Annotated in this window: 49 protein-coding genes and 4 pseudogenes (2 of these 53 running past the window's edge); 30 read left to right on the forward strand and 23 right to left on the reverse strand. The window is 63.8% G+C overall.

Annotated features, from left to right (window positions below; genetic code table 11):
* On the forward strand, positions 1-975 hold the 3' end of the coding sequence (locus tag ACCQ16_RS02715) for a translocation/assembly module TamB domain-containing protein (RefSeq protein ID WP_277572960.1). The gene continues 1,203 nt to the left of window position 1, outside the view; only the last 975 of its 2,178 coding nucleotides appear in the window; its start codon lies beyond the left edge, outside the window; the stop codon is at positions 973-975.
* A 93-nt stretch (positions 976-1,068) separates the two neighbouring features.
* A complete protein-coding gene (locus ACCQ16_RS02720) occupies positions 1,069-3,519 on the forward strand; it encodes a hypothetical protein (RefSeq protein ID WP_277572959.1) in 2,451 nt (816 codons plus the stop codon).
* A gap of 420 nt (positions 3,520-3,939) precedes the next feature.
* Here ACCQ16_RS02720 and ACCQ16_RS02725 read toward each other — a convergent pair whose 3' ends face one another.
* Complete coding sequence (locus tag ACCQ16_RS02725) at positions 3,940-4,860, reverse strand: SMP-30/gluconolactonase/LRE family protein (RefSeq protein ID WP_011346216.1); 921 nt, start codon at positions 4,858-4,860, stop codon at positions 3,940-3,942.
* Complete coding sequence (locus ACCQ16_RS02730; protein ID WP_277572958.1) at positions 4,860-5,378, reverse strand: cupin domain-containing protein; 519 nt, start codon at positions 5,376-5,378, stop codon at positions 4,860-4,862. The genes ACCQ16_RS02725 and ACCQ16_RS02730 overlap by 1 nt, the downstream gene beginning before the upstream one ends.
* Before the next feature lie 162 nt (positions 5,379-5,540).
* Between ACCQ16_RS02730 and glnE the strand changes: the two genes are divergently transcribed.
* Positions 5,541-8,366 carry a bifunctional [glutamate--ammonia ligase]-adenylyl-L-tyrosine phosphorylase/[glutamate--ammonia-ligase] adenylyltransferase gene (gene glnE, locus ACCQ16_RS02735; RefSeq protein ID WP_277572957.1) on the forward strand — a complete coding sequence of 942 codons (2,826 nt, stop codon included), beginning with the start codon at positions 5,541-5,543 and terminating at the stop codon, positions 8,364-8,366.
* A gap of 103 nt (positions 8,367-8,469) precedes the next feature.
* Here glnE and ACCQ16_RS02740 read toward each other — a convergent pair whose 3' ends face one another.
* The gene (locus ACCQ16_RS02740; RefSeq protein ID WP_029818530.1) at positions 8,470-9,021 is read right to left on the reverse strand and encodes a VUT family protein; all 552 of its coding nucleotides are present in this window, start codon (positions 9,019-9,021) and stop codon (positions 8,470-8,472) included.
* Between the two features lie 781 nt (positions 9,022-9,802).
* On the opposite strand from ACCQ16_RS02740, the gene ACCQ16_RS02745 reads away from it, so the two are divergent.
* Positions 9,803-11,764, forward strand: coding sequence for a S53 family peptidase (locus tag ACCQ16_RS02745; RefSeq protein WP_277573072.1), 1,962 nt, complete (start codon positions 9,803-9,805; stop codon positions 11,762-11,764).
* A gap of 108 nt (positions 11,765-11,872) precedes the next feature.
* On the opposite strand, the gene ACCQ16_RS02750 is transcribed toward ACCQ16_RS02745, so the two are convergent.
* Genes ACCQ16_RS02750 through ACCQ16_RS02760 form a run of 3 tightly spaced genes read right to left on the reverse strand, consistent with a single transcriptional unit; the run spans position 11,873 to position 14,238 of the window.
* Positions 11,873-12,382, reverse strand: a complete 510-nt coding sequence (locus tag ACCQ16_RS02750) for a hypothetical protein (RefSeq protein WP_277572956.1) — start codon at positions 12,380-12,382, stop codon at positions 11,873-11,875.
* The gene (locus ACCQ16_RS02755) at positions 12,379-13,248 is read right to left on the reverse strand and encodes a DUF2145 domain-containing protein (RefSeq protein ID WP_218489075.1); all 870 of its coding nucleotides are present in this window, start codon (positions 13,246-13,248) and stop codon (positions 12,379-12,381) included. Before ACCQ16_RS02755 ends, ACCQ16_RS02750 begins: the two co-directional genes overlap by 4 nt.
* A gap of 42 nt (positions 13,249-13,290) precedes the next feature.
* Positions 13,291-14,238 carry a mitochondrial fission ELM1 family protein gene (locus ACCQ16_RS02760; protein WP_218489074.1) on the reverse strand — a complete coding sequence of 316 codons (948 nt, stop codon included), beginning with the start codon at positions 14,236-14,238 and terminating at the stop codon, positions 13,291-13,293.
* 134 nt (positions 14,239-14,372) lie between these two features.
* Between ACCQ16_RS02760 and ACCQ16_RS02765 the strand changes: the two genes are divergently transcribed.
* From ACCQ16_RS02765 to ACCQ16_RS02780, 4 genes and pseudogenes are all read left to right on the forward strand, one after another.
* The gene (locus ACCQ16_RS02765) at positions 14,373-14,963 is read left to right on the forward strand and encodes a malonic semialdehyde reductase (RefSeq protein ID WP_003483243.1); all 591 of its coding nucleotides are present in this window, start codon (positions 14,373-14,375) and stop codon (positions 14,961-14,963) included.
* A gap of 231 nt (positions 14,964-15,194) precedes the next feature.
* A complete protein-coding gene (locus ACCQ16_RS02770; RefSeq protein ID WP_005920166.1) occupies positions 15,195-15,938 on the forward strand; it encodes a YceI family protein in 744 nt (247 codons plus the stop codon).
* 126 nt (positions 15,939-16,064) lie between these two features.
* Positions 16,065-16,304: pseudogene (locus ACCQ16_RS02775) on the forward strand (hypothetical protein).
* Positions 16,305-16,488: 184 nt separating this feature from the next.
* A complete protein-coding gene (locus ACCQ16_RS02780; protein ID WP_057681111.1) occupies positions 16,489-17,760 on the forward strand; it encodes a histidine-type phosphatase in 1,272 nt (423 codons plus the stop codon).
* A gap of 82 nt (positions 17,761-17,842) precedes the next feature.
* On the opposite strand, the gene ACCQ16_RS02785 is transcribed toward ACCQ16_RS02780, so the two are convergent.
* Positions 17,843-18,637, reverse strand: a complete 795-nt coding sequence (locus ACCQ16_RS02785; RefSeq protein ID WP_277572955.1) for a siderophore-interacting protein — start codon at positions 18,635-18,637, stop codon at positions 17,843-17,845.
* Positions 18,638-18,947: 310 nt separating this feature from the next.
* Positions 18,948-19,484: a PadR family transcriptional regulator gene (locus ACCQ16_RS02790; RefSeq protein ID WP_209261027.1), complete on the reverse strand. Its 537-nt coding sequence runs from the start codon at positions 19,482-19,484 to the stop codon at positions 18,948-18,950.
* A 187-nt stretch (positions 19,485-19,671) separates the two neighbouring features.
* On the opposite strand from ACCQ16_RS02790, the gene mdcA reads away from it, so the two are divergent.
* The 9 genes from mdcA to ACCQ16_RS02835 all read left to right on the forward strand — a co-directional run bounded on the left by mdcA (position 19,672) and on the right by ACCQ16_RS02835 (position 28,265).
* Positions 19,672-21,318: a malonate decarboxylase subunit alpha gene (gene mdcA / locus ACCQ16_RS02795; protein WP_372380195.1), complete on the forward strand. Its 1,647-nt coding sequence runs from the start codon at positions 19,672-19,674 to the stop codon at positions 21,316-21,318.
* A 9-nt stretch (positions 21,319-21,327) separates the two neighbouring features.
* Positions 21,328-21,645 carry a malonate decarboxylase acyl carrier protein gene (gene mdcC / locus ACCQ16_RS02800; protein WP_029818538.1) on the forward strand — a complete coding sequence of 106 codons (318 nt, stop codon included), beginning with the start codon at positions 21,328-21,330 and terminating at the stop codon, positions 21,643-21,645.
* Positions 21,646-21,766: 121 nt separating this feature from the next.
* On the forward strand, positions 21,767-22,669 hold the full coding sequence (locus ACCQ16_RS02805) for a biotin-independent malonate decarboxylase subunit beta (RefSeq protein WP_122273344.1): 903 nt from the start codon (positions 21,767-21,769) through the stop codon (positions 22,667-22,669).
* Positions 22,660-23,364 carry a biotin-independent malonate decarboxylase subunit gamma gene (gene mdcE / locus ACCQ16_RS02810; RefSeq protein ID WP_008577480.1) on the forward strand — a complete coding sequence of 235 codons (705 nt, stop codon included), beginning with the start codon at positions 22,660-22,662 and terminating at the stop codon, positions 23,362-23,364. Before ACCQ16_RS02805 ends, mdcE begins: the two co-directional genes overlap by 10 nt.
* 2 nt (positions 23,365-23,366) lie before the next feature.
* Positions 23,367-24,008 carry a malonate decarboxylase holo-[acyl-carrier-protein] synthase gene (gene mdcG / locus ACCQ16_RS02815; protein ID WP_277572954.1) on the forward strand — a complete coding sequence of 214 codons (642 nt, stop codon included), beginning with the start codon at positions 23,367-23,369 and terminating at the stop codon, positions 24,006-24,008.
* On the forward strand, positions 24,005-24,874 hold the full coding sequence (gene mdcB, locus ACCQ16_RS02820) for a triphosphoribosyl-dephospho-CoA synthase MdcB (protein WP_011050391.1): 870 nt from the start codon (positions 24,005-24,007) through the stop codon (positions 24,872-24,874). The genes mdcG and mdcB overlap by 4 nt, the downstream gene beginning before the upstream one ends.
* Positions 24,875-25,103: 229 nt before the next feature.
* On the forward strand, positions 25,104-26,024 hold the full coding sequence (gene mdcH / locus ACCQ16_RS02825; RefSeq protein ID WP_277572953.1) for a malonate decarboxylase subunit epsilon: 921 nt from the start codon (positions 25,104-25,106) through the stop codon (positions 26,022-26,024).
* A gap of 87 nt (positions 26,025-26,111) precedes the next feature.
* On the forward strand, positions 26,112-27,467 hold the full coding sequence (locus ACCQ16_RS02830) for an SLC13 family permease (RefSeq protein ID WP_372380196.1): 1,356 nt from the start codon (positions 26,112-26,114) through the stop codon (positions 27,465-27,467).
* Between the two features lie 78 nt (positions 27,468-27,545).
* Positions 27,546-28,265, forward strand: a complete 720-nt coding sequence (locus ACCQ16_RS02835; RefSeq protein WP_003483271.1) for a GntR family transcriptional regulator — start codon at positions 27,546-27,548, stop codon at positions 28,263-28,265.
* A 148-nt stretch (positions 28,266-28,413) separates the two neighbouring features.
* Here ACCQ16_RS02835 and ACCQ16_RS02840 read toward each other — a convergent pair whose 3' ends face one another.
* The 4 genes from ACCQ16_RS02840 to ACCQ16_RS02855 all read right to left on the reverse strand — a co-directional run bounded on the left by ACCQ16_RS02840 (position 28,414) and on the right by ACCQ16_RS02855 (position 32,211).
* A complete protein-coding gene (locus ACCQ16_RS02840; RefSeq protein WP_277572951.1) occupies positions 28,414-29,037 on the reverse strand; it encodes an HAD hydrolase-like protein in 624 nt (207 codons plus the stop codon).
* A gap of 221 nt (positions 29,038-29,258) precedes the next feature.
* Complete coding sequence (locus ACCQ16_RS02845) at positions 29,259-29,678, reverse strand: STAS domain-containing protein (RefSeq protein WP_008576612.1); 420 nt, start codon at positions 29,676-29,678, stop codon at positions 29,259-29,261.
* The gene (locus ACCQ16_RS02850; protein WP_007969522.1) at positions 29,675-30,106 is read right to left on the reverse strand and encodes an ATP-binding protein; all 432 of its coding nucleotides are present in this window, start codon (positions 30,104-30,106) and stop codon (positions 29,675-29,677) included. Before ACCQ16_RS02850 ends, ACCQ16_RS02845 begins: the two co-directional genes overlap by 4 nt.
* Positions 30,103-32,211, reverse strand: coding sequence for a SpoIIE family protein phosphatase (locus tag ACCQ16_RS02855; RefSeq protein ID WP_011346239.1), 2,109 nt, complete (start codon positions 32,209-32,211; stop codon positions 30,103-30,105). The genes ACCQ16_RS02850 and ACCQ16_RS02855 overlap by 4 nt, the downstream gene beginning before the upstream one ends.
* Before the next feature lie 137 nt (positions 32,212-32,348).
* Between ACCQ16_RS02855 and ACCQ16_RS02860 the strand changes: the two genes are divergently transcribed.
* From ACCQ16_RS02860 to ACCQ16_RS02890, 7 genes are all read left to right on the forward strand, one after another.
* Positions 32,349-32,948: a hypothetical protein gene (locus tag ACCQ16_RS02860; RefSeq protein ID WP_029818546.1), complete on the forward strand. Its 600-nt coding sequence runs from the start codon at positions 32,349-32,351 to the stop codon at positions 32,946-32,948.
* A complete protein-coding gene (locus ACCQ16_RS02865; protein WP_277572950.1) occupies positions 32,945-34,267 on the forward strand; it encodes an XVIPCD domain-containing protein in 1,323 nt (440 codons plus the stop codon). The genes ACCQ16_RS02860 and ACCQ16_RS02865 overlap by 4 nt, the downstream gene beginning before the upstream one ends.
* Before the next feature lie 410 nt (positions 34,268-34,677).
* Positions 34,678-35,679 carry a glycosyl hydrolase 53 family protein gene (locus ACCQ16_RS02870; protein WP_014089250.1) on the forward strand — a complete coding sequence of 334 codons (1,002 nt, stop codon included), beginning with the start codon at positions 34,678-34,680 and terminating at the stop codon, positions 35,677-35,679.
* A gap of 538 nt (positions 35,680-36,217) precedes the next feature.
* Complete coding sequence (gene aceE, locus ACCQ16_RS02875; protein ID WP_031420889.1) at positions 36,218-38,905, forward strand: pyruvate dehydrogenase (acetyl-transferring), homodimeric type; 2,688 nt, start codon at positions 36,218-36,220, stop codon at positions 38,903-38,905.
* Positions 38,906-38,988: 83 nt separating this feature from the next.
* A complete protein-coding gene (locus ACCQ16_RS02880) occupies positions 38,989-40,239 on the forward strand; it encodes an AAA family ATPase (protein WP_372380197.1) in 1,251 nt (416 codons plus the stop codon).
* A gap of 257 nt (positions 40,240-40,496) precedes the next feature.
* On the forward strand, positions 40,497-41,270 hold the full coding sequence (locus ACCQ16_RS02885; RefSeq protein WP_372380198.1) for a hypothetical protein: 774 nt from the start codon (positions 40,497-40,499) through the stop codon (positions 41,268-41,270).
* Complete coding sequence (locus tag ACCQ16_RS02890; protein WP_372380199.1) at positions 41,270-42,952, forward strand: GmrSD restriction endonuclease domain-containing protein; 1,683 nt, start codon at positions 41,270-41,272, stop codon at positions 42,950-42,952. Before ACCQ16_RS02885 ends, ACCQ16_RS02890 begins: the two co-directional genes overlap by 1 nt.
* 112 nt (positions 42,953-43,064) lie before the next feature.
* On the opposite strand, the gene ACCQ16_RS02895 is transcribed toward ACCQ16_RS02890, so the two are convergent.
* The 7 genes from ACCQ16_RS02895 to ACCQ16_RS02925 form a co-directional block, all read right to left on the reverse strand.
* Positions 43,065-43,694 carry a transposase gene (locus tag ACCQ16_RS02895; RefSeq protein ID WP_372380200.1) on the reverse strand — a complete coding sequence of 210 codons (630 nt, stop codon included), beginning with the start codon at positions 43,692-43,694 and terminating at the stop codon, positions 43,065-43,067.
* Positions 43,695-43,731: 37 nt separating this feature from the next.
* Positions 43,732-44,430, reverse strand: a complete 699-nt coding sequence (locus ACCQ16_RS02900) for a transposase (RefSeq protein WP_372380201.1) — start codon at positions 44,428-44,430, stop codon at positions 43,732-43,734.
* Positions 44,431-45,123: 693 nt separating this feature from the next.
* Positions 45,124-45,516, reverse strand: coding sequence for a hypothetical protein (locus ACCQ16_RS02905; RefSeq protein WP_372380202.1), 393 nt, complete (start codon positions 45,514-45,516; stop codon positions 45,124-45,126).
* A 156-nt stretch (positions 45,517-45,672) separates the two neighbouring features.
* Entirely contained in the window at positions 45,673-46,860 is a 1,188-nt protein-coding gene (locus ACCQ16_RS02910; RefSeq protein WP_372380203.1) for an XVIPCD domain-containing protein, read from the reverse strand.
* A 3-nt stretch (positions 46,861-46,863) separates the two neighbouring features.
* Positions 46,864-47,280 carry a hypothetical protein gene (locus ACCQ16_RS02915; protein ID WP_108702759.1) on the reverse strand — a complete coding sequence of 139 codons (417 nt, stop codon included), beginning with the start codon at positions 47,278-47,280 and terminating at the stop codon, positions 46,864-46,866.
* A 130-nt stretch (positions 47,281-47,410) separates the two neighbouring features.
* On the reverse strand, positions 47,411-48,109 hold the full coding sequence (locus ACCQ16_RS02920) for a hypothetical protein (protein WP_372380204.1): 699 nt from the start codon (positions 48,107-48,109) through the stop codon (positions 47,411-47,413).
* Between the two features lie 52 nt (positions 48,110-48,161).
* Positions 48,162-49,264 (reverse strand): IS3 family transposase gene (locus ACCQ16_RS02925; protein ID WP_094030629.1). Its coding sequence is split into 2 segments (ribosomal slippage): positions 48,162-49,006 and positions 49,006-49,264, totalling 1,104 coding nucleotides; the frame shifts between segments, so codons are not numbered across the junction.
* 534 nt (positions 49,265-49,798) lie between these two features.
* On the opposite strand from ACCQ16_RS02925, the gene xopAF reads away from it, so the two are divergent.
* Positions 49,799-50,455 carry a XopAF/AvrXv3 family type III secretion system effector gene (gene xopAF, locus ACCQ16_RS02930; RefSeq protein ID WP_083347870.1) on the forward strand — a complete coding sequence of 219 codons (657 nt, stop codon included), beginning with the start codon at positions 49,799-49,801 and terminating at the stop codon, positions 50,453-50,455.
* A gap of 484 nt (positions 50,456-50,939) precedes the next feature.
* Here the strand turns inward: xopAF and ACCQ16_RS02935 are convergent.
* Positions 50,940-51,098: pseudogene (locus tag ACCQ16_RS02935) on the reverse strand (oxidoreductase); the annotation flags it as partial.
* 367 nt (positions 51,099-51,465) lie between these two features.
* On the opposite strand from ACCQ16_RS02935, the pseudogene ACCQ16_RS02940 reads away from it, so the two are divergent.
* From ACCQ16_RS02940 to ACCQ16_RS02950, 3 genes and pseudogenes are all read left to right on the forward strand, one after another.
* Positions 51,466-51,684: pseudogene (locus ACCQ16_RS02940) on the forward strand (DJ-1/PfpI family protein); the annotation flags it as partial.
* A 6-nt stretch (positions 51,685-51,690) separates the two neighbouring features.
* Positions 51,691-52,233 (forward strand): DJ-1/PfpI family protein, encoded by a 543-nt coding sequence (locus ACCQ16_RS02945; RefSeq protein ID WP_372380342.1) that lies wholly within the window; start codon positions 51,691-51,693, stop codon positions 52,231-52,233.
* A gap of 163 nt (positions 52,234-52,396) precedes the next feature.
* Entirely contained in the window at positions 52,397-52,810 is a 414-nt protein-coding gene (locus ACCQ16_RS02950) for a hypothetical protein (RefSeq protein ID WP_209261639.1), read from the forward strand.
* 58 nt (positions 52,811-52,868) lie between these two features.
* On the opposite strand, the gene ACCQ16_RS02955 is transcribed toward ACCQ16_RS02950, so the two are convergent.
* Together ACCQ16_RS02955 and ACCQ16_RS02960 are read right to left on the reverse strand one after the other, a co-directional pair.
* Positions 52,869-53,213, reverse strand: a complete 345-nt coding sequence (locus ACCQ16_RS02955; RefSeq protein WP_372380343.1) for a hypothetical protein — start codon at positions 53,211-53,213, stop codon at positions 52,869-52,871.
* A gap of 42 nt (positions 53,214-53,255) precedes the next feature.
* A pseudogene (locus tag ACCQ16_RS02960) lies at positions 53,256-54,365 on the reverse strand (hypothetical protein); the annotation flags it as partial.
* 302 nt (positions 54,366-54,667) lie between these two features.
* On the opposite strand from ACCQ16_RS02960, the gene ACCQ16_RS02965 reads away from it, so the two are divergent.
* Entirely contained in the window at positions 54,668-54,979 is a 312-nt protein-coding gene (locus ACCQ16_RS02965; RefSeq protein WP_218499573.1) for a hypothetical protein, read from the forward strand.
* Positions 54,980-55,419: 440 nt separating this feature from the next.
* A complete protein-coding gene (locus tag ACCQ16_RS02970) occupies positions 55,420-56,007 on the forward strand; it encodes a hypothetical protein (protein ID WP_175393189.1) in 588 nt (195 codons plus the stop codon).
* 338 nt (positions 56,008-56,345) lie between these two features.
* On the opposite strand, the gene ACCQ16_RS02975 is transcribed toward ACCQ16_RS02970, so the two are convergent.
* Positions 56,346-56,713: the end of an SDR family NAD(P)-dependent oxidoreductase gene (locus tag ACCQ16_RS02975; RefSeq protein ID WP_218554296.1), read on the reverse strand. The gene runs 1,219 nt beyond the window's last position; the window shows 368 of its 1,587 coding nt (coding positions 1,220-1,587); its start codon lies beyond the right edge, outside the window; it ends in the stop codon at positions 56,346-56,348.

Raw genomic sequence — 56,713 nt, forward strand, 5'->3', positions numbered from 1 at the left:
GCCGTGGCGCAGGTATTTGACACGCGCCTGGCCGGCGTGGCCAAGGCGCACGGGCGCATCGACGATGCCGCCACCCCGCAGGCGCATCTGGATGTCAGCATTCCCACCTTCAAGGCGGCGCCGCGCGATGCGCCCAAACAGCTCCTGCTGGACGGCCGCGATCTGCAACTGGCCATGCATGGCGATGCCGAGCTGGCCCGCCTGAGCGACACGCTCAAGGCGCAGCTGCGTTTCAGCGATGCGCGTGTGCCCGATCTCACCGCCTACAACCGCTATCTGCCGGGCAATAACGTGCGCCTGCTCGGCGGCAGCGGCAGCCTGACCGGCGATGTGGCGCTCAATGCCTCCGGCGATGTCGGTAACGGGCATGCGCATCTGCGCGGGCAGGGCGCGCACCTGGCGTTGGCTGGCGTGCAGATGCGCGGCGATGCCGAGTTGCAGGCAACGCTGCAGCGCGCCGACTTCAAGAACAAGTTCTTCGACCTCAGTGGCACACGCATACGCCTGCGCAACATGCGCGTGGGCGACGACGGCAAAGACGCCGATTGGTGGGGCGAATTGCAAGTGGGTGCCGGCACCATCCAGGCCGAGGCACCGTTCCAGGTGGATGCCGAGGCAGCCCTTCGCATGCGCGATATCGCACCACTGCTCTCGGTGTTCGCCCAGCGCGCCGACTATCCGCGCTGGGTGCTGGGTTTGCTGGATTCGGGCGAACTGGATGCGACCGGCCGGCTGCGTTGGCGCAAGCAGCAGCTGCTGATCGACGACCTGCATGCGGAAAACGCGCGCTTGTCGCTGCGTGCGCGGCTGGCCTTGAACGATGCGCAGCGGCGCGGCGATCTGTATCTGCGCTGGGGTGTGCTGGGTGCCGGCATCGAACTCGATGGCAAGCAGCGGCAGTGGCATCTGGCCGGTGCGCGCCAGTGGTATGACGCGCAGCCCGCACTGTTGCCGGCGGTCTCCAAAACCAAGTGATGCGGCCGCTGGCGTGAGCGTGCTGCGCCCTGCTCACGGCTGGCTTGGCACACTGTGCCCAGCCGCGTGCGCGGTTTCCAGGAGCCTGCCGTCATGACGATGCCTGTTCGCGCCCGCTGGCGCGCCTTGCCACGCTTACTGCGATGGCCGCTATCGGCACTGATTGCGCTGTACGCAAGCTATTTGCTGCTGGGCAACCTATTGCTCAACACGCCGCTTGGCCCGGCTGCGCTGAATCGCTCGCCCGACAAGTTCACGATGCACTGGGGCCCTGCGCTGACCTGGTGGCCGGGGCGTGTGGTGCTGTGGGATGTCGACCTGCAAGGCCATTCGGCACGCACGCACTGGAATGTCAGCGCGCAGCGGATGAGTGGGCAGATTCGGCTGCTGCCATTGCTGCACCGCCAGCTGCTGGTGCCGCAGTTGCATGTGCGCGGTGTGCGTGGCGGTATGGAGGCTGCAGCCGCAACGCCCGGGACGGGGGCGATGCAATCCCCTGCGGCGGCGCAAGCGACGCGTGCTGCTGTTGCTGCGGCGAAGGGGGCCGCGGATACGCCGGCCGCTTTAGCAAACGAGCGGGCGCCCACAGCAACGCCCAATGCCGAACACTCGGCGACGACGCAGACGCCCGCGCAGGATCTGCGCGTGACGATTGCAACGGCCACGACGGACGCGAAGCCCGGAATGCCTATCACCAGCACACCGCAATCAGCCAGGCGCGCCGACACGCAAGCCGGTACACCCGCCTCGCCAACCGCCTGGACCCTGCAATTGGACCGCATCGTTGCCGAGCAGGTGCAGGCCGTGTCGCTGCGTCAGCTGCACATCGAAGGGCAGGGCCAACTGCAACTGGGCCTGTTCAAACAACTGCGTGGCGGGCCGATGGAAATCTTCCCCTCCCATGCAGTGTTCGAATCGGCGCGTGTGCGGTGGGGGCAGGACGAAGTGATGCGCAATGGGCAGCTGCGTATCGACGCCAGCATCGCGCGGCATTCACCGGAGCAGGCAAGCGGACTGGCGGTGCTGCAACTCACCGACGCGCTGATCGCCGTGCATGGCGACACCGCAGCGCTGGATGTCACCCGTCATGCGCAGGGCCGGCACACGCTGGCGACCCGTGCCGGCAAGGGGCGTGCAGATGGCGAGCTGCGCTGGATACGTGGCGCGTTGCAGCCCGGGAGCCAGCTGCAATGGCGCGCGCCGCTGCACGACAGCACGCGCGCGCCGGCCGCATTGCTTGGCGAATTGACGGCGCAGTTACAGGTCGATCAGGACATGCGGCTCAAGGTCAGCATGCCCGAGCCGGCCGATGCCGGGCTGACGCTGGACGCCGACCTGCGCGTGCAAGGCAGGCAATTGCCGGTGCAATCCATGCGCAGCCTGTTGCCGCGCACGTCCGGGCATGCGCGGCTGCATTGGCAGCTGTCTTCGTTGCGCTGGATTGCTGCGCTGTTTCCGGATGTGGATTGGCTGACCCTGGAGGGCGAGGGCCTGGTCGATGCCGATCTGCGGATCGATCGCGGCCAGCTTGCTGCCGGCAGCCGCCTGCAGGTGCCGCACGTGCACGCGCAGGTGGGCGTGATGGGGCATGCGATCACGGGACAGGCCAGTGCAGATCTGCGCGTGGACGCCGATGCCAGTGGACAGTTGCTGCCGGCGCTTGCACTGCAGATGCAGCAGTTTTCGATCGCGCATACCGACGCACCCGCGCGCCCGTTCGTGCAAGGCCGCGATCTGCGCCTGGATCTGCGCACACGCGCCGATGCGCGCAACCTGAGCAGCCTGCGCGATGCCACGCGCGCGCATCTGGTCTTCGCCAATGCCCGCGTGCCGGATCTGCGTGCCTACAACCGCTATCTGCCGCAGCAGCAACTGCGCTTTGACGGCGGTAACGGCGTGCTCAGCGGCGATCTGCAGATCGAGCCGGGTGGGCGCATCGGCAAGGGCGGTGTGCGCATCGGGGCGCGTGCAGCGCGGCTGCAGTTCGCCGGCCTGGCGTTGCGCGGCGATGTGGATGCGGATCTGCGCCTGCAGCGCGGCGATCTACGCGCCGAACAGTTCAGTCTCGATGCCAGCAGCATCCAGCTGCGCAATGTCGGATTCACCGGCCCGGATGGACAACACCGCGATGGCTGGTGGGCGCGCATCGTGCTGGACGATGCGCGCATGCAATGGCGACAACCGGTGGGCGTGGATGGGCGTGTGCGCATCCAGGTGCGCGATCTGGCATTTCTGGTGGCGCTGTATGCACGCGACCGCTCGATTCCGAACTGGATGCTCCGGCTGGTGGATGCAGGCCAGGCGCAGCTGACCGCACGCGCGCACTGGCAAGGCGACACGGTCATCGTCGATCGCTTGCAGGCGCGCAACGAACGCTTTCAGGTCGATGCGCGCCTGCGCCTGCAGGGCAATCAACGTCGCGGCAGTCTGCTGGCCCGCTGGGGATTGCTGAGCGCGGCAGTGGGCTTGCGCGGCGACACGCCCGAATGGCATCTGCGAGGTGCGCCGGAGTGGTATCGCGCGCAACCTGACCTGTTGCGCTGAGGCCTGCATCGCGCGCGCAGTCGTGAAGAAAAAACACCAGTTCTGTACTGCCTGGTATTGTTTTGCAGTGCAGCGTGCAAGTCCGATTCGGGGCGCGCACTATGATCCTGCATCCCGACGTGGGGGAGGGAGCAAAGCCCGCTGGCAGTTCGCTGCAAGCGGGCTTTTTTATGCCTGCAGGTTGCCGGGTCAAGCGCCAATCCGCGCGAGATCCGCTGCAAATGAAGGCCGCACCTCATGCCGTGGCTGCCGCCTGCGCGCATCGCGGCGAGCAGGCTTGCATGGCGTGGCGCTGCGCCCAAAACCTGGCGAGCGATCATGCTGCTGGATGTGCACGGCGTGCGTGCAACCGTTCGTACGCGTGATCCCTGCCATCGCGGGCAGCGGCCGCGTCCGCCTGGCGGTTTTCGTTAACCGTTCTTATTGCTGCAACTCCAGCAGCCACAGCGTGCTGCCGCCAGTGATGAACAACCGCCGTTGCTCCAGGTCGAAGGTGCAGTTGGACGCCGTGGCCGGTGTCGGCACCAGGCCGAGGTATTGGCCATCGGTGTCGAAGACGCACACGCCCGCGCCGGAGCTGCTCCATAGCCAGCCCTGGCGGTCCACGCAAAAGCCATCCGGCAGGCCGTCCGGCACCACCGCGAAGCGGCGCCGGTTGTGCAATGCGCCATCGCGCCAGTCGAAGGCGGTGATCTCCGGCGAGGTCGGGCCACCTTCGGGCGTCTGCGAGACGTACAGCACGCGTTCGTCGGGGGAGAACGCCAGCCCGTTGGGGTGATCCAGGCCGACCATGCACTGCAGGGCACCGCCATCGGGCGGCAGCCGGTAGACGCCGTGATGGTCCAGCTCCTGTGGGCCCGGGCAGCCCTGGCTGGGCTTGAGCAGCCCGAACGGCGGGTCGGTGAACCAGATCGCGCCGTCGTGCGCCACGATCAGATCGTTCGGCGAATTGAGCCGTTTGCCCTCGAACCGCCCGACCAGCAGATGCGCCCGGCCATCGACATCGCTACGGGTGATCGCGCGGCGCCCGTGTTCGCAGTGCACCAGTCGCTGTTGCGCATCCACCGCATTGCCATTGGTGAAGGCGGTGGCATCCAGCAGCACGTCCACCGCGCCGTCCTCGCGCCAGCCAAGCACGCGGCGGCCGACCACATCGCTCCAGACCAGCGTGCGCTGCGCCTCCCACCAGGCTGGCCCCTCGCTCCAGGTCGCCTGGTCGTAGAGGGTCAGCAGGCGCGCGTTGCCCAGGCGCGCCGCCAGCCCGGCGTGGCGCGTGGCGGGGGGCGGGCACTCGGCCGGCCGGGCGGCGCCGGGCGCGCGGACGCGGCAGTGGCGGTCCATCAGCGCGGCGCCGGATGGCCGAACGGATGCGCGGTGGCCGCGCCCGGCGATTGCGCAAACTGCACCATCATCTGCAGGCAAGGTTCATCGCCCAACTGGCCGGAGCGATGGCCGCGCTGATCGGTGGTGCCCTGGTCCTGGCCGAAATGGATGTCGCCAGGACCCATTTCCACGCGTGTGCCGTCGCCGGTTTCGATGAACCAGCGGCCACGCAACGGAATCACCCATTGCGGGTGCGGGCTCTCATGCCAGTCGCCGACCCAGCCTACCGGCAGCACCGCGAACTGGATGCCGAGCACCTCGCCGGGAAACGGGCGCAACCACTGCGGTGCGGCACCGCCACCCACGCTCTTGCGACCGAAGCCGGGCAATTGCGAGAGGTTGAGGCAGCTGTTGCCATCCGGCCCGGTCCATAGATGCAGAAAGGGCAGGCTGGGCGGCAGCGCAGGATCGTTGCCATCGGTCTGGAGCGGAATCTGCGAGGGCAGCAAGTGGGCAGGCAAGGGGGTGGACGACATGGCGGGACCTCGTGCGAAAGCCGCAGTGCAGCATGGCTGTCGTCAGGGCTGCGTAAGCGAGATGTTCAAGGCGGCGAAATGCTGCACGCTCTGTTGCAGTCACCCTGCGGGATCTCGCGCATGCGTGTACTCCCTGCGTGGCGGGGATGCCAAAATCCGGTCATGCCGATGCCGACCGTTTCCATGTCTCCTGCGCTCACCGCCCTGATCGAGCGGGCCGTGGCGCGTGTTCGTCAATCATTGCCTGTCGAGCAGGCGTGGCCGGGCGGCGCGTTCGATCGGCAGCTTGCGCAGGTCGCACTGGCCAGCGAGTTCGCGCTCGATACCTTGGCGCGGCAATCGGCGTTGCTGCAGCACCTGGCCCAACCCGATCCGCCGCCACTGCCACTGCCGCAGCTGGATCCAGCCCAGCCACCGCTGTGGCCTGCCCAATTGCGACGCTATCGCAGCGCCGAGTCCACGCGCCTGGTCTGGCGCGATGTGCTCGGTCTGGACAGCGTCGAAGCCACCCTGGCCGGCGCCACCCGGCTGGCCGAGCACTGCCTGCAATGCGGCCTGCAAGCGCTGGAGCAGCAGTTCCACACCCGCCACGGCAAGGTCGTTGCTGCAGACGGCAGCGTGCAGCGCCTGGTGGTGTTCGGGCTGGGCAAGCTGGGCGGTGGCGAGCTGAATTTTTCCTCGGACGTGGATCTGGTGTACGCCTATCCGCAGGGCGGCCAATCCGATGGCGCGCGTCCATTGGCAGCAGAAGAGTATTTCGCGCGATTGGGCCAGCAGCTGGCCAGGTTGCTGGACGAAACCACCGCCGACGGCTTCAGCCATCGCGTGGATCTGCGCCTGCGTCCATTCGGCACCGCCGGCCGCGTGGCGTTGTCGTTCGCCGGCATGGACCAGTATTTCCAGCGCGAAGGTCGCGATTGGGAGCGCTATGCCTGGCTCAAGGCGCGCGCGGTGGCTGGCGATATCGACGCCGGCGAAGCCTGGCTGGAAACGCTGCGCCCCTTCGTCTACCGGCGGTATCTGGACTTCACCGCACTGGATGGCTTGCGCGAAATGAAGGCCGCCATCACCGCCGAAGTGGCGCGGCACGATCGTCTGGACGACATCAAACGCGGGCCCGGCGGGATTCGCGAAATCGAGTTCCTGGCCCAATCGCTGCAGCTGATTCGTGGTGGACGCGAACCGAGTCTGCGCGAACGCCGGCTGCTGCCCGCGCTTCAGGCGCTGGTGGCCGCAGGCCAGATCGACCAGGAGAACGGCCAGGCGCTGTCGACGGCGTATCGTTTTCTACGCCGGCTGGAAAATCGCCTGCAGATGTTGCGCGATGCGCAGACCCACGCATTGCCGCAGGCGCCGCTGGATCGCGAGCGCATTGCGTTGGGCCTTGGGTATGCGGATTGGTCGGCATTGCTGGACGCGCTGGCACCGCAGCGCACACGCGTGGCCGCGGAATTCGCCGAACTGCTGGCCCCGCGCGTGCGCGCCACCGCACCGGACGCGCTTGCCGATTACTGGCGCGCGCTGCCGGAAGGCGATGCTGCGCCGTTGGCGGGGATTGGCTTGCACGATCCCGATGGCGCGCATCAGGCGCTGGCCGATTTCGCGCAGTCTTCCGGCGTGCGCGCGCTGTCCGATAGCGCGCGTGCGCGGCTGGATCGGGTGATGCCGGCACTGCTGCACGCGGCCACCCGCGCCAGCCAGTCGGATGCGGCAGTGCGTCGCATGCTCGGCCTGCTGCAGGCCACCTTGCGCCGCACCAGCTATCTGGCCTTGCTCGACGAGCAACCCAGCGCGCTTGCCCGCCTGGTCGATGTGCTCTCGCGCAGCGCGCTGCTGGCCGAGCGGCTGGCGGCGTATCCGTTGCTGCTGGACGAATTGCTCGACACCCGCATCAGCGGCCCGCTACCGGATCGCGCAGCGTTGCACGCGGCCTGCGCCGAGACCTTGCAGATCGACGACACCGAAGCGGCGCTGCGTGAACTCAACGAGCGCCGGCTTGCACTGAGCTTCCGTATTGCGCTGGCCACGCTGGATGGCCGCCAGCAGGCGGTGGAGAGCACCCGCCAACTGGCCTGGCTTGCCGAAGCGGTCGTGCAGACCGTGCTGCACCTGGCGCGCAGCGACATGCTGGCCGCGCACGGACACGTGCCTGGCGGCAGCTTCGCCATTGTCGGCTACGGCAGTCTGGGCGGGCTGGAGCTGGGATTCGGATCGGATCTGGATCTGGTGTTTCTGTACGATCATCCGCCCGAGGTGGACGCCTCCGACGGCAAGCGCCCGCTGGAAGCCGGGCGCTGGTTTGCGCGGCTTGCGCAGAAAGTGATGGCATTGCTGGCTGCCGAGACCGGCGCCGGCCGGCTGTACGACATCGATGTGCGACTGCGCCCGGATGGCGGCAAGGGCGCACTGGTGTCCTCGCTGGCCAGTTACCGCGACTACCAGCGCGATCGCGCCTGGACCTGGGAGCATCAGGCCCTGGTGCGTGCACGCGCGGTGGCCGGCGACGCGGCGCTTTGCGACGCGTTTGCCCGCGTGCGTCGCGACACGCTGATGCGGGTGCGCGACACCGCGCAGTTGCACGAAGACGTGCGCAAGATGCGGGCGCGCATGCGCGCCGAACTGGATCGCAGCGATGCCGGCCGGCTGGATCTCAAGCAGGGCGCTGGCGGCCTGGTGGATCTGGAATTCGTGCTGCAGGCCGGCGTGCTCGGGCTGGCAGCGCAGCAGCCGCAGCTGCTGGACGCCTGCGACACGCCAGCGTTGATCGACGCACTGGCGCGCACGCACTGGCTCCCGGACGAGAGCGGCGCACCACTGCATCAGGCGCACGCAACGCTGGTCGATGCCGGCCTGAGCTGCACGCTGGACCGCCGCCCACGCCTGCTCGCACCGACGCCGGCCATCCAGCAGGCGCGCGGCATCATCTTCAACGCAGCACGTGGGCAGGGCCTGACGTTTCCGCTGGGCAAGGATGAAACAGCGCTGTAACGGCCCCGGTGAGTGCGCCGCTTTCGATGCAGCTGCGGCAAACGGCGGCAACGGTGCCTGGCTGCCCTGGCGGGAAGCCACGCATCCATGCGCGTCATGCGTTCTACCGACGCGGCGCACTCCGCCACAGCAGGGCGCGAAACGGGCCGAGCAGGAACACGCCCATGCCCAGTTTTACCGCCAGATCGCCTGCGGCCCAGCTGACCCACGGCAGGCTCGCGCCGGCAAACGCAATGCTCCAGAAGATGGTGGTATCCAGGGTGGCGCTGCAGGTGGTGGCCACGATCGGCGCGCGCCACCAGCTGCCGTCGCGCAGGCGGTCGAACACGCTGATGTCCAGCAATTGCGCGGCGATGAAAGCGCTGCACGAGGCCACCGCGATGCGGGGCGTCGCCAGCCAGATCGACAGCAGCACCGCCAGCGCGAACCCGCACCAGGCAACGTGGCGCGCAGCGCGTGGACCGAAGCGGCGGTTGATCAGGTTGCTGACCAGAAACGCCAGCGGGTAGGAGAACGCACCCCAGGTCAGCCAGTCGTTGATCGGGTATTGCACCAGGATGTTGGACAGCAGGACCACCGCGCCCATTGCCAACACCGCCCGGATCAATGCACGGGAGGTGAGCGGGGCAAAGGCAGGTGGCGAGGCAGGACGCATGGCGACACGGTTGATTGGGCGCGCAATTATCGCTTCGACGGCAGGGCTGGACCAGCGCAGCGATGCGCGCCCCGACCACGGCGCCGCTGCGCGAAGACCCCTTCCCGTATCGCGCAGGCGCCTGGCGCCGGACCGTGCCTGTATCGTCGGCGGCGACGACCGAGCGCGTGCGCACATCGCGGCCGCAATACAAAAGCGCGTGCGTTCGTGGCGGCGGCGGCGCTCGGCAGCATCGTCGGCATGCGATGTGCAGAGCGGGGCAAGCCTGCGCCACGACATCGGGTCGTCATCGGTGACGCGTGCACATGACGCCTGACCGGCGGCATCGGCAGCACGCGGTGATCGCAAAGCAGGCGGCAGCCTCGACGCAGGAACTGCGGTGATGAGCGGGCGCAGGTGCGCGCAATGGGCGCTTGCAGGTACTCGCGGCAACGGCGCGCACCTTGAGGCAGCCACGCGCGGCGAGCTGGCACGCAGCGGCACCTGCTGCCGCAGGCGCGCGCACCTCGCTGATGGCGACACAACCTCGCCCGCTGGCATTTCAGCGGTAGACATCGCACGTATCGTCCCGGCTCCCGACCCGCCGTCTGAGTGATGGCAACCCTTGCAAGCCGCGCGACCTGCCGATGCCGATGGAGATAGCCGCCGAATGTGCAGTGTCGCGATGGTGCACCGGCAGCGCTCGGCCTTGCCGTGGTCTGTGTCAGCGGCCAGCCGCGTGGATCGCGGCCCGCGCGGCCATCGATCGCAGCCGGCATCTGTGTCCTGTTTCCGTGTCGACATGATCGCGCCGGTGGTCGCGAGCGGTCGTGCACGTCCCTGCGATGCCATTCGGCCTCGCTCACTGCTGTGCCCCCTGGAGAGATCCATGCTTACTCGCATCCGCTGTCGGCCGCTGCTGGCTGCCGTGCTGTCCGCTTCGCTGTTGGCCTTCGGTAGCGCCAACGCTGCCACCACCGTCCCCGATGCCCGGATTGACGCGATCACGGCCAGCTTGCGCACAGCGCCCGTGTCCTTCGACGTGCATCTGCCACCACGCGACCAAGTGGCCCTGAACGCCCTGCTGGCCGACATCCAGGACCCGCTGTCGCTGCAGTACCACAAGTGGCTGTCGGCGGCCGAATTCCAGCGGCGTTTTGGTCCGGCGCCTGCGCAGCTCGCGCAGGTACGCGCCGCCCTGCAGGCCGCACACATGACCGTGGTGCAGCAGGGGCCAACCCTGCATGTCAGCGCGAATGCCGACACCGTGGAGCGGTTGTTTGCCGCGCCGCTGGTGGCTGATCTGAACGCCGGCCAGCAGGTACGCCTGGCGGCTGCCGCTCCGCTGCAGCTGCCGGCCGCGCTGCGTGCCAACGGTGTCACCGTCACCGGCCTGAGCCGCGGGCTGCCGGCGGCGCGCATGGACTCGCGCATGCTGGCCGGCACGCCCGGCAACCGCACCGGTGATGGCACCACCAGCTATTGGTACAACGATCTCAAGCAGGCCTACGGCTATCCTTCCTACCAGACGATGATCGGTGCGCCAGGCAAGCAACAGCGGCTCGACGGTAGCGGCAGCACGATCGCCGTCCTGATCGGCAGCGACGTGCTGGATACGGACATTGCCGCGATGTTCGACCACGAGCGCTTCAGCCGCTATGCCGGCAACCATGCCAACCCGACACTGTATGCACGCCGCTATGTGGCCGGGGCCAAGCCCGGGGTGCAGGACGGCAATCGCGCTGCGGTGCGCGAGGCAACGCTCGATGTGGACATGGCACTCGGCGGCGCACCGGGCGCGCACGTGCTGCTGTACGTGATCCCCGATCTGTCCATCGATTCCATCCTGGCCGGCTACCGGCAGATCGTGCAGGACAATGAGGCGGACGTGGTCAGCTCCTCGTTCGGGTTCTGCGAACAGATCTTCACCGCGGCCTATAACGGCAAGGACGCCACTTCCATCCTTGGCCTGTTCGATTCGGTCTTCAAGCAAGGCAATGCGCAGGGCATCAGCTTCGTCGCCTCCAGCGGCGACAATGCCGGCCTGGATTGCCCGGACACGCAATACCTGGTGGAAGGCAAGAACGGCCGGTACGTCCCCAGCGTGCATTGGCCCGCCGCCGATGCGCATGTCACCGCGGTCGGTGGCGGCAACCTGCTCACTGCCTACAAGAAGGGCAGCCTGGATTCGAGCTACCTCAGCGAAAGCGCGTTTGCCGACCCGTTGCAGGCCGAGGACCCGTATGGCGTCGGCGCGCTGCTCAGCGGCGGCTACTGGGGTGCCGGTGGCGGCGTCAGCACGCTGTTCCAGCGTCCGGCATATCAGCTGCGCGCGCTGGGCGGCACGCGCACCTCGATGCGCGCATTGCCCGATGTCGGCATGTTGGTCGGCGGCTGCCCGGGAATCGCCGTGCATCCCTGTCAGCAGGGCACAAGCTCGGTGTCCATCTACGTGGCCGGTGCCATCACCAAGGTGATCGGCACCAGCGTGGCGGCGCCGGAGTTCGCCAGCGTGGCCGCGTTGCTGGTGCAGAAGCAGGGCCGGCAGGGCAATCTCAACGATTACCTGTATCGCCTGGCCGCCAACGGCCCGCAGGCCTATCACCGCGGCATTCCCGGCAACAACGGGGTCGTCGGCAACGACGTGCCGATCGCCGGCAAGTACAACTACACCACCGGCTTGGGAACCCCGGTCGTGCGGCTGATGATCGGCGCGCTGGATGCGGCGCCTGCCGGCATTCCGCGTTCTCCCAGCAATCCGTAAACGCAGCGCGGTTGGAGGCATCGGCGTCGTGGCAACGCCGCCGATGCAACGACGATCGCGCTGCGGTCGATCAGAGGTGGCCCCGGCCTGCGGCGCAGGGCGTGCACGTCACCAGGTCTGGCTGCTGCCGTATGCGGCGGCCGCTTCTGTCGGTACGAACGCCAACGCCTGGCCTTGTTCCGCATGCACGGTCCAGCCGCTGCCTGCGGGGCTAGGTTGGAACGTCACCATTTCGCCGACGTGGAAGCCTGCGGCGGGGTCGTCCTGGCGTGCCTGCCATTGCAGCACTGCGGTGTTCTCGGCTTGTTGCGGGTCCTGCAGGCGCACCTGGCGTGCACCCGCAGGCAGGGTGTCGACGGCTTGCACGCGCATTGGCGGCAGCTTGCCTGCGCGTGCCTCGCGGCGTGATTCGGCCACTGTATTAGATGCAGCAACGGGTGCGGAAAACACAGAGCCCGCCACACCGGACGCGATCAGCACTGGCATGGCGAGCGACAGCGCCGAATAGAACTCGGATTTTTCGCCGGGTGTGGTCGCTTCACCGGCGTGTGCGCAGGGCAATGTCAAGGCGGCGAACAGGCATGCGCTGGCAGCGAGAAAAGAGCGGGCGTGCATCATGGTGTTTCTCCAGGAGTAGGGGCGGCGCGTGCAATCGACAGTTCCTTGTCCACCGCGTCGCGCTGATGCAGGAAGTCGAATACCGATTCGACCGTGACCACCGAATAGTTACCGGACACACGTTCGCTCACAGGATGATCGGTGACCGCCGCATTGGCGGCGACAAAGCGCGCGCCGATGCGCTGGCTCAGGTCCAGATGCAGAGCGCTGGGGTGATAGCGCGCGGTGCGCAGCCATGCCTGTGCATCACGGCGGTTGGCAATCGCGACCGCCGGTTGCGCGTCGGCCGCCAGCGCGACGGCCAGCACTTCCAGCACCCATTGGTTGGAGTTTTGATAGTCGGTGGAAAACGGATACGCCACGATGCTGTAACGCGTTTCATGCAGGCGGTGCGCAAGATCGCCACTGCCAGTCAATCGCGCGTACAGACGTTGCTGCAGTGCCTGGGTGGGAATGCCCACGCGCAGATCGCTGCTCAACGCGCTTTCGCCGATGAAGTTGCTCAGGCCTTCCTGGTAAAGCTGTGACGCATCGCTCTTGCAGCGATTGAGCAGGTGGCGCACCCGCCAGCCGCCATCATCGTCGCGCACGGCAAATGCCAGGTGGCTATGTTTCAGGCCGTAGCGGCTTAGATCCTGGCCGCCGCGCGCCAGCAGCACCACCTTGGCATCGGGCAACGCATCCAGCGCCTGCGCGGTGGAGGTGGCCATGTCGAACATCGCGGCAGCGGCGTGCGGCGTGGGATAACGCGGCACGCAACGCGGTGTTGTTGCGGTGGCGGCCAGCGGTAATGCGGCCAGTACCAGCAGCGCAATTGCCTTGCGCCGGGTTTGCCGCATCCATCGCGCGTGGATCGTCCCTGTCATGCACATCGTCCTTGTCTCGCTGGCCCGCTGGCGGGCGTTGGGTTATGGCAGCAGGCGCGCGCGTACCTGCATGGCGATGCGCTCGGTTTCGCGCACAGGAACGATATCGACAGCGCTGGCGAGAACTTCATCGACTAAGTGCAAGCGCTGGCGTTGCCGCAACGCTTGCAAATAGGTGTCAACGCGCCCACGTGCCTGCTCGCCGAACGCGGCAGCGACCGGTACGCGGGTGGCACAGGCTTCGGAGAGCAGATTGACCGAATCGGCGCTGGCCACGATGGCATCGGCCCAGCCGAGCAGTCCAGCGTAGGGGTTCGGCCCATCGCGCTCATCGCACCACAGCAGATGCGGCAGGCCGGCGCAGGCCGCGCGCAGCGTTGCGAGTGCATCGCCCGGTGTGCGGCGCGAGGTGGTCACCAGCAGGCTGCCGCCCAGCGCGCGCAGTTGGGCGCTCACGCGCGTGCACAGCGCCGCCAGCGCCTGTGGCGTCCACGGCACCTGGGCGGTGGTGCCACCGACCAGCAGCGCCAGCCGCGGGCCCGGCAAGCCGCCCAGGGCGGGGAAGGCGGCCCGCCCGGCCGCCAGCCACGCATCGTCCACCGGGTGCAGGCTGCCGAGCAGGGTGAGCACGTTGCTGCCGCGCAGTGCATCGTGCTCGGGCACCACCAGCAGGTCCCAGTGCCGCGGGTCCAGCCGCGGATCCAGGATCTGCACGCTGCGGCTGCCGTGGGCACGCAGCAACCGGGTGGCCAGCGCCGCCTGCCTGCCGCAGCCGATGGCCAGCGCCGGGGGCTGCTGCAGTTGCCGGGCAAATGCCGCGCCAAACGCCTGCCGTGCGCCGGGGAGCCGCCGCGGCGCCGCCCAACGCCACGGCGCGTTGGTCTGCAGGTGCAGTGGCTGGTAGGCAGCGGGGTGCAATGCACGCGCCAGCGCCTCGGCCTGGCGCGCATTGCCGGCACGGCCGTCGCTCAGTGCCCAGATCAGCCCCATCGTTTCAGATCCGACATAGATTTGTTTCAGATTGAACGCGTGTGGCGGCAATCGCGCCACTCTACACTGCGGGTCTTCACACTGGCGCCGACGCCGCAGCCTACCGTCGCACCACCCCTTCCTCTGGAGTGCTCATGTCCGACTCGCTCAATGCCGCCGCACTGGATCAGCTGTTCCGCACCGCCCGCACGCAAAATGCGTTTGCCGACACGCCGGTCAGCCACGAGGTGCTGCGTGAGCTGTATGAGCTGGTGAAGTGGGGGCCCACCGCGGCCAATAGCTGCCCGGCGCGCTTTGTATTCGTGACCAGCGCCGAAGGCAAGGCCAAGCTCAAGCCGGCGCTGTCGGAGGGCAATGCCGCCAAGACCCTGGCCGCGCCGGTGACGGTGATCGTGGCGCACGACGAAGACTTCCACGAGAAGCTGCCGTACCTGTTCCCGCATGCCGACGCCAAGAGCTGGTTCGACGGCCCGCGCGAGGGCCGCACCGAATCGGCGTTCCGCAATGGCTCGCTGCAGGGCGCCTACCTGATCCTGGCCGCGCGTGCGCTGGGACTGGACGCCGGCCCGATGTCCGGCTTCGACAACGCCAAGGTGGATGCGGCGTTCTTTGCCGGCACGCCGATCAAGTCCAACTTCCTGGTCAATCTTGGCTATGGCGACCCGGCCGGGCTGTTCCCGCGTTCGCCACGCCTGAGCTTCGACGAAGCGGCGCGCTTCGAGTAAGGCGATGCATGCGTGCCGGCTGCCGCGCAGCGCCGTGGACGGCGTGCGTCGGCCCGGCACACCGCGTGTGCCTGCCGCGTCAAGCGACGCAGTTGGCCGTTCGCCTGACGATCGCTTGATCTGGCTCGCCGTGTCGACGTACATGGTGTCTTGCGTTTCCTGCAGTCCTCGTCCGTCTGCATCTGTCCCACCCGCGTTGATCCAACGCGTCTCTCATCCCATGGAGTTCCAATGAAGACCACCCACAAGCTGTTGCTGCCGCTCGCCCTGACCCTGGCCATTGCCGCCTGCTCCAAGCCGGCCGAGAACACTGCCGCTCCGGCCGCTGAAACCCCGGCGGCGGCCACCGCACCGGCCGACGCCGCTGCTGCGCCGGCACCTGCACCGGCGGCTGCCGCCTCGACCGCCCCGGCCGTGGAAGTGGCGTCGGGCACCTACACCCTGGACCCATCGCACACCGACGTGCTGGCGCAGTGGAGCCATTTCGGTTTCTCCAACCCGAGCGCGCACTTCGGTAATGTCGACGGCACCCTGGTGTACGACGCGGCCGACGTGACCAAGTCCACCGTGCAGGTCACCCTGCCGCTGTCCGGCTTGAACAGCTTCACCGCCAAGTTCGACGAACACCTCAAGAGCGGTGATTTCTTCGACGCGGCCAAGTTCCCGACCGCCACCTTCAAGAGCACCAAGGTGGAAGCGGCCGGCACCAACAAGCTGACCGTCACCGGCGACCTGACCATCAAGGGTCAGACCAAGCCGGTCGTGCTGGACGTCACCCTCAACGGTGCCGGCGAGCACCCGATGAAGAAGGTGCCGGCCGCCGGTTTCGACGCAACCACCACCATCAAGCGCAGCGATTTCGGCCTGGGCCAGTACGCCCCGAACGTCAGCGACGAAGTGAAGATCCGCATCACCACCGAAGCCCTGCAGGCCAAGGCGGGCGATGCTGCGGCGAAGGATGCCGCTGCCAAGTAAGCGATCTGGCTGCTGTCCAGGCAAAGGCCCGCTTCGGCGGGCCTTTGTCGTTGAGGGTAACGGCCAAGTGAGATGCCGTCGGGCGTGGTCACGTCATGTTGGGGCGGCCTGCGTGCCGGGCGAATCCTGGGAAACACCGCCGCTCACGGCATCGCCGGCAGCGTGGACTGCGTGACCGTGGCATCGGCAAACAGGTGGCCGCCGCGACGTTTGGCAAACCTGGCGCCGCTGCACTGTCTCGACAGATCGCGCCATCGCCATCGCCGCGAATCAACGGCCGGGCGCAACGCGCGGCAACGGAGTTGCGGCTGTCATCCACGCGTCATCCGGTCCACGCAGGCTGGGCGCATTTTTCTGGAGCGGTGATGTCTGTCGTGCGCTTGGGTAGATTGTTGCCGCTGTTCCGGCAAGGGCAGCCATTGCGCCACCGCGATGTCCGGCCTCGCGGCACGCGCACCGTTGGCGCGCGTTCCACCCATGCACCGCGGTATGCCGGTCAGCCTGGACGCGGGAGAGTGCTCGCGTTGTCGGCAACGTTATGAGGCAAGCCATGCACAATCGCTCTTTTGCCGGAACGATGCGGCACGCACTGCTCGGTCTGGCGCTCTGCCTGCCGATGGCAAAACCGGTCGTGGCAAAAGAGACCGCCGCTGCAACCGCGCACCTGCGCCTGACCATCGTGCTGGTGCGGCATGGCATCCGTGCACCGACCCAGCCCGGCAGCGAGCTGGATCGCTACAGCGCGCAGCCATGGCCGCACTGGCCGGTGGCCACGGGCCAGCTGACGCCGCACGGACGAGCCGGCATGCAGGCGCTGGGCGCACGTTATCGCGCGTTATTCGCGCCGCCGCTCGGACTGGCGGCCAGTGGCTGCGCGGGCACCGAACAGATCGTCACCATCGCCGACAGTACCGCCCGCAACCACGCCAGCGCGCAGGCGCTGCTGCAGGGCATGGCGCCGGGCTGCGCAGTGCACTACCAGGCCCTGCCGGAGGGCGAGCGCACTGTATTGTTCGATGGCGGCAAGGCGCCCACGCCGCCGGTGCGGCTGGAAGCTGAGACGCGCGCGCAGCTGGCGCACTTGCAGGCGGTGTTGAGTGCCTGCCAGCACGGACGCTGCGCCACGCCGCCGCCTACCCGCCTGCTCTACGAGCCGGCCACGCGCGACGGCTCGCCGGCCGCGGCCAGCACCCTGAAGCTGGCCGGCGGACTGGCCGAGAACCTGATGCTGGAAGACATCGAAGGCTTCGATGCGGCGCAGCTGGGCTGGGGCCGTGTGGATCGCGCCGCAGTGGCGCAATTGATTGCCCTGCACAACACCTCGTTCGCCCAGAGCAAGCGTCCGTTGCCGGTTGCCACGGCGGCGGCATCCAACCTGCTCGCGCATCTTCTGGCCACCGTGCAGGCCGCGGTCGGGCAGACGCCGTCGGTAGCGGCATTGGCGCCGCCTTCCACGCGTCTGCTGGTGCTGGTGGGACACGACACTACCTTGGCCACGCTCGGTGGATTGCTCGGCGTGCAGTGGCATCGCAGCGATCGCCCCGACGACTATCCGCCCGGCGGTGCGCTGGTGCTGGACGTGCTCGAACGCGACGGCATGCCGTTGCTGCGCGTGCGGACCTTGATGCCCAGCCTGGCGGCGTTGCGCCGTGGGCGCTTCGACGGCGATGCGCTGGCCTCGTCCACCCTGGTATTGCCCGGTTGCCACGGTCAGGCCTTGTGTCCATTGCCGGTTGCGTTGGCCTGGCTGCGCACGCGCATCGATCCGGCCCAGGTGCAAGTGGCGTTGCCGGCCATGCAGTCCTGGCCGGCGTCACCGTAGCGCATGTCATGCACGGCGAGTGCGCAAGAAGCGGCTTAGTGACGCGTTGAGAGCCGACGCGCCTTGCGTGCACGCAGGGCAATCACTCCTCGCCGTGCTCGCCGCGCGCCTTCCAATAGCCTTTTGCGCGCACCCATTCCTTGTCCACACCCAGGTGGTCTTCGAGGAATTTGCGCATGGCGCGCGCGCGCATCGATTCGGCGCCGATCCAGTAGAACGTGTCGCCATCCTCTGGCTCGTAGTCGCGCAGGCTGTCTTCCAGCAGGGTGCTGCTGGCGGCATCGAAGCCATTGCGCTCCAGCCAGTTCACCCGCACCTCGGCCGCGCTGAGCAGCTCCTGCCGCTCGGCGGCATCGGCGATCTCGATGAATACCTGCGCGTGCATGTCGGCGGGCATCGCTTCGAGCCAGCGGCCGATCGCCGGCAGCGCGGTTTCGTCGCCGATCAACACGTAGTGGTCGTAGTCATCGGCAACCAGGAACGAGCCGCGCGGGCCGCCCAGTTTCAGTGGGTCGCCGGGCTGTGCGCGCGCGGCCCAACCGGACGCCACGCCCTCGCCGTGCAACACGAAGTCGATGCTCAACTCGCCGCTCTGCGGATCGAAATCGCGCGGCGTGTAGTCGCGCGCCGGCGAAGGCAGCGCGCCTTCTTCGTAGCGCGGGCCTTCCGGCGTCATGGTCGGCAGGACGAAGGCGCCGTCGGCGTTGGGAAAGAACAGTTTGACGTGATCGTCCGGCGCATCGCTTTGAAAGCCGGCCAGGTCGCTGCCGCCGAACACGATACGGCGCATGTGCGGGGTGATCGCTTCGCAACGCAGCACCTGCACGGAACGCAGGCGTGGGTCGCGACGGAGTTGGGTATTGGTGTGTGCAGCCATGGGATGCAATTCCTGGAGTGCCGCACGGATGCGCGGCGGTGCGGGGGAAGAGGGAGCGTTACGAAATCAATGCGTGATCAGTCAATGACGTGGTGAGTGGCGATCGGCCATGCTGGTGTGCTGTCATCCAGCGCAATGGCGTGGTCTTCAGCTCTGCAGGAGAAGTGCCCGCAGGGGCAGATGAGGGGAGGTGTGAAGCTGCATGCAATTGCATCGCTTCACCTCGAAACGGGGCAGCGGGGGCGTTGTATCGCCCTGCGCGGTTCGCAGATCGCTGTCGGGCCGAGCCCAGGCGTTACCGCACACCCGCTCAGTCGTCGTCGCGCTCCATGCCGTCGGCGGCGGCGTTGAGTAATGCAGCAATTCGCGCGGTTTCTGTCTCGCTCCATTGCCCATGGCGCGCGAACAAGCCATGTTTGATGCGATGAATCGCCTCGCGAATCGGGGCCGGCGTTTGCGACTTGATCAGCTCACGCGCGCGTCGATGGGTGCGGGCCAGTGCGGCATCGAGCGCATCGCGTTGCTGTGCAACGTAGTCGCTGCCAGCGGCAGTGACCTGATAGCGCTTGCGGCCGGCATCCAGATCGGTGTGCACCCAGCCGGCGGCCTCCAGTTGCGCCAGCGCCGGATAAATCGCCCCGGCGCTGGGCGTGTACAGCCCTTTGAAGAGGGCGGCGATCTGCCGCATCAGCTCATAGCCATGGCACGGGCGCTCGGCAATCAGCGCCAGCAGCAGCAGGCGCAGATCGCCATGCTCCAGCGGGCGCACGCGTGCGCCGGCACCGCGCGCTCGGGCAGGTGCCGCATCGAGATCGGCCGTTGGGCTGACGGGCGGGCGCTGTTTCATTCGATATATCGAAGCATGGAGAAACGATATATCGAAGCGCGTTGATGCGCAAGCGCTCGGCTTGCAGGCGGCTGACGCCTGCCCGGTGACAGGCACGCATGCTGCAACGCGTCTAGACACCCGTGAATTTCATAATTACGATGTAATTACTTTGACATTACGGGCTCGTCCCCGGCGAGGCAGAGGCATGAGTCGACAGTGGGACACCCGGGCCGAAAGCCGGCGTCAGCGTCTGCAGCGGGCCGCCGCGCTGGCGCCGCAGGGTCGCGTGGTGGCTGCCGAGGATGTCGTGGCGTTGCTGGAAGCGGTCATCGAGCCCGGCGACCGTGTGTGCCTGGAGGGCAACAACCAGAAGCAGGCCGATTTCCTGGCGCGGTGCCTTACCGAGGTGGATCCGGCGCGCGTGCATGACCTGCACATGGTGCAATCGGTGTTGTCGCTTGCCGCGCATCTGGACGTATTCGAACGCGGCATCGCCAAGCGCCTGGATTTTTCGTTCTCCGGCCCGCAGGCCGCGCGCCTGGCCGGGCTGGTGAGCGAAGGTCGCATCGAGATCGGCGCCATCCACACCTATCTGGAATTGTTCGGCCGCTACTTCATCGACCTGACCCCGCGCATCGCACTGGTCACCGCGCAGGCGGCCGATCGTCACGGCAATCTCTATACCGGCCCGAATACCGAAGACACGCCGGTGATCGTGGAGGCCACCGCGTTCAAGGGCGGCATCGTGATTGCGCAGGTCAACGAAATTCTCGACACCCTGCCGCGCGTGGATATTCCCGCCGATTGGGTGGATTTCGTGACTCAGGCGCCCAAGCCCAATTACATCGAACCGTTGTTCACCCGCGACCCGGCGCAGATTTCCGAGATCCAGGTGTTGATGGCGATGATGGCCATCAAGGGCATCTATGCCGAATACGGTGTGGACCGGCTCAATCACGGCATCGGTTTCGACACCGCCGTGATCGAGCTGTTGCTGCCCACCTACGCCCAATCGCTGGGGCTGAAGGGCAAGATCTGCCGCCATTGGGCGCTCAATCCGCATCCGGCGCTGATCCCGGCCATCGAATCGGGCTTCGTGCAATCGGTGCATTCGTTCGGCTCCGAGCTGGGCATGGAGAACTACATCGCCGCGCGTCCGGATATCTTCTTCACCGGCGCCGACGGCAGCATGCGCTCCAACCGCGCGCTGTCGCAGACCGCCGGGCTGTATGCCTGCGACATGTTCATCGGCTCCACCTTGCAGATCGATCTGCAGGGCAACAGCTCCACCGCCACGCGCGACCGCATCGCCGGTTTCGGCGGCGCGCCCAACATGGGCTCGGATGCGCGCGGTCGCCGGCATGCCAGTGCTGCCTGGCTCAAGGCCGGGCGCGAAGCGGCAACGCCGGGCGAGATGCCGCGCGGGCGCAAGCTGGTGGTGCAGATGGTGGAGACCTTCCGCGAACACATGGCGCCGGCATTCGTCGACAAACTCGACGCCTGGGAACTGGCCGAGCGCGCCAACATGCCGCTGCCGCCGGTGATGATCTACGGCGACGATGTCAGCCACGTATTGACCGAAGAAGGCATCGCCAACCTGCTGTTGTGTCGCACGCCGGAAGAACGCGAACAGGCAATCCGCGGCGTGTCCGGCTATACCGCGGTGGGCCTGGGGCGCGACAAGCGCATGGTCGAAAACCTGCGCGACCGCGGCGTCATCAAGCGGCCGGACGATTTGGGCATTCGCCCGCGCGATGCCACGCGCGACCTGCTTGCAGCGCGCACGGTCAAGGACCTGGTGCGCTGGTCCGGCGGCTTGTACGACCCGCCGAAACGTTTTCGCAATTGGTGAGGGCACAGCATGGAAACCCTGCGATATCGCTTTGATGGACAGCGCGGTGCACGCGCCGGGCTGGAACACGCGCTGGTCGGTGTCGTGGCCTCCGGCAATCTGGAAGTGCTGGTCGAGCGCGTGCCGCTCGAGGGCGCCATGGAGATCGAGATCCTCACTGCTGCACGCGGCTTTGGCGCAATCTGGCAGGCAGTGCTGGACGATTTCGCTGCACGCCATCCACTGCGCGATGTGCGCATCAGCATCAACGACGTGGGCGCCACGCCGGCGGTGGTGAGCCTGCGCCTGGAACAAGCGCTGGATGTGCTGCAGGGAGCTGACGCATGAGCCGCCCACTCCGCTGCGTAGGAGCGCACCCGGGCGCGACAGGCGTTCCCAATAACGCTGCGGTCGCGCCCAGGTGCGCTCCTCCGCAAGTCATCGGGAGTCGCACATGAGCACCGTTCCCATGGCCCAGCGCAGCTACTACGAAGCCGATGCCCGCGAACGTATCGAGGGTCTGCTGGATGCCGGCAGCTTTCGCGAATTCGTTGGTCCGCGGCGTCGCTTGATCAGCCCGCACCTGGCGCAACTGGACACACCCGGCGCCTTCGACGACGGCATCGTGGTGGGCGAAGGCACCTTGCGCGGCCGCAACGTGTTGATCGCTGCGCAGCAAGGCGCCTTCATGGGCGGCGGCGTGGGCGAAGTGCATGGCGCCAAGCTCACCGGCCTGCTGGAGCGCGCCGCAACCATGCAGCCGGCAGCGGTGCTATTGCTGCTGGACACCGGCGGCGTGCGTCTGCACGAAGCCAATGCAGGGCTCATCGCCATTTCCGAAATCATGCGTGCCACCTTGAGCGCGCGTGCCGCCGGTGTGCCGGTGCTGGCCTTGATCGGCAGCGGCAACGGTGCGTTCGGCGGCATGGGCATCGTGGCGCGCTGCTGCAGCGCGGTGATCATGTCCGAAGAAGGCCGCCTGTCGTTGTCCGGCCCGGACGTGATCGAAACCGTGCGCGGGGTGGAAGAGTTCGACGCGCGCGACCGTGCGCTGGTGTGGCGCATCACCGGCGGCAAACACCGCTACCTGCTTGGCGAAGCCCACACGTTGGTGGCCGATCGCATCGATGCCTTCGCCGATGCAGCGCTGGCCACGCTCGATGCACTCGCCGAAGCGACGGGTGAGGCCGCATTGCAGGCGCTGGAGCATGCGCAGCAGCAGTTGACGGCGCGCATCGATGCCTACGGCGATTGCCGCGACGGGCTGGAGATCTGGAAGCGCCAAGGCATCGTCGATGCGCAGCGCCTGCCGCTGCTCGATACCGAGGCCTTTCTTGCCGCGACCGCAGACCGGAGCCTTCCATGGACCTGAGTCACTTGCTCGATCAGCTGTTTCCGCTCGGTCACGCCATCGCGCGCAACGACGATGTGCTGACCGGCAGCGCAACCACCGCCGCCGGCGATGTCACCGTGATCGGTACCGCCAACAAGCTCGAAGTCGGTGTCGATCACGCCTTGGCCCTGGCTGCCACTGTCTTAGCGAGTACCCGCGCATACCCGCAGCGCCCGATCGTGATGCTGGCCGACACCGCCGGGCAGCGGCTGGCACGGCGCGATGAACTACTGGGCATCAACGGGTATTTCGCGCACCTGGCGCGTGCGCTGGAGTTGGCACGCACGCGCGGTGCGCGGCTGGTCACGCTGGTCTATGGCGAATCGGTCAGCGGTGGATTCCTGTCGTTCGGGTTGATGGCCGACCATATCCATGCATTGCCCGATGCGCAGATCCGGGTCATGGATCTGCGTGCGATGGCACGCGTGACCAAGCAATCGGTCGACACCTTGCAGGCATTGAGCAAGAGCTCGCCGGTGTTTGCGCCGGGCGTGGAAAATTACGTGCGCATGGGCGCGGTGGAATCGCTGTGGGAAGGCGATCTGGCGCAGGCGCTGCTCGACGCACTGGCCGCGCCGGTCGACGGCGACCAGCGCCGTGCACGCGGAGCGCAACGCGGCGGGCGCACGCTGGCGCGCGATGTCGCCAGCGCCGTGGCTGCGGGCGAGGCCTGAGCATGGCCGTCCGCCACGCTCTGGTGTGGTTGCGCGAAGATGCGCAGTGGCAGGCCGTCACGCCTGGCGCGCAGCCACGGCTGCGGCAGTGGTTCGCGGCCGGCCTGCCAGCGGTGGTGGCGCGTGGCGATGGCAGTCAGGCACCCGGCAGCGTTCGGCTTGGCGTGCCGCTGCCGCCCAGCGAAGGCAAGCAGCGTCTGGCCCTGCAGGCGCACGTGGCCGATATCGCACGCTGCATTGCCCCACTGACACTGGATGCGGTGACGCCACAGGCGCCTGTCACGGTGCAGCCGGCACTGCAGGTCCTGCTCGCTCAAGCGCACGCGCATGCGTTGCGCCCGCACGTCTTCGGCAGCTTTGCCTGGCAAGCCCTGACCGGCCTGACGTACGTGCACGCGCAATCGGACCTGGATCTGCTGTGGCCCATCGAAACGCCAGAGCAAGCGTGCGCGCTGGTCACGCTGCTGCAGCGCTGGGAGCAGCAGCACGGGCTGCGTGCCGATGGCGAACTGCGGTTGCCCGATGACAACGCGGTGAACTGGCGCGAGTACGCCGGAAACGCGCAACAGGTGTTGGTGAAATCCAACCAGGACTGCCGGCTGTTGCCGCGTGCTGCGCTATTTCCGGCCCGGAGTGCGGCATGAGCGCACAGCTGCAGCAACACTGCGTTGCCAGTGCGCTTGCACCGCCGCGCGATGCTGCCTACCGGCTCGGCCGGCTGGCGGTTGGCGCCCTGTATGCAGAACTGGCCTGTGCGCCCAAGCCGGGCTTGGTGACGCCGTTCGACAGCGGCAGCCACACCGACATGGATGCAGCCACCTTCGTGCGTAGCCTGTTCGCCTTGCGTGGCTATTTTGTCGCCATTGCCCAGGCCGGCATCGACCACGCGCCGTTCGAGCGGCTTCGCGAGCTGGGCATCGCGGCCGAGTCCGCGATGTTGCGCGCGACCTGTGGCGTCAATACCCATCGCGGCGCGATTTTCAGCCTGGGCCTGCTCACTGCGCAGGCTGCACGCCTGCGCGGTGAGCAGCGGCGGCGCCCCACTGCAGAACAGGTCTGCGATGGCGTACGCGCCTGGCGCGATGCATTGCAGGCTGCACCGTTGGACCCGCACAGCCATGGCCAGCGCGTGCGTGCGCAATACCGCATCAGTGGCGTGCGCGAACAGGCCGCGGCAGGGTATCCGGTGCTGCGCGAGATCGCCCTGCCTGCGTTGCGTACCGCGCTTGCGGGGGGGGCCACGCGTGAAGCGGCGCTGGTGCAGACCCTGATGCAGCTCATCGCCCAGGTGGACGATCTCAATCTATTGCATCGTGGCGGGCCGGAAGGCCTGGCATTCGCCAAGGCGCAGGCGACAGCCTTCCTTGCCGACGGCGGCATTGCCCACCCGCAGTGGCGCGCGCAGTTGCATGCCATCGGCCAGCAGTTTGTCGCCCGTCGCCTGAGCCCTGGCGGCAGCGCGGATCTGCTGGCCTGTGCATGGTTCCTGCATCGGCAGGAGCTGGCATGAGCCGCGCTTGCTCGCTGGCTGCAAAACAGGTGGTGCCTGCGAAGCGGCAATGCCGCGGCGTTTTGCTCGCAGCCGCAACGGCTGCTGACCTGCCTGCCGTCGCGACAAGCGGCGCACGTTGTCCCTCGGTCAATCTCCGCGTCCAGGTTTCCCGGCGGCACATCGCGCGCAATATGGAACACGACAGGCTGCGCGCACGACATTCCTGCGAACGCAGTCAGGCCACCGCATGAGCCTGGCCTTGCTCTGCCCGGGCCAAGGCGGCCAACACGCCGAGATGTTCGCGCGTGTCGCAGACGCGCCTGCGGCGGCCGCCGTCTTCGCCAGCGCACAGCGCGTGCTTGGCGTCGCACCACAAGCAACGGCCGCAGATCCGTGCCGCTACGCCAACGCCATCGCTCAACCACTGGTCTGCGCCGGCACGCTGGCGCATTGGCAGGCACTGTGTGCGCAACTCCCCACGCCGCTGCTGGTGCTCGGTTATAGCGTTGGCGAGCTTGCCGCACATGCGGTGGCCGGCAGCATGTCCATCGACACCTGCCTGCAGCTGGCGGCGACGCGTGCCTGGTTGATGGATGCGGCCAGCCCGCAGCAGGCAGGGCTGATGGCGGTGATCGGTGTGCCACTGCGCGCCCTGGAAACGCTGTGCCAGACGCACGGCGCAGCGCTCGCCATCATCAACGGCGACGATCATGCCGTACTCGGCGGCCCGCGCACTGCATTGCAGGCGCTTGGCGAGGCTGCCAGCGCACAAGGTGCGCGCGTCACGCTGCTGCCGGTCAGCGTGCCGGCGCACACGCCGTGGTTGAGCGCGGCTGCCGAAGGCTTTGCCATTGAACTGGCGACCGCACAGCTCGCCGCGCCCAAGCTGCGCGTCTTGGCAGGCATCGATGCACGTACGGTCGGTACGCAGGCCTTGGTGGTCGACACGCTGTCCAGACAGATCGCGCAGACCGTGCGTTGGTACGACGTGCTGGTACAAGCCGCCGAACGCGGCGCACGCGTGTTCCTCGAACTCGGCCCCGGCAGCGCATTGGCGCGGATGGCGCGCGAGGTGCTGCCGGCATGCGAAGCGCGCTCGGTGGACGAATTCCACAGCACCCACGGTGTTCTCGAATGGGTCATGGCTGCGTGCGAGCGCGCGGCATGACGATCAGGCAGGTGCTGCACACGGTGTGACCCCAGGATGGCGGGCGGCCATCCGTGTTGTACGCGTATCAGGTGTCTGGGAGGGCGCATGACCCCGCAAATTGCAACGATTCTTGGCTTGGTGATCATGTTCATCGTCGCCACCGCATTGCCCATCAACATGGGGGCGGTGGCCTTCGCGCTGGCCTTCATCATTGGCGGCGTGTGGGTGGGGCTGGAGGGCAAGGAAGTGCTGGCCGGCTTTCCGGGCGACCTGTTCCTGACCCTGGTCGGCATTACCTATCTGTTCGCCATCGCACAGAAAAACGGCACCATCGACTTGCTGGTGCACTGGGCGGTGCGCGCGGTACGGGGGCGCATCGTCGCCATCCCCTGGGTGATGTTCGTCATCACCGGGCTGCTGACCGCCTTCGGTGCGCTGGGGCCGGCGGCGGTGGCCATCATCGGGCCGGTGGCGCTGCGCTTCGCCAAGCAGTACTGCATCAACCCGTTGATGATGGGCCTGCTGGTGATCCACGGTGCGCAAGGCGGCGGTTTCTCGCCGATCAGCGTGTATGGCGGCATCACCAACAAGGTGGTCGAAAAAGCCGGGATGGACGTCAGCGAGATGGCGGTATTTCTCACCAGCCTGGGCTTCAACCTGATGATGGCGATCATCTGCTTCTGCGCCTTCGGTGGGTTGAAGTTGATGCGCCGGCAGGAACTGTCGCTGGCCGATGCGCAGTACGTTGCGGTTGCCGGCGACCAGGCATCGCACCGCGGCTTCGCGATCGAAGGGCATGGTGCGCTGGTGGCGCCGGGCGGCGGCACCTTGTCCACCGACCCGCTGGCATTGGAGGCGGTGTCGATCAACCGCGACCGCGTGATCACCTTGATCGGCCTGCTGGGTCTGGGCGTTGCTGCGCTGATCTACAACCTCAACGTCGGCCTGGTCTCGATCACGGTGGCGGTGGCATTGGCGCTGATCTCGCCCAACGCGCAGAAAGGCGCGGTGGACGGCATCAGTTGGTCCACCGTGCTGCTGATCAGCGGCGTGGTGACCTATATCGCCGTGCTGGAAAAATCCGGTGCGGTGGACTACATCGGCACCGGCGTGTCGCACATCGGCATGCCCCTGCTGGGCGCGCTGCTGGTCTGTTACGTCGGCGGTATCGTCTCTGCATTCGCCTCGTCGGCAGCGGTGCTGGGCGCCACCATTCCGTTGGCGGTGCCCTTCCTGATGCAGGGCCAGTTGGGCGCGGCCGGGGTGATCTGCGCGCTGGCCGTGTCCTCCACCATCGTCGACGTCAGCCCGTTTTCCACCAACGGCGCGCTGGTGGTGGCCTCGGCGGCCAAGGAAGAGCGCGACGGCCTGTTCCGCCGCTTCCTGATCTACAGCGGCCTGGTGGTGTTGCTGGGGCCGCTGGCGGCGTGGCTGGTCTTCGTGGTGCCGGGCTGGCTGTGATGCGGTCCGCGCGCCACAGCGCAGCGGGGCGCCCACGTAGAATGGGTGCCCCGACCCGATGCCGATAGCCTGCCCGCCATGACCCTCGCTCCTGATTCGCGCGCCTCCAAAAAGCGCGTGCCGCTGTACGAGGAAGTGGCCGAGCGCCTGCGTCAGAAGATCTACGAGTACGCGCTGCCGCCGGGCGAGTGGATCGACGAGCCGGCCCTGGCCGAAGAGTTGGGCATCAGCCGCACGCCGCTGCGCGAAAGTCTCAAGCTGCTCGCGGCCGAAGGCCTGGTGCAACTGGATGCCGGCCGCGGCAGCCGGGTCACCCGGCTGACGCTGGAAGACCTCAACCAGTTGTTTCCGGTGATGGCGATGCTGGAAGGCCGCTGCGCGCACGATGCGGTCAAGCGCATCGATGCGGCCGGCGTGCAGCGCCTGGAAGAGCTGCACGCGGCAATGGAAGCCGCATCCGCGGCCGGCGATGTGGCCGAGTATTACCGCAACAATTACCTGATCCACGAAACCGTGCAGCAGTACGCCGGCAATCCGTGGTTGATCCGGGTGACGCACGATCTGCACCGCATCTTGAAGATGCACCGCGGCCGTCAGTTGCTCACGCCCGGGCGCATGGCCCAATCGCTGGCGGAACATCGCCAACTGATGGACTGCGTGCGACGTGGCGATGCCGAAGGCGCCGAGCGCACCATGCACGGGCACCTGTTGAGCCAGGGGCAGGCCCTGGCAGCGTATGTCGCGGCCGGTGGCATGTTGAACGTACCGGCGCCGTTGCCGCGGGTTGGTGGGGTGTAGACGTTGGCGCTGTCCGGGCGCATCACCACGCGCACCGGGATCGCACTTCCTTCTCCCATCGGGAGAAGGTGCCCGAAGGGCGGATGAGGGTACGTCGACACGCATTACCGGCAATGCCCAACTCTTGCCAATCCCCCATCCCCGCCGCCTATTCCCCGCTCAACGCAAGCAAGTCTTCCACGCGTTCGATCAACTGCGTTCCGGCCAACCCGGCGAACACGTCCGGATGCGCATAGCCCCACGCCACTGCGGCAAACGGCAAGCCCACGACCTGTGCGGCTTCCCAGTCGGCGACCTGGTCGCCCACATACACCGCTTGCGACGCAGTGTGCCCGGTGGCACGTAGCACACGACGCAAGGCGCGTTGTTTGCCCAGCAGATGCGCGCCGCCTTCGATGACGGCAAATGTGGCGCTCAGCTCTGCGCCTAGCGCGCGTTGCACGTTCTCCACGGAGTTGGACGACACCACGGCCAGCCGGCTGCCGCCGGCATGCAACGCGCCCACGGTGTGGGCAATGCCGGGAAACAACGCCACCGGTGGCGCGGCGCGCATGAGCCGGATGAAGTCGGCCGCCACCCATGGCACGCGCCACGCGCTCAGGCCCGATGCCTTGAGCAATTCGCGCGTGCTTAGGCGACGTGCATCGTCGACTTCATGCGCTTGCGCGGCGCGAAAGCCATGCCGTTCGGCCAGCAGCCGCTGGGTGCTCAGGAAAAAACCAAACGAATCGGCAAGCGTGCCGTCGAAATCGAAGATGATCAGTGCGGGCATGGCAACGCGCAGGGCAGGGCGTCATAGCCTAACCAAGGTGGTGCCGGCACCCACGCGCACAGGTCCCCACATGTGCGCGCAGGCGACGTCGGCGGCGACATCGATGTGGCGCGCAGTCGTCAGCCCCGATGGAAAGCCCGCAGCGACCGCACGGCGCGCGTACAAGCCGCAACGTGCCTTGCCGCGCCCGGCGGTGGGCCCCGTCGGTAGTACAGCTGCGCTCAGGCTTCGGCGAAGTGCGGCACGATCGGCGTATCGCTTTGCGCGCTCTGTTCGATCACCTTGCGCTGCATCGCCGCCAGGTACGCGTCCAGCTCTTCGGTGGAGGCGAACACGTCGCTCAACGGCACCGCCTTGACCATGTCGAAGACCTTGCGGATCTGCGGTTGCGGGTTGCTCACCAGCACCTTGCCCTGGCGCGTGGCCAGCGCCTTGCGCGCCTTGAAGATGCAGCGGATGCCGGCGCTGGAAATGTATTCCAGTGCGCTCAGGTCGAGCACCAGCGTGGTGATGCGGGTGCCCAGCAACGGCGACAGTGCCGCGTCCAGGTCCTGGTAGGTGTGGGTGTCCAGCCGCCCGGTCAGAGTGACGCGTTGACGGGTGTCTTGCGGCGGGTCGATCTGAATGGCGAGCGTGGTCATGACAGGGCCTCGGGGACAGGGGCGTACGGGTGCAGCAGGGTGACGCGCACGACGTTATATGCACCATCGCGGCGGTAGTCGATGTGATCGGCGAACTGATGGACCAGAAACAACCCCAGCCCGCCGATGGCGCGGTCGTCGAGCTCGTCGGTCACCTCGGGCATGGGCGCGGCGCAGGGGTCGAAAGCGCTGCCTGCATCGTGCATTTCCAATACCAGCGCCTGCGCGTCCAGCTGCAGCTGCAAACGCAGCGGCTGTGCCGCGCACTGGCCGTGGGTCAGCGCATTGCAGCCGAGCTCTTCCACGATCAGCCGTACCTGGCCGATGCGCTCGGCGTGCAGGCCCTCGAGCGTGAGCGATTGTTCCAGCGCATCGTTGGCGCCCGCCAGCTGGGCCAGCGATGGCGCGATGGCCAAATCGAGCTTCATGCAGTCGTTGCCTTTCCGGGCGCGTCCCGGCCAGCGTGTGCGACCCGCCCAGCATGCTCCTGGCGCAGCCGGATCGCCAGCAGCGTGATGTCGTCGTACGGATCGGCCGTGCCGGTGAAACGGGCGATATTGGCGATCACCGCCTTGCACTGCGCCGCCGCGCTGCGGCGCGGGTGCAGCGCCGTCAGCAACCGCTCCAGTCCGTAGCTGGCGCCGCGCTCGTCCATCGCCTCGGTCACGCCATCGGTGTAGCCCAGCAAGGTCTGCCCTGCGCTCATGCGGCCCTGCAGCACCGGGTAGGATTCCTGCGGCTCGATCCCCAGCGGTGCACCGGTTTCCAGCGGCAACGGGCGCGCCTTGCCATCGATATCGATCAACAAGGGCGGCTCGTGCCCGGCGCTGGCCAGCCAGTAGTCGCCGCTGACCACGTTGATCAGGCCGCACAGCACGGTGGCGAACATGCAGGTCTCGTTGTTTTCGGCCAACCGCGTGGAGGCGGCAATCAAAATCGCGTCCGGGCGCGTGTACCGCCGTGCGGCAATCTCCAGCACGCTCACCGCGCGCGCCATGAACAAGGCCGCCGGCACGCCCTTGTCGGAGACATCGCCCACCACGAACCACAGCAGGCCCGGTTCGGTTTCCACGAAGTGGTAGAAATCTCCGCCCACCGCCTTGGCCGGCTCCAGCCATGCGCAGGTTTCCAGATGCGAACTGGCGCGGTCGAAGGTGCGCCCGGAAGGCAGCATCGCCTGCTGGATCTCGCGCGCAATCTGCAGCTCGCTGTGCATGCGTTCGCGCGCGGCGGTCATCTCGCCGATCTCGGCGATGTGATGGCGGATCGCATCGCGTGCGCTGTCGAAGGCGCGTGCCATCACGCCTACCTCGTCGTCGCGTTCGATGTGCTGCAACGGGTATTCGAATTCGCCGCGCCGGAAGTGCTCGGCGGTGTCCGTCAGTTCTTCGATCGGCCGCGTCAACTTGCGCGTGATCCGCCGCATCAACCACCACCACACCAACGCGCCCAGCAGCGCGGCCAGCGCCACCCACGCCGCCAGCCAGTTCAGGCCGGCCAGCACGTAGCCTTCGGAGGCCGACAGCACGAAGGTCCAGCCGCTGCGCCCCACCGCCGCGCTGTGGGTCAGAAAGCGCTCGCCATCGGGCGCGGTGTGCGAAAACGAAATCGGCTGGCCGGCAGCCACGGCGCGCTGCAATGGCCGCAGATCCGGGCGCGACCGGGCCACGTAGGCCGTGAGCGAATGGCGCAGATTCAGTGCCGGGTCGGGGCTGAAGACCAGCAGGCCTTCCGGCGACAGCAGCATCGTCTGGATGCCGATATCGCGCGGCAGCTGATCGATGATCTCGCGCAGATGCTGCAGCGGCAGATCCACGCTCACCATGCCGACCGGCGCCGTATCCGGTGCATCGCCAGGCCGGCGCAGCGGCAGGTTGTAGCTGGTGTACAGGCCGCCGCCGTTGGCATCCAGGTAGGGCTCGGACCACCATGCGCGGCCCTCGCGCTGGGTGCGCAGATACCAGGGCATCGCGCGATAGTCATAACCCAGTTCCAGCGCGGATTTTTCTGCGATGCGCGTGCCGCTGCGGTGCACGTACCACACAAACCCGCTGTCGCCGGCCTTTTGCGTACGCGGTGCGATGATCAGCCGCGCCGCCCCGATATCCGGGTCGCCGGTGAGCGTGGCCAGCAGCAACGCACGCAGATTGAACGGCTGCAGCCCCACGCCGCTACTGCTGGCGGCCAGCGTGCGCCCGCTCACCTGCACCGAATCGAGCAAGGCCGCCAGGCTGCGCGCGGTCTGTTCGGTCAGGCCATCCACCTCGGTACGCGCCGCCTCCACCAGCTCGGCGCGTGCGCCCAGGTAGAACACCGTGCCCAGCACCGTCAGCAGGGCCACCAGCACTGCGGTGGCCGCCAGCAGCACACGCATGCGCAAGCTGCGGCGCCAGGGCATGCGCGCGGCGACCGATGTCTGGGGTGGCAGTGATCGCGGGCGGTTGCGCATGGCGCATTCTTCGTGGCAGCGGCTGCGCTGGATCATGGCAGCTTTGCTGCCACGCACAACTCTCCCTGGCAGCCTCATCCTCACGAGGTCTCGATTGACCGGCCGAACGCGAGCGGACTAGATTGGCCGCCCACCTGCCACGGAGGCCGGCCTTGCGCCAGATGTTGACCCCAAGCCTGCTGGCCCTTTTGCTTACGGCCTGTCACCCCCCGGAGACCAGCATGACCCAGACCCATTCCCCCGCCACCGAGGCAACTGCAGCAGCCGACGTCCAGGCCGGCGGCCGCGGTCTTGCCAAGGTGAATCCGAGTCCGCGTAGGGCCTACGAGGTCACGCTCACCGTGGACAAGGCGCCTGGCGCGTTTGGCCTGGTGGAGGCTGCGGCGCAATACGACGTCAGCAATGAGCAGGAATGCGGCAAGATCCAGCCCGAAACCGGCACAGCCGGCCGCATCACCAGTCAGGAAAATGTCGCGCTCAAGAAGATTTCCGAGACCGAATACCGCGGCACCGTGTATCTGGATCTGATGCAGGACGAGGACTACTACGGTCGCGGCGTGTGCCATTGGGAATTCAGCGGCGCCAGCGTGTTGCTCAAGGCCACCGGTGCCGAAGAAGACACGCGGTTCTTGTCGTTTATCGAAGCCAAGACGGTGACCGCGCAGCAGGCGGTGACCAAGTACTACTGGAAAGACGGCTATCCGCGCTCGGAATCCAAGAGTTTCCCGGACACCGGCGAGCTCAGCCCGGAGAACTTCAAGCCTGAGATCCGCGACAATCTCTTCACCATCACGCTGGCTGCCAAGGAAGTTGCGCCATGAGTATTCCGTCACCGCAATATGCCGGTTTATCCGAGGACGCCTACAAGGATCGCGCCGTCGGTCGGCGTGCACCGGGGCACGAAGAGATCGTCACGATCGAGGGAGAGCGTTATGCCGTTCTCGATCACGTCAACAATCAATCCAACGGTTACCAGGGCACGGTTTACCGCCGTGAAACCAGTGGCGAGATCGTGGTTGCGCATCGAGGCACCGAGGGCGCGGTCAATGACGTGCTCACCGATGCCACTATGGTCACCTCGCGGACCAATCCACAGGCTGCAGATGCGCTTGCGCTGACCAAGCATGCGATGGACATCGCCAAGGATGTCGGCAAGCGAACCGGTCATCAACCGGAAGTGACCGTCACCGGCCATTCGCTCGGCGGCGCGCTTGCGCAGGTGTCCGCACACCACTACGACCTCAAGGGCGAAACCTTCAACGCGTATGGCGCGGCCAGTCTGAGTTATCGCATTCCGGAAGGTGGCAATAGCGTGATCAATCACGTCATGGCATCGGACCCGGTCAGCGCGGCATCGCCGCACTTCGGGCAGGTGCGCATGTACGCCAAGCCCGATGAGATTACCACCTTGAGTGGTGCCGGCTACAGCAATAGCAAGGCAAACTTTCTGATTCCGGACTACCCGCTGGTTGCTGCCGGCGGGTCGCTCGGAGCGCACAAGCTGGGCAACTTTCTGGGCGAACATTCTGCGCTCAGGGACCCCAACGCGCGCCCACTTGCCGAGCAGAACAAGCGCATGATCGAGGAGTACCGCAGCGATATCGATGGGCTGCGCACCGGTACCACTATCCTTACGCGTAGCGCGCGCGGCCTCGGCCAGGACGCCATCGATGCCATCCGCGGCCCGCTCGCGCCGGGCGAGCCGGCCAAACGCGACGCACGCGAGCATGGCAACGGCCATACTTCCTTGCGGATCGATCAACCCGGGCACGTGGGCAATGGCCTGTTCCAGGATGCCCAGCGCGGCGTGCATGCGCAGGACGCACGTGCCGGGCGCACGCCCGACCAGCACAGCGCGCAGTTATCCGGTTCGCTCGCATCGGAAATGCACGCCGCCGGTGGCCAGCGCATCGATGGGGTGATGATGAGCCCGGATGCCGCACGCACCTTCGCCGTGCAAGGACGTGTCGACGACCCGGCACAGCTGCGCGTGAGCGTGGACACCATGACGGCAATGAATACCCCGCTGGAACAGAGCAGCCAACGCGTCGCCGAAAACGCGGCGCGTCAGTCGACGGCATTGGAGCAGCAACAGTCCCAGACCCAGCAACAGCAGCAGGGCGCACGCGCCATGGGCTGAGGGGCGTTTGGCGCTGCAGCGTTTGGGTGTGAAGTGACACATCACGCTGCGGCCCATGCCGCACGCCGTCCGGACTGCACATCGCCACCATCGAACCTTGCATCAAGACGCCGGGCCTGCCCGGCGTTTTTGCGTTCATTCGCGCAGTAATACGCACCACTGCTGCTGCATCTGCACAACAACCGGCCCGCGCGAGGCGTGCAAATGCAAGGTTTTCCTGCATCGAGCTATGCCACAACTCCCCGCACCTATAGCGGCCTCAACCGGGCTGTACGGCCGTGCTTGAATCGCCACGGATTTGCAGCAATGCACGGCCAGGCACATGCCACGCCGCGCTCACGCACCAGGCAAGACAGGGGATCAAGCAAGGCGCCAACCGGCGCGACATCCATCGATCGAGGGAGCGTTTCATGACCATCTTTTGCAGGCACTACCACCGTGTATGGCTCATCGTGCTGCTGTGTCTGTGCAGCGCCGGCGTCAGCGCGCAAGGCATCGCCAAAGGCGCGGACGTCAGCTGGCTCAATCAACAGGCCGCCAACAATCCGCCGCAGGTCTTTCGCGATGCAGCCGGCAACACCACCGACTTCATCAAGCTGTTCAAGGATGTCGGCGGCAACGCCATTCGCCTGCGCGTCTGGGTCAACCCGTCCGGCGGCTGGAACGATGGCCGCGACACCCTGGACAAGGCCAAGCGCGCCGCCGCGCAAGGCATGCGCATCATGATCGACTTCCACTACAGCGACAGCTGGGCCGACCCGGGCAAGCAGACCAAACCGGCGGCATGGGCCGGCCACTCCGTTGCCCAGCTCAACACCGATGTCTACAGCCACACCCAGGGCATCCTCAAATACCTCAAGGACAACGGCATCACCGTCAGCTGGGTGCAGGTGGGTAACGAGATCAACAGCGGCATGCTGTGGAACGAGGGCAAGACGCCCAACTTCGCCACCCTGGGCCAGTTCATCAACAGCGGATACACCGCCACCAAGGCGGTGTATCCAAACGCCAAGGTCGTCGTGCATCTGGCCAACGGCTACGACAACGCCAACTTCCGCTGGTTCTTCGACAACCTGCGCTCGGCCGGCGGCAAGTGGGACGTCATTGGCATGTCGCATTACCCCCCCGTCGGCAGCTGGCAGGATTACAACAGCCGCCTGGACACCAACATGCGCGACATGATTGCGCGCTACGGCAGCGATGTGGTGATTTCCGAGGTCGGCATGGATTGGCAGCAGGCGGCCACCACCCGCGCCATGCTCAGCAACCTGCTCAGCCGCAGCAGCAGCATCGGCGCGCGCGTCCTCGGCGTGTTCTATTGGGAGCCCAACGCCTACCCGGGCTGGCAGGGCTACACCATGGGCGCAGTCAACAACAACGGCCAACTGACCGAAGCGCTGCAAGCATTCTGACCAGCACGCTGCCACGGGGCGGCGCCCGCCGCGGGGCGATGTCCTGGCGCAAACCCACAGACCACGCCATCGCGTAGGAGCGCCCTCGGGCGCGAGGGCGTCACCGAGAAGCCCCTCGCGGCCAGGCGCGCTCCTACAATCGGCGGCGCCCGTCGCTGGGATGTTCTGGCGACGGCACCCAGCCGCACCGACAGACCCGCTATTGCGTAGGAGCGCACCCCGGCGCGACAGGCGTCACCGAGAATGCCTCTCGCGCCCAGGTGCGCTCCTACGGGCGGGCATGCACAGCGGCCCACTCGATACGGCAGCGCCCGGCCATCGCCTGCCGCTTGCCCTCATCCTTTGGTCGTACACCGGCAGCGCCCGCTGCGCCGCATCGGCGTTCCAACAGGCACCCAGGCTCCACGCAGCGCACGACAGCGTCCCATTCCATACGCACCCGTAGCGAGGAATGGCAACAGGTGCGTGCGGTACACTTGGGGGTTCACGAATTCACGATGTCGACACACCCGCGGGGTGTGTCCCCCCGGGAGCGCTAATGAACTGGTTGAACGAAGTGCTGCACAACGATCCGAACCCGCTCGAGACCCAGGAGTGGCTCGAATCGATCAAGGCCGTCATCGACGTCGAAGGCCCGGAGCGCGCCCATCAGCTGCTGGAAGGCATGGTCGAACAGACCCGCCGCGCCGGCGCTTACCTGCCGTTCTCGCCCACCACCGAGTACGTCAACACCATCTCCCCGGCCAACGAGGCCAAGCACCCCGGCGACTCCGCGCTGGAGTGGAAGATCCGCTCGATCATCCGCTGGAACGCCATGGCCACCGTCGTGCGGGCCAACCGCAAGCCGGGTGACCTGGGCGGCCACATCGCCTCGTTCGCCTCCAGCGCCACGCTGTACGACGTGGGCTTCAACCACTTCTGGCGTGCGCCTTCGGACAACCATCCGGGCGATCTGCTGTTCATCCAGGGCCACAGCGCCCCGGGGATCTACGCCCGCGCCTTCCTCGAAGGCCGCATCAGCCAGTCCCAGCTGGACAACTTCCGCATGGAAGTGGACGGCCAGGGCATCTCGTCCTACCCGCACCCGTGGCTGATGCCCGAGTTCTGGCAGACCCCCACCGTGTCGATGGGCCTGGGCCCGCTGGCCGCCATCTACCAGGCGCAGTTCATGCGCTACCTGGAAAACCGCGGCCTCATCGAGAAGTCCGACCGCAAGGTGTGGTGCTTCATCGGCGACGGCGAATCGGACGAACCCGAAACCCTCGGCGCCATCGCGCTGGCCGGCCGCGAAGGCCTGGACAACCTCATCTTCGTGGTCAACTGCAACCTGCAGCGCCTGGACGGCCCGGTGCGCGGCAACGGCAAGATCATCCAGGAGCTGGAAGGCGTGTTCCGTGGCGGCGGCTGGAACGTCATCAAGCTGCTCTGGGGCGGCTACTGGGACGCCCTGCTGGCCAAGGACACCGACGGTGTGCTGCGCAAGCTGATGATGGAAACCGTCGACGGCGAATACCAGAACTGCAAGGCCTTCGGCGGCGCCTACACCCGCGCCAACTTCTTCGGCAAGTACCCGGAGACTGCGGCCATGGTCGCCGGCCTGTCCGACGACGACATCTGGCGCCTGAACCGTGGCGGCCACGACCCGCACAAGGTGTATGCCGCCTACCACCAGGCCGTGAACACCACCGGCATGCCCACCGTGATCCTGGCCAAGACCGTCAAGGGCTACGGCATGGGTTCGGCCGGTGAGGCGCTCAACCCCACCCACCAGACCAAGAAGCTGGACGATGCGGCGGTCAAGCACTTCCGCGACCGCTTCAACATTCCGGTCACCGATGCCCAGTTGGAAGACGGCCAGGTGCCGTTCTACCACCCCGGCGAAGATTCCCCGGAAGTGCAGTACCTGAAGGAGCGCCGCAACGTGCTGGGCGGCTTCCTGCCGTCGCGCCGTCCCAAGGCCAGCAAGTCGTTCGTGGCGCCCACGCTCGACAAGTTCGAGCGCCTGCTCAAGGACAGCGGCGAGCGCAGCTATTCCACCACCATGTCCTTCGTGCAGAGCCTCAACATCGCCCTGCGCGACAAGGAACTGGGCCCGCGCATCGTGCCGATCGTGGCCGATGAGGCGCGCACCTTCGGCATGGAAGGCATGTTCCGCCAGATCGGCATCTATGCCCCGTTTGGCCAGAAGTACAAGCCGGTCGATGCCGACCAGCTGATGTACTACCGCGAAGACCAGACCGGCCAGGTGCTGCAGCAGGGCATCAGCGAGCCCGGCGCCATCGCCTCGTGGATGGCTGCCGGCACCAGCTATTCGGTCTCCGACGTGCCGATGCTGCCGTTCTACATCTACTACTCCATGTTCGGCTTCCAGCGCGTGGGCGACATCGCCTGGCAGGCAGCGGACATGCGCACGCGTGGCTTCCTGCTCGGCGGTACCGCCGGCCGCACCACGCTCAATGGCGAAGGTCTGCAGCACGAAGACGGCTTCAGCCAGGTCATCGCCGGCTCCATCCCGAACGTGCGTAGCTACGACCCGACCTTCGGTTTCGAAGTCACCGTCATCATGCAGCACGGCATGAAGGCGATGATGGAAGACCAGATCGACGAGTACTACTACATCACCTTGATGAACGAGAACTACGCCCACCCCGGCATGCCGGACGGCGCAGCCGAGGGCATCATCAAGGGCATGTACCTGCTCAAGGACGCCGGCAAGCCCAAGAAGGGCGAGCTGCGCGTGCAGCTGCTGGGCAGCGGCACCATCCTGCGCGAGGCCATTGCCGCGGCCGAGCTGCTGGACAAGGACTTCGGCGTCACCGCCGACATCTGGTCCTGCCCCAGCCTCAACGAAGTGCGCCGCGACGGCTACGCCGTGGAGCGCTGGAACCGCCTGCACCCGGAAGCCGAACAGCGCAAGCCCTACGTCACCCAGCTGCTGGAAGGCCGCCAGGGCCCGGCCATCGCCGCCACCGACTACGTGCGCGCCTTCGCCGACCAGATCCGCGCCTTCGTCCCGATGACCTACACCGTGCTCGGCACGGATGGGTTCGGCCGCTCGGACACGCGTGCGAACCTGCGCCGGTTCTTCGAGGTTGATCGTTACTACATCGCGCATGCTGCGATTGCTGCGTTGGCGAAGGATGGCAAGATGACGGGTAAGGATGTGGCTCGGGCGATTAAGCAATACAAGATTGATCCTGAGAAGGCGAATCCTGTTGGGGTTTGATTTGTCCTGATCAAAAAAAAGAAAAGGCGGCCGATTGGTCGCCTTTTCTTTTACTATCTACGTTAATCACGAGGGCGATTCAGATGAAGCTTGCAGGACTTAGTTGCTCACGATATAAAAAATTCAAGGACTCGACAGTCATTGGTATCACCCCGCTCACTATCGTCATAGGAAAAAATGGTAGCGGGAAAAGTGTCGTATCTCGCCTGCCGGTTCTAATTGCGGGTTCAATGAGTGCAAATGTTGACGGGATTCTTGACCTTAATGCTGGAGGTATATGGCATGCCAAGTCACTTCATGATTTGGTCCATGCGCGTAGCGCGCTGCCTTTTTCTCTCGGTGCAACTTTTTCAGATGGCGATTTAAAAATCTCTTTTGAAACAAATCTGCTTTATGTAAATGAGTCTAAAAGACTTGCAGTTGATAGATTCTCCGCAAAGCTAAACGAAAATGAAATTGTTGTTGCTGAAGTCGCAGATCTTGACCAATTAAGTCATGACGAGCGTCAGTACCGCATTGTTGTCGGCGGAGTCGAGAAGGTGGAAAAAGTCGCGTGGCATGGGCTGATTCCAGATCTTTCGCATGTATTTACGGATGTAGATTCTCACCTTAGGAAGATTAAGGCGGCATTGGCGCTCCCGTCATATTTAGGGCCTTTCCGTGTAGAGGCCATTGGCGCTGGACGATATCCGCACCAAAAGGTAGAGAGCCTTGGCCCCAAAGGCGAGCGAACACTCGATTTTCTTGCCAATGACAAGCTAAGGAGAAAAGGCGAGGTGAGCGCAAAAGTACGCGAATGGTTTGTAAAGACCATGGGAGGCGGGGTTGATACCGACATCTCGGGAGAGGCTCCGGTAGTCCAGGTTGCGGCCGGAAATCTCGATTTCAAAGTCGATTTCGCTGACACTGGCGCGGGGTTTTCACAGTGTTTGCCAGTAGTCGTTCAGAATTTTGCATACCAGTCAGGACAGCTCAATGCGCCAATTCTAGTGGTGGAGCAGCCTGAGCTTCATCTACATCCTGCTGCGCATGGAGATATGGCGGACTTGATGATGGACTCAGTCATCTCTGGCGCGGTTTGCGTGGTAGAAACACATTCAGAGCAGTTTATTTCCCGCATTCGCAGAAGAATTGCAGAAGGTAAAATAAGCTGCGAGATGGTTTCCATACTTTCAGTTGACCATATTGATCCTGGGAGCGATGAAGTAGAGCCGCTGCGCGCGATTTCCTTTAACGAAAGAGGGGAGCCTAGTGCTTGGCCGCGAGGTGTCTTTGAAGAGTCATTGGATGATCTTCGTCTTCTACGGAACGCTGCGCGAGAGCGTGGATTATGAGGATATCGATCACTGAAGAAGTGATAGCTAGCCCCCGGTGGAGCCCTATCCTTGAAATTGTCGTCGATCTAGCCTCAAACCGGCGGCATGACATAGATCCAAATGCTATAGATCTTCTTATCGATTCTGCTTGGGTAAAAGCTTCGTCAAGAGATCTTGGTGATGTACTCAAGAGGATGCAGACTGAGCAGTCTTACAGGTCGCTTTCTAAATCTGTAGTCGAAATTTGTCGGTGCGCCTCACCAAACGGTGAGAGGGTGTCTCAAAACAAGACACGTATATCGCCGTCCACTGTACTTCCATTTCTATTTACGCCGTTTCAAGTGGTTGTCGAAAATGAGGAGTTCGATGGCGCATTCCTGCTTTGGATGGCGCGCGCGCTCAAGAAGTCATATTTTATTCAGGCCTATCGAGATGGAAAATTTGCATTTCGGCATGCTGGAGGTAAAGGGTCCATCGATCGCTCTGTGAGATTATTATCCTCGGGAGTCTGGGGTAGATCTGATAAGAAATACGAAAAATCACTGTCGATGTGGTCTGGCGTTATTATTGATAGTGATTCAAAATTCCCCGGAGACTCGCCGAATGAGAAGATTCGTGCGGAGGTGATCGATAGAGTGATGTTTTTTCATGTTCTAAGGAGACGATCCATAGAAAGCTATATTCCAAAAAGCTACGTCATGAAAAAAGTCGCGCTATCAAATAGAAGCAGAGTCGAGGCGTTGTTTACTTTTACTGATGAGCAGCGGAGCCACTATCACATGAAGGTCGGATTTAAGCTCGAAGGCAGTCTGGTCTCGAGAGATGACTATCGAGCATCTGTCAAGGTGGCCGAACAAACGAAGGCGTTATATGCGTCTATTACTGATGCCTCGTGGAATGAAGTGGCAGAGGGCTTCGGAAGCGCCTTGTCCTCGATCTTTACTGATGAGCAGATGCGGCCCGACGGAGCTGGATGTCTTCATGAAGTGGAGCCTCGAGATCGAACTGAGCTCGGAATGCTTATAGACATGATTACGGAGTTGTCCTAATGCCCCATCTTCCAGTTGCGACCGCTAAGCCGGACATCATCGTCGTGAGTGAATTGCTGGAGGCAGTCAGCTCTGGCGAATATCGAATTCCTAAATTTCAACGCCCTTATGTGTGGTCGCCAGATGACATGCTTCAGCTCTTCGATAGTGTGCTGAAGGGTTATCCAATCGGGTCGTTGTTAATTTGGCAAACTGAGCGTGCTGGGATTTCCAGCCTCGACAGCGTGGGCCCAATGAAGGTTCCTGCTACTGGACCGACGCTCAAGTCCTACGTTGTTGATGGACATCAGCGCCTAGCGACTCTGTTTGGGGTGCTGATGCTTAAAGAAGACTATCCCAGGGATGTGATGGACCAATGGCGCTGGGCTATCGCATATGATTTGGTAGAGCAGCAGTTTGTACATATGAAGCCAGGAGCGGTGCTTGGAATAAAGCATTTGCCGTTGAGAAGTGTGCTTCGAACTTCTGATTTTGCCCGTCGCGCTAGGCAGATTGCATCCGATGAAAATTTGACGGAAGAGCAAGTTAACGAATTACTTGATCGAGCCGACACCGTCCAGAGGGCTATTCGTGAGTACAGACTTCCGATGACTGTGATGAAATCAGGTTCGCTTGATGATGCTGTCACAATCTTCGCGCGTGTTAATCAGCGCGGCAGAGAAATGACTGCCGACCAGATGATTTCTGCTCTGACTTACCGAGAAGATGAAGATGCTGCCTTCGATCTCGCAGCGAGTATTGATGAGCTCCTCGGTCAGCTACGTCCGCGCGGCTTTGGAGACGTTCCGAGGCGCTTAGTGCTTCAAGTCGTTCTTGCACTCGCCGGCATGGATTTTACACGGCCATCATACGAAAAAGTTGTTGATAAATCCTCATATCAGCAAATGAAGGGAGCCGTGGATAAGGCAAGTGCAGCACTTGATTCCGCGGCAAAATTCTTGAATGAAGTGATAGGCTTGAAAACCTCGAGGCTACTTCCGTATTCGGGAATATTCGTCTTGTTGGCTATCTTTTTTGGAGCATTGAGGGATCTTTCAGTATCGTTTAGTGATATCCAGCGAGATGCGCTGAAAAAATGGTTCTGGGCAACATCATTTAATGGGTGGTTCGCAGGCGCCACTACCACCGATGTGCGACATGCTGCCGAAATGATGCGTGAGCTTGCTTCAACCGGCAACGTGCCATCCAGGATGGATGATGTCATGAGGCAGGAGGTGAGGCGCTTTCCTAAGACATTTGATCGTCGTTCGGCTCGCATACGTGCTTCACTTCTCATGCAGCTCGTCGCATACAAGCCGCAGAACCCTGCAGAGCAAGGAGATGTTGACGGCGCGCAGGTATTTTCAGACGAGGATTCTGCAAATATTCCATACTTCTTTCCCAATCAAAGTAAGCCATACGTGTCCAGTCCAGCCAATAGGGTAATCCTGCCTAGTGGCTTTGCAAGAAACGCTAGATCTTACTTCACTGGGATTTCCGGACAAACCAGGGCGGACGAAGTTCTGGCTTCTCACCTCATTAGCTCGGCAGCGATGGAAGCGCTTCGGGACGATAAGGCGGAGAGATTTATCGAGCTAAGGGAAGGTGAAATTACTCGGGCAGAGAGTGATTTCCTCGCAAAGATGGGCCTTTCCCTTGATGCCAGTGCGGACCGCGGAGATGAGGAGACAGACGCAGATTAACCGAGGGAGGCAAGAGAGGACGGGGTAATTAAGCGAGCGGCAATAACGGGGTCAGGTCCTTAGGTATCCCGACAAAAACGGGGTCCGACAAAAACGGGGTCAGGTTAACTTATCAATTGACGGCGCTCGGCTTGCGTAGCCGATGCGCGGGCCTGGTGCCCGCAAAACGGCGGGTCTTGGCTTCGACCATTGCGCGGAAGGCGTCGTGGCCCAGGGCTCGCTGCTGCTGTAGATGAAGGCGAATGCTGGCAAGCAGTTCGTCGGAGAGGGCTTCATCTAGTAGCGTGCGGTAGACATTGGATCGCTCGATCGGGTCGCTGCCAAGCGCAAGCCAACAGGGATGTGGCGTCAGTGCGGAGTGCTTGCGTTGGCCTAGGTTGGCTGGGCAGCTGGACCAACGGTACGCTGCCGGGTTGCCGGTCAGGCGAGCACGCACCGGATTGAGCTCAATGTAGCGATAGCAGCGAAGGACGTAGTCCGCACTGTCCACAAGGCACGCTTTGTACCGCCCCTCCCATAGCGTACCCGTGCGCCGGTGGCGGCCATTGAACAATGCGACGTAGTTTCGTCCAAGCCGCTGCATCAGTTGCCCGATCCGTCCCGCTGCAGGTGGCGTGACTAGCAAGTGCACATGGTTGTCCATCAAGACGTAAGCGTGCAGCTGACAGCCTGTGGCGTGCAAGGCCTCATGCATCAGGTGCAGATAGCGCAATCGATCGCCATCATCCAGAAAGCAGGGCAACCGGTTGTTCCCCTGATAACGGGGTCAGGTTAACTTATCACTCGGCGGTGTTCGGTTTGCGTGGCCGATGAGCGGGCCTGACGCCGGCAAAGCGGTGGGTCTTGGCTTCGACCATTGTGCGGAAGGCGTCGTGGCCCAGGGCTCGCTGCTGCTGTAGATGAAGACGAATGTTGGCGAGCAGTTCGTCGGAGAGGGCTTCATTGAGCAGAGCACGGTACGCGTTGGATCGCTGGATCGGGTCGCTGCCAAGCGCAAGCCAACAGGGATGTGGTGTCAGCACGGAGTGCTTGCGTTGGCCTAGGTTGGCTGGGCAACTGGACCAGCGATACGTCGCCGGGTTGTCGGTCAGGCGAGCACGCACCGGATTGAGCTCAATGTAGCGATAGCAGCGAAGGACGTAGTCCGCACTGTCCACAAGACATGCCTTGTACCGGCCTTCCCACAGCGTGCCCGTGCGCCCGTGGCGGCCATTGAACAATGCGACGTAGTTTCGCCCAAGCCGTTGCATCAGTTGTCCGATGCGTCCCGCTGCAGGTGGCGTGACTAGCAAGTGCACATGGTTGTCCATCAAGACGTAAGCGTGCAGCTGGCAGCCTGTGGCGTGCAGGGCCTCATGCATCAGGTGCAGATAGCGCAATCGATCGCCATCATCCAGAAAGCACGGCAAGCGGTTGTTTCCGCGCTGCACGATGTGCTGCGGGATGCCGGGAAGGTCGATGCGTGGAAGTCTGGCCATGGCACAAGACTCGCAGCCAGGCATTGGTGCTGATAGCGAGGAAGCCCTGTCGAAAGTTGAGGCTGTAGCCTGAAATTTGCGTAGGAAGTGAACCTGACCCCGTTAGCGCCCGATACCTTGATCGCTGCGTTGCCGGCGTCGACGACATACCTACCAGTCGTCTATCGGGCGGGAGCATGGGGCTGCGGTAAGAATAGGCAAGGGTTGGGGGCGCTATGTAGTAGCTTTGTAGCGGCAAGGCCGGCAGAGATTCCAAGAGCAATCATGAGCACTGCAGCGTACTGGCGACGCGATCCAGGACTCACTGACGCGGGTGCCTCGTTGTGTTGCGTCCTCCTGGTAAGCATGTCGAGCTGTCGGGCTGCACTGTCCCAATCATTGCAATGAACTAAAACCTGATGCACTTCATCGGCGTCATTTATCTGCACTCTGTACAAGCGCTTGCTAGTCTCGTGATCGATTCGAGATTCAGTGAGCATCAAAGTGAGCGAATCGCAAAGTATCTTGTCCGTACCCGAGTAGAGGATTTCCATGGAGTGAACGCTCCCATTGGGCCGTGCAGAAAAAAACGCTGGCGGCTTGAGTGAATAGTGAGATAGGTAGCTGCATGACCGACTGAATGTTGCAGTCACGAATTTTATTGCTAAGACTAACGCGGTCAGGTTGACCTGACCCGCTAGAACAGACTTAAAACTAAGGTGCAAATTTTTCTTCTGTATCCACGTAAACCACCAATACCTCTTCGCCCGCATAGGGAACGGTGACTTTCGGCATCCAAAGCTCGGCTGGTGGGATGACAGCTTTCGCCATGGCGTCGCACCTAGCACTAATGCCACATCTGCGGATGGCAATGCGCGAGACGCCGCGGTGACTTAAAAAATCAACGCCGGGAGAATAAAATTGGCTTTCCGCCGGCATGCGATAGGTGATTTGGAGCGAGTTGGATCCCACCTTTGCAACTTTGACCGGCTGCACATCACTCTTCCTATAATCAGATCGCAGACTTACTTCTGCAGAAGCAGTCGAGATTGATAGCGAAAGTAATGCTGTCCCAAAAATGAGCCTAATTTTCATATCTAAGTTCATGCCAAGGTCTGGGATCCGTCTAGAAACGTTAGCACCTGCCATCTCGGTAAGCCAAAGCTAACCTCAAACGCCGGAAGCGAGCTACTTGCAAAGTGTTTGAATACTTACGTGTTGTCTCTGCTTGGCTGGTCGAAAGGCTGCTATGACCCAGGTCAATCAGACTTGCAACCTTGGTGCATCTTGCTTTTGACTCTGTTCCTGAGTTTCAGCACTCATCGCGAGTGCACGTGTCTGTTCGGCAGACTGCACGCGCGCTTGGCTTTGCTCAACCGAACTCTCCACCGCATCTGCCGTGCGCATTTGCTCACGGTGGTACACGGAGGTGGAAGGATCTCCCTGGACCAGGAAAACGTACTCGCCGGCGGCTGCCCGGGTGCCTGCTTGGCCAAGCACTACGCTGTCTACACGTTCCAGTCCCTGCTCTTTGGCAAGGGCATACAGGCTCCAGGTCATACGGTCACTTGCCGCATCGGGAGCACGATTCAGCGAATGATCGATCCGATGTACGCCATCCTGGATTTGAGCAAACATGGGATCGCTAGGCGATGGAGCCTGCGCGCTGAGCTTGAAACCATCGGATGATCCACGCGACGGCGCGGCCGGATCCTGTGGTATCAATGGCTGCCCACTCGTAGGAGGCGCGATTCTACGATCGTCCGCATCGAACCACTGCTTGCCGTCAAACCTGTATCCGCTGCGTACCGATGCCGCGCCGACGTCTTGATAAAGGTCTTCCCCAAAATCCGGGGCGTTGACTGTCTCACCTTGTGCGTTCTTCGGCAGAACAGGTTGAACGCCGCTGGCTTTCAGCAAGTTGCTGACAACGCCGTTGCTGTTGTTGTGCAGCGGGGAATATTCCAGTTGTGCGTGATTGATCTGATCCCCAGCCTTCAGGGCAGACTCAAGTTTTGTGGATAATTCCTGGTCAGAACCGCTCCAGGCAACGATGCGCTCGTGGCGTTCGCCCGGTGCGGGCCAGTCTGGTGCGGTGACTGTCGCTTTCACGATGTTGCCCTTGGCATCCCTCGCAAGAGCCGGCTCGGAGGGATCCAACTGGTTCAAAGGCACTGGCTCGTAGTTGCCGTTTTGTTTGAGCCGGTACCCAATTTCATAAGGGGCAATGTAAGGGGCTGTTTCAACTCGAATGTGCCCAAATTTCTCCGAGCCAAGAACTGTGCTCTCGGCAAAGTTCGCCAAGTCATTTCCCTCGGCTCTAGTGTCGGGTCCTCCACGTACTACGGTCTGGCTGCCATCCGATTTCTGAAAGAGCAGGTAAAGATGGCGGCGGTCACCAGCAACCTCGCTTGCCCCCACCAAAATTGTCGCCTTCCTCTGCTCATCCATGACTTATTCCTCAATATCTTGCGGTGCTCGATTCACTACCAGTTTGCTCAAGTAGATCCCGTCAGCAGAATGAAAGCCCACCATCCAGGTAACCGGCACAGCTGGCGCTGTCACCGATGGCTGCGCCTCTTTCACGGCAGGGGAAAGCGTGCACATTATTGACGCTTTGTAACCTGCGCCAGGAGAGCTCAACGCTTGGCAGTGAAATCCTAGATCCTCAAGGTTTTTCTGCGCGGCCATAATGGGCGAGCCTACCGGGTTGGCGGCTTGAAGCTGCTGCCTTGCTTTCGCGGCAGACTGCTGAGTATTAAAACCGGGCCGTGAGTCTTGCTGCATGGCAGAGCACCCTGATATGAAGAAGAGACTAGCAGCTGCTAGCAATGCTAAAGAGCTAAGGTTGGCGTGAGGATTCGTTTGCATGACTGACAGCTCCAACGCAATCACACAGATGGTCATCCATGCGTAGTTCGGTTGCAAGTATGCGCCCCAAGAGATAGCGGAGCTATGAAGTTACAGTGGCGGGCTGACCTGACCTAGCCTGGCCCCAATCTTATGCGTCAGCTGCTGCTGCGCCTTTCTCTTTGCCCTTTAGCGCCATGTCGAGCAAGTATTCATAGGTCTGCAGTTTACCCCTGGCCGACGTGGCAACCCAGCAGATCATCCAGAAGAACAACAGGAAAATACCCACCAGTGCTGTCAATGGAGACATCGCCAGAGGATTGCCACCAGCGCGCAGAACCAGGAAGAGCGATGCCGCAACCGGCAGAAGGCCTAGCTTGTCGATGCTTCCAGCCAATAGCGCAATGCGGCCCGCACGGCGTGTATGGCTGTAGCGAGCGTGGTCCAGCATTATTTGCAGGGTTGCTGCTGGATACCTTTTCAGCCAACTCACCTCCTGCATAAATTGCTCTAGCTGATGATCAGTGCGCATTGCTTGATCTACTGTCCATCGACGTAGATCACTCACAATCCCATAGATGCTAATTAGCATCAGGATGCCTGGCGCTACCAGCGCAACCCAGAAGCCAGCCGTTGCTGCCTTCTTGAGCAACTGGGGAGGAACATTGGTAAAGCTTAGGAACGAAGCAATGAGGGTCAGGGCGATTCCTAATGCCATAACGATGGCGGCGCCGCGCACGAGGCGGCTTGGGCTGGCAGTGTCGGCCGGAAACTCTGGTAGCGCGCGCAGGCGTTCTTCTAATGCCTTGAAGGTCAAGGGCACGCTCGGTACTACATCGCTACTTTCCATGACGCCTGCCATCGTGGGGTCGACGTCCCCCCGCTCTGAGTAGCGGCCGGGTTTAGAGTCCGGGGTTGATGATATCGGTGTTGGCCAGCTGTTGGGCATACGCAGATGGCGTCATGCCGCCAATGGCCTTCTTGGGTCGCTCCTCGTTGTATTCGCGTCGCCAGCGTTCGATCTCGGTACGCGCATGCAGCAGGGTTGGGAACCAGTGCTCGTTGAGGCATTCGTCGCGCAGCCGGCCATTGAACGATTCGACGTAGGCGTTCTGGTTTGGCTTGCCAGGCTGGATCAGCCGTAACTGCACGCCACGCGCATGTGCCCAGGCCACCATCGCTTTGCCGCAAAACTCCTTGCCGTTATCTGTGCGGATCACCTGTGGCAAGCCGCGACTGTGCGCCAGCCGATCCAGCACGCGTGTCACGCCATGGCCCGAGATTGCGCGCTCCACCTCGATGGCGATCGCTTCGTGGGTTGCATCGTCCACGATCACCAGACACTTGATCACTCGGCCTTCGGCGCTGCGGTCGAACACGAAATCCATCGACCACACCTGATTGGCCTGCGATGGCCGCAGCAGCGGCTGACGCTCTCCTATCAGCACCTTTTTGCGCTTGCGGCGCCGGACCTGCAGCTGCTGCTCGCGGTACAACCGCTCCACACGCTTGTAGTTCACGATGCGTCCTTCCTGTCGTAATTTGAGATAGATCATCCCCACACCATAACGGCGATGGCGATGCGCCAACGCACAGATGCGTTCGCGCAGTTCGACGTTGCGATCTTCGCGCGGGCAATATCGCAGCGCACTGGCGCTCATGCCGATCACTGCCAACGCACGACGCTCGCTGGCACCACGCCCGATCCACTCGCGCACCAGCATGCGACGCGCCGGTGCGCTCACCACTTTTTTCGCAGTGCATCCTTGATCAGGTCGTTCTCGAACAGCTGCTCGGCCAGCAACTTCTTCAGCCGCGCGTTCTCGGACTCAAGGTCCTTGAGCCGCTTGGCATCGGGCACGCTCATCCCGCCGAACTTGCTGCGCCACAGATAATAGGAAGCCTCGCTGAAGCCATGCCGCCGGCACAGGTCCTTGATCGCCACACCGGCATCAGCTTCGCGCAGGAAGCCGATGATCTGTTCTTCAGAAAAACGCTTCTTCACGTCCAATCTCCTCGAGTTAGGGAATTGGACTCCAAACTGAGGTGCTACTCAAAATCGGGGGGGCGTCGCTTAAACGGCAGGGAAGTAATTAAGCGAGCGACTCATGCAAGCCCGTGCGACGCTGTGCAATAGCGTGCCTGCTTCGCTTCCGTCACGATAATTTCTTCTTGAATGCGAGATGTTGGCGACGTCGCGTCAGCTGCGTCCGGACCTTTCCGTACCTGATGCGCGTCATCCAGCAGGGTGGGGATCGTTGTGGATCTTCTTGGCTGATGATCACCGGCATCACCAAAATGCCACGCACGATCTGGGTCACCGGGTAGGTTTGAAGGTGTGCTGGGCAGACCAAGTACATGTCGTCTGCGTGGGTGTCCTAGGGTAAGAGATTCGGGTGGTTCGATTGTCTCATCTGTTTTAACTCGCTCGTTTAATCTGCGGCGTTTTTCGGATTATTGCAGATAAGTTCGCGGCCACGTCCACTGGCGAGTGCGTATTTTGTAAGAATTTCTCTGTGGATCGATAGAGGTAATTTCCATGACAAGTAGTATCAATCGTTACTCATATAACCCAACTAATTTCCCTCAGTTTGAGCAACTGTCTGCCAGCCAGAACCAGGCCGAGCGAAGCCATCCTAGCGCTCCGCTCAAGGATCGCAGTCATGAAGAAGCGTTTCCCGTGCGCCTGGCATCTACACGGATAAAGAGATCCTCCGGAGCAGGTCGGGAGTTCGCATTGAACCGAAATAAGCCGATCAAGGGCGTTGGCTACTCGACCCAGCCTGCTGTAACAGCTTCAACCGGGACCTCTAAGCCTGGGGTTCTCTGCATGACTGACGGGATGGACCTTTGCGTTGGGGTTGCGGTCGGGGGAGAAAAACCCTCCCAGAATGCAGGCAAGGCGCGGGTGTTCCATGTTATGCCCGAAAATCGCAGAGCGCAGTGGGAAATTAAAAGCTATATTGAGAGTCTTCGTTCGCAGGGGTATGCCGCTAAAGCAGCAATCCATGGAGGCGATAGTAGCTCTCGCTCAAGCGTCTCAAAGATTCAAGCCATTGAGGCAACCCTTGGGGCGATGGACGTACCGATTGAATTTAGCAGCACCGGTGCTGGTGCCAATAATGGCAACGGCCCGCTGGGCGCCGTCGTAGAAGAAAACGGAACTGTAAGGTTCGTAACAAATCTCGTTAAGTAGTCATCTGGCGGATTAGCTCCACGTGCAGGGGCTAGTCCGCCATTCCAGCACTCTGTCTACTTATTGATCAACGGCGCGGCTTGCCGGGCCGATATGCTTTTGCTTCAGTGTCAGCGTGGACCACTGCGACCGTTCGCCCACATCCGATCAAGCGAATTTCGGCATCTGGGGATCAGCCATTGGCATGGCAGTTTTTGTCTAGGAATCGTATGTGTCACTGGCGCCACATTTGCGGGTAACGGTGCGCAAATTCCGTCTTCGTTAGAATCGATTCCTGGGAAATCAAGAAATTCGGCTGGTAGGGGTTAACGAGATGTTGCATTGCGTCCTGCTGCCCAGCTACAGCAGATCCCAGCCGACACATGTGCACGCATAGGGCGGGGACTCTGAGCATGCTTACAGCGCTGAGTGCGCCCGGTTGGCCTTCAAACCCTCAAGCGCTGCTAAAAAATGACATGCCAGCGCGTAAATGGATTGACGCCCACTACGCTTGCGACGTAGGGCGAATCACCAGGCTGCCGACCTCGACATCCTCTGGCTGATCGATCGCATCGGCGATGGCGTGCGCGATGGCCTTGGCAGGCAGGCCGCTTGCCTCGGACTGCGCCTGCAGGGTTTGCCGCAGCGTTGGGTCGCTCACGGTCGGTTACCAGTCGCCGAGCGCGTTCAGCCATGCATTCAAGCGCATGTTCGGGGCGGCACCCAGGCGCTTGGTGAGGCCGGGCGAGAGATAGCGCAGCAAGCAGCCGGTTGTGGCGATCATCCGGAGCCTTGTTTGCCTGTCCTGCGGCGCTGCCTGGAGAGGCGACCGTTGAAGTAGGCCTTGCGCGCGTCAACGCATGCGCGTGGAGCATGCCTGGCGGCCGCCACGCTGATGCGGGGCGTCCTCACACCGCACTGCGCAGCGGTGCATACAGTGGCCTGCGCACCACCGCAATCGCTCGCGCTGCAGTGCGGGCTCATCCATGCGCGACGCCAACACACTGTTGGTCTCATACAGAGGAACTGCCATGTCTATCGAACGGGAGCAGACCCATGCCAACCATTCGCGCCGTCTGGTGCTACGCACCGCACTGCTGGGCAGCGCTGCGATGATCTGCGCCGGCGCAACGGCCAACGATGCGCGTCCGGCAAGCGCGCGGCGCGACAAGGTGGCCTCAGCTACAGCGCAACTGACGCTAGGCATGTTGGTGTTCGAGGGCTTCCAACTGCTGGATGTGTTCGGGCCGCTGGATATGTTCGGCAATCTGGAAGGCAAGGTGAGGATCGTGATGCTCGGCGAACGTGTCGGCGCAGTCGCCAGTAGCGCCGGCCCAACGGTTGCGGTGGAATACGCGCTGGATTCGGCGCCCCCAGTCGACATCCTGATGGTGCCGGGCGGCATGGGCACGCGCCGCGAGGTGGACAACGCCGCGTTGGTTGCTGGCATTGCGCGCCTGGCGCACACGGCCCCGCATGTGGCCAGCATCTGTACTGGCGCCGCATTGCTTGCGCGCGCCGGCCTGCTGGATGGGCGGCGCGCCACCACCAACAAGCGCGCCTTCGCCTGGGTGACGTCGCAGGGCCCGAAGGCGGAGTGGGTGAAGCGTGCGCGCTGGGTGGAGGATGGACATCTATTCACGTCCTCAGGCGTGTCCGCTGGAACGGACATGGCGCTGGCGCTCATTGCGAAGATCTTCGGCCACGACGCTGCCAAGGAAGTCGCCAGCATCGCGGAGCACGTCTGGAACGAAGATGCCGGCGACGACCCGTTTGCCACCGCCCTCGCTACCGGCTGAGTGGTGGATGCGCTGAGACTGTCCTGTTGATCCGGCTCAGCGGCAAGATGCGACCGTAGCCGCAATGCACCAGGTGGGGCCAGGCTGCGCGCTGATGGAGCGCCGTGCAGCGCTTGATCCTGGTCCACCTGTCTACCAGCCCGCAGCAAGGAGCCGCGCCCCCATGCCATTGGCCATCTTCCGTCGTTACCTTTCGTTCGCGGCCGCCGTTGCCGTTGCCACGCTTGCAGGATGCGGCATGACCAAGCCCCCGATTTCAAAAAAGCAGTTTTCGCAGAATGTTGCGGCACTGCTTGCAGGTAAGGAATCGGCTGTTGTCGAAGCCGGGAAACTGGCCGATGTTGCCTGGAGTCGGCTGTGCTTCGAGCGCGAGGACAGTTTGTTGCTCACGTTCGATCAGGGCGGTGAGACATCCGTACTGCCGTTGCCTTACGAAGAGTTCTTCGTTGATGAAGCCCATGTAGCCAATTCGCTGGAAAATAGCTGCATCACACCGGCCGACCGCATCCTGGTCAAGAGAAAATATTCGGGCGATCACGGGCGTATCGAGTTTCAAAAGGCGACGCAGGAGGGCTGAGCCATGGCCGAGGTCACCGATTCGAACGGTGCCAGCGCGGCCATGGCGGCGACCATGTTCAGACGGATTCACATGCGCGCAGGTGATTGAGCAGGAGGACGTGCTGCACTGGTGGCATCGGCATATCGCGCCGCCCCCGGTCCCATTGCTGCAGGAATGGGCTCAGATACGCGCGATGCCAGGCATTTTGTCGTGTGCGCGCGGCATGGCGTGCGCGCACGCGCTCAACCACCGCTGCCGCACCGACGTCGTCCCCATGTTCCAGATGGTGGAACACAAACGCCAGTAATGTGCTTTCGGGACTGGCAAGCAGCACATCCTGGGCGATTGCCCCGGTGCTGTGGCCTTCCTCCATCATGCGCATGACCATCTCGAGGTCGCGATCGAAGGATGGCCCGGACAACTGCTGCGCGATCACATCGAAGTAGTACACGTCCAGGGCAGGGAGGGCAGCGGCCAGACGGTCGAAGGCGTTGCCTAGCTGCGCATCGCTGTGAGCCGGGTCCAGTCTTAAGCCGCCATACGTGCCGATGTCCTTGGGGTTGAGCACATGCTCGCCGAGCAGCGGTGCGGCACGATCGTATATGTGCAGGTCGTGCAGTTGGGTGGTTGCCGAACGTTGCTGCCAGTCCAGCAGCCGGGCGTGCTGCAGGCCTGCCTGGACAATCAACTCCCCACACGTCGCGTCGTGGGTGGCCCACAGACACTGGCGGCTGCCGTCGCGGTCGCGGGTCCAACACCATGGATGCTCAGGTGGCGCGGCAACCGGCGACCAACCTGCCTGCTGCAGCGCGGCGCTCAGGCGCTGCTCCACCAGCATCGGGATCAGTTCCTGCACGCGTGCGAGCTGGCGCCGGGTCCTGTTGCGTGCGGCCAGCAAGGCAGTGGGCGTGCGCTTGGGCTGCAAGAAGAAGCGCAAGCCGGCGTTTTGCTCGATCTCGCCAGGCTCCTGGCTCTCGCTGAGGTGAGGCAGCGCGAGATCTTCCGACACGCCGCGCCGGCGCTTGAGTCCACGCCGCGCGGCGATGCCACCGATCGCCTGCAGGTCGTCGCAGGCGACAAGACCGTCCAGCGACGACGCCAGGCCGTCCTCGGCGGTGAATGTGGCGTCGAGCCAGCCGTTGACCAGCAGGCCATAGAAGTTGGTGAACAACTCGCCATCGTTGGCCTGATCGGCAAGCGTCAGCACGGCACGGAACAAGGCGGAAACCGGCATGGCGTGGCCGGTTCCCGTTTGCTGGTAGAGCACGGATGCGTTTTCTTCCAGGTGTAGATAGCCCGTGCCATGATCGCTCTCCAACCAGCACGATGTCTCGGCAGCCCTCGCTTGGGCGCGCAGCGCCGCATCGTCGATGGCCTCCAGCGGCGTGCGCACCAGCACGTCGTGGCGCAGCAGCACCTCATGCATGCGCAGCCAGGTCAGGCCGGTGTCGTAGCGTGCCTGCAGGTGGAGCAAGGCGTGGATGAGCGCGGCCTGGTGCGCGGCGTTTTGCGTACTGCGATCGACCAGGTGGATGGCGCGTTCGATCACGTCCTCGATCGCGTGCTGTGACATGGGCAACGTCCTTGCTGGGGGCCGCGACAATACGCACCATCGTAGCGGCTCGCGACAACCGATCAACGACTTCGCCGGCCTGCAGCATTTTGCGAGTGCACTTAAGTCCGCCTCTGGTGCCCATGTGAGTTGTCGCTAGCTCTGTGCAAGGCCGCTAACAGGCATTGGCTTTACCTGCTGGAAATCGCGTCTTCAACGGTGTGTCGTGATGACGTGAAGGGTGCGTGGTTGCGTGCTCTTGAAAGAATCCGCAGCCTCGTGGATCACAGCGCGGCGACGACCTAGCGCCGATCATTGCCTGCATGAATATCGGGAACCAGATCACGGCGCGCACCGTAACCGTCACCTCGGGCGACACCGGGCGCGCGCACAGTGAAGTCAGTGTGGAGTTGTCGGCGCGCCCTGATCCGCGGTGGCAATCGTGCTTCCACTTCGTCGTGCAGGGCCGCGATGGGTTCTACATGGAAGGCCGCCCCATCTTCGACCAGTCAAACTTCGAAGGTGTCGTGCCAGCCGGGCAGGTAGATGCCTTTCGGCACGAATTGCCGGAGGTTTTGGCCTTGACCAACACGCTTGCGCGCGCGCAAGCCATCAAGGATGCGGATCGGCGATAGCGCAGAGCCCGCGACGCCTGCCGGGACGATTGCAGCGTGAGTCGGCCAAGCACCGCGCGGCAAAAACTGCACAAGGCGCGGGTTCATCTGCTCTGCCACTGGAAGGAAGCTTCTTCCTTCTTGCGTAGATGCCAATGCAGGCGCGCCCGGCTGTTCGGAACACCTCTGTCCCCGCTTTACATCGTCAGCTGCCGCTCAACAGCGAGGGCTGTCTGGAGACGGTGCGAACATGGCCGGTTTCTGTGTCGAAGGATGCAGAGCGTTGCGGCCACATCGCGGGCAAAAGCGCATCGCTCGGCCAGGCAGATGTGATGCCTTCGGTGATATGTGCCTCACTTTGGGCGTGGCACTTGCACCGGAGTTCAAGACTTCACGCAACCTGCCGTTAATCCACGCTCACCAGAAGGTTCGATGGAACTGTGGAGGCTGTGTTGAACGTGATGATTCGATTGCTCGTTGTGTCCTTGGCGGCTGCGTGTGTCGCCCCCGTACTGGCTGCCGAACAAGCGCCTGCGCAGATCGATGGCACGGGTGCGCGCATCCGGATGTTTGGTCAGAACGGCGTGGGAATCGTGTTGTACAAGGACGCTGTGTGTACCGCCACGTATGGCGAGAAGGTGCGTGCGTCCGGTTCGTTGGGGAGCGCGTTCGGCTCGCTGATGGGGTCGGTGAAGAACCAGGCGATCGGCATTCCGGAGACCCAGAACACGCGCAACCTGCACGAGCGCAAGATGATCGGTTCCAAGCCGTTCTACAAGGAATATGCGATCGAAGCCGGCAAGCCGGTGGTGGTGGAAGCCGGTGCCAGTTCGCCGGCGCATTGGACCAGCACGCCGGGCTTCAAAAGCGGTTGGACATGCGGGCCGTTGCTGGCATCCACCTTTGTTCCGGAGGCGGGTGCCGATTACGAGGTTGCGTTGGACCTGGACTTTCGCAACTCGGTCTGCACCTTGGCGGTCAAACGGGTTGCCGTTGATGGACAGGTAACTCCTGTCGATGTGGCGCCCGTCTCCAAAGACTGCAAATAATCTCTCGCGTTGCATCAGCTCAGGATGTGGCCAGCGATGATGCAGGCCAATGACGAGACGTTGGCCTGCGTGATTGCAGCACGCGGGCAAAAAAGCAGGAATGGCATCCCTGACGACAGACGTGGCTAGATGGACGACGAGTCGTTGATGCTGTCTGCCGCCTCTGCACGGATATGCTGACGATATGGTCGACGCGTTTCTTGCACGCACTTGCAGTCTGTGTCACTGCGCATCGCGCCAACAGCGCCGGATGCCCGACAGCGTCAACCGAACACCGTTTTTGCTGGTGGTGAGGAATGCGCATGCCGGTATGGATCGCCAGGCCCCGTCATCGCGCCTCACCAATCGGTCGGCGCGTAATCCTTCAAGAACTGCCCCCACACATGTTCGCCGGTGTTGAAGCCGTGGATGATCGGGTCGACGATACGCGCGGCGCCGTCGACGATATCCAGCGGTGGGTGGAAACGTTCTTGCTGCACCTTGAGCGCGGCGATCTCTGCCGGGTCTTCGTCGGTGACCCAGCCGGTGTCCACACTGTTCATATGGATGCCGTCGTTCTGGTAATCGGCCGCCGAGGTGCGCGTCATCATGTTCAACGCGGCCTTGGCCATGTTGGTGTGCGGGTGGCGCGTGGTCTTGAAGTTGCGATAGAACTGGCCTTCCATCGCCGAGACATTGACGATGTGCTTGTCGCGTTCGGGCGTGC

The sequence above is a fragment of the Xanthomonas sp. NCPPB 1062 genome (assembly GCF_041481705.2).
Taxonomy (GTDB): domain Bacteria; phylum Pseudomonadota; class Gammaproteobacteria; order Xanthomonadales; family Xanthomonadaceae; genus Xanthomonas; species Xanthomonas euvesicatoria.

What these genes read in the sequence shown, in the direction of transcription:
- ACCQ16_RS02725 (WP_011346216.1), bottom strand. Translation starts at nt 4,860, where the DNA reads ATGGACCGCCACTGCCGCGTCCGCGCGCCCGGCGCCGCCCGGCCGGCC.
- ACCQ16_RS02965 (WP_218499573.1), top strand. Translation starts at nt 54,668, where the DNA reads ATGAATATCGGGAACCAGATCACGGCGCGCACCGTAACCGTCACCTCG.
- aceE (WP_031420889.1), top strand. Translation starts at nt 36,218, where the DNA reads ATGAACTGGTTGAACGAAGTGCTGCACAACGATCCGAACCCGCTCGAG.
- ACCQ16_RS02770 (WP_005920166.1), top strand. Translation starts at nt 15,195, where the DNA reads ATGAAGACCACCCACAAGCTGTTGCTGCCGCTCGCCCTGACCCTGGCC.
- xopAF (WP_083347870.1), top strand. Translation starts at nt 49,799, where the DNA reads ATGACAAGTAGTATCAATCGTTACTCATATAACCCAACTAATTTCCCT.
- ACCQ16_RS02845 (WP_008576612.1), bottom strand. Translation starts at nt 29,678, where the DNA reads ATGACCACGCTCGCCATTCAGATCGACCCGCCGCAAGACACCCGTCAA.
- ACCQ16_RS02910 (WP_372380203.1), bottom strand. Translation starts at nt 46,860, where the DNA reads ATGGATGAGCAGAGGAAGGCGACAATTTTGGTGGGGGCAAGCGAGGTT.
- ACCQ16_RS02830 (WP_372380196.1), top strand. Translation starts at nt 26,112, where the DNA reads ATGACCCCGCAAATTGCAACGATTCTTGGCTTGGTGATCATGTTCATC.
- mdcG (WP_277572954.1), top strand. Translation starts at nt 23,367, where the DNA reads ATGGCCGTCCGCCACGCTCTGGTGTGGTTGCGCGAAGATGCGCAGTGG.
- mdcA (WP_372380195.1), top strand. Translation starts at nt 19,672, where the DNA reads ATGAGTCGACAGTGGGACACCCGGGCCGAAAGCCGGCGTCAGCGTCTG.
- ACCQ16_RS02905 (WP_372380202.1), bottom strand. Translation starts at nt 45,516, where the DNA reads ATGAACTTAGATATGAAAATTAGGCTCATTTTTGGGACAGCATTACTT.
- ACCQ16_RS02900 (WP_372380201.1), bottom strand. Translation starts at nt 44,430, where the DNA reads ATGGCCAGACTTCCACGCATCGACCTTCCCGGCATCCCGCAGCACATC.
- ACCQ16_RS02945 (WP_372380342.1), top strand. Translation starts at nt 51,691, where the DNA reads ATGTTCGGCAATCTGGAAGGCAAGGTGAGGATCGTGATGCTCGGCGAA.
- ACCQ16_RS02760 (WP_218489074.1), bottom strand. Translation starts at nt 14,238, where the DNA reads ATGGGGCTGATCTGGGCACTGAGCGACGGCCGTGCCGGCAATGCGCGC.
- ACCQ16_RS02860 (WP_029818546.1), top strand. Translation starts at nt 32,349, where the DNA reads ATGACCCAGACCCATTCCCCCGCCACCGAGGCAACTGCAGCAGCCGAC.
- ACCQ16_RS02730 (WP_277572958.1), bottom strand. Translation starts at nt 5,378, where the DNA reads ATGTCGTCCACCCCCTTGCCTGCCCACTTGCTGCCCTCGCAGATTCCG.
- ACCQ16_RS02745 (WP_277573072.1), top strand. Translation starts at nt 9,803, where the DNA reads ATGATCGCGCCGGTGGTCGCGAGCGGTCGTGCACGTCCCTGCGATGCC.
- ACCQ16_RS02890 (WP_372380199.1), top strand. Translation starts at nt 41,270, where the DNA reads ATGCCCCATCTTCCAGTTGCGACCGCTAAGCCGGACATCATCGTCGTG.
- ACCQ16_RS02840 (WP_277572951.1), bottom strand. Translation starts at nt 29,037, where the DNA reads ATGCCCGCACTGATCATCTTCGATTTCGACGGCACGCTTGCCGATTCG.
- ACCQ16_RS02780 (WP_057681111.1), top strand. Translation starts at nt 16,489, where the DNA reads ATGCACAATCGCTCTTTTGCCGGAACGATGCGGCACGCACTGCTCGGT.
- ACCQ16_RS02720 (WP_277572959.1), top strand. Translation starts at nt 1,069, where the DNA reads ATGACGATGCCTGTTCGCGCCCGCTGGCGCGCCTTGCCACGCTTACTG.
- ACCQ16_RS02950 (WP_209261639.1), top strand. Translation starts at nt 52,397, where the DNA reads ATGCCATTGGCCATCTTCCGTCGTTACCTTTCGTTCGCGGCCGCCGTT.
- ACCQ16_RS02750 (WP_277572956.1), bottom strand. Translation starts at nt 12,382, where the DNA reads ATGATGCACGCCCGCTCTTTTCTCGCTGCCAGCGCATGCCTGTTCGCC.
- ACCQ16_RS02835 (WP_003483271.1), top strand. Translation starts at nt 27,546, where the DNA reads ATGACCCTCGCTCCTGATTCGCGCGCCTCCAAAAAGCGCGTGCCGCTG.
- ACCQ16_RS02805 (WP_122273344.1), top strand. Translation starts at nt 21,767, where the DNA reads ATGGCCCAGCGCAGCTACTACGAAGCCGATGCCCGCGAACGTATCGAG.
- mdcH (WP_277572953.1), top strand. Translation starts at nt 25,104, where the DNA reads ATGAGCCTGGCCTTGCTCTGCCCGGGCCAAGGCGGCCAACACGCCGAG.
- mdcB (WP_011050391.1), top strand. Translation starts at nt 24,005, where the DNA reads ATGAGCGCACAGCTGCAGCAACACTGCGTTGCCAGTGCGCTTGCACCG.
- ACCQ16_RS02865 (WP_277572950.1), top strand. Translation starts at nt 32,945, where the DNA reads ATGAGTATTCCGTCACCGCAATATGCCGGTTTATCCGAGGACGCCTAC.
- ACCQ16_RS02785 (WP_277572955.1), bottom strand. Translation starts at nt 18,637, where the DNA reads ATGGCTGCACACACCAATACCCAACTCCGTCGCGACCCACGCCTGCGT.
- ACCQ16_RS02880 (WP_372380197.1), top strand. Translation starts at nt 38,989, where the DNA reads ATGAAGCTTGCAGGACTTAGTTGCTCACGATATAAAAAATTCAAGGAC.
- ACCQ16_RS02740 (WP_029818530.1), bottom strand. Translation starts at nt 9,021, where the DNA reads ATGCGTCCTGCCTCGCCACCTGCCTTTGCCCCGCTCACCTCCCGTGCA.
- ACCQ16_RS02790 (WP_209261027.1), bottom strand. Translation starts at nt 19,484, where the DNA reads ATGAAACAGCGCCCGCCCGTCAGCCCAACGGCCGATCTCGATGCGGCA.
- ACCQ16_RS02755 (WP_218489075.1), bottom strand. Translation starts at nt 13,248, where the DNA reads ATGACAGGGACGATCCACGCGCGATGGATGCGGCAAACCCGGCGCAAG.
- ACCQ16_RS02870 (WP_014089250.1), top strand. Translation starts at nt 34,678, where the DNA reads ATGACCATCTTTTGCAGGCACTACCACCGTGTATGGCTCATCGTGCTG.
- glnE (WP_277572957.1), top strand. Translation starts at nt 5,541, where the DNA reads ATGCCGATGCCGACCGTTTCCATGTCTCCTGCGCTCACCGCCCTGATC.
- ACCQ16_RS02915 (WP_108702759.1), bottom strand. Translation starts at nt 47,280, where the DNA reads ATGCAAACGAATCCTCACGCCAACCTTAGCTCTTTAGCATTGCTAGCA.
- ACCQ16_RS02850 (WP_007969522.1), bottom strand. Translation starts at nt 30,106, where the DNA reads ATGAAGCTCGATTTGGCCATCGCGCCATCGCTGGCCCAGCTGGCGGGC.
- ACCQ16_RS02970 (WP_175393189.1), top strand. Translation starts at nt 55,420, where the DNA reads ATGATTCGATTGCTCGTTGTGTCCTTGGCGGCTGCGTGTGTCGCCCCC.
- mdcE (WP_008577480.1), top strand. Translation starts at nt 22,660, where the DNA reads ATGGACCTGAGTCACTTGCTCGATCAGCTGTTTCCGCTCGGTCACGCC.
- mdcC (WP_029818538.1), top strand. Translation starts at nt 21,328, where the DNA reads ATGGAAACCCTGCGATATCGCTTTGATGGACAGCGCGGTGCACGCGCC.
- ACCQ16_RS02765 (WP_003483243.1), top strand. Translation starts at nt 14,373, where the DNA reads ATGTCCGACTCGCTCAATGCCGCCGCACTGGATCAGCTGTTCCGCACC.
- ACCQ16_RS02920 (WP_372380204.1), bottom strand. Translation starts at nt 48,109, where the DNA reads ATGGAAAGTAGCGATGTAGTACCGAGCGTGCCCTTGACCTTCAAGGCA.